This window comes from Streptomyces sp. NPDC059785, from assembly GCF_042732375.1.
Lineage (GTDB): Bacteria > Actinomycetota > Actinomycetes > Streptomycetales > Streptomycetaceae > Streptomyces.
Genome location: NZ_JBHWHV010000043.1, coordinates 1 through 57,671 on the forward strand (window position 1 = coordinate 1; position 57,671 = coordinate 57,671).

The 57,671-nt window shown below is 72.5% G+C and carries 46 protein-coding genes and 4 pseudogenes (1 of these 50 running past the window's edge); 15 read left to right on the forward strand and 35 right to left on the reverse strand.

The features are described from left to right. Positions 1–522 precede the first annotated feature (522 nt). The 5 genes and pseudogenes from ACFV6E_RS28380 to panD all read right to left on the reverse strand — a co-directional run. Positions 523–648 (reverse strand): annotated as a pseudogene (locus ACFV6E_RS28380) (arylsulfatase); the annotation flags it as partial. Between the two features lie 249 nt (positions 649–897). After that, positions 898–1,098, reverse strand: a pseudogene (locus tag ACFV6E_RS28385) (arylsulfatase); the annotation flags it as partial. Positions 1,099–1,395: 297 nt separating this feature from the next. Continuing rightward, positions 1,396–1,662: pseudogene (locus ACFV6E_RS28390) on the reverse strand (arylsulfatase); the annotation flags it as partial. Continuing rightward, entirely contained in the window at positions 1,662–2,006 is a 345-nt protein-coding gene (locus tag ACFV6E_RS28395; RefSeq protein WP_385173519.1) for a GNAT family N-acetyltransferase, read from the reverse strand. The pseudogene ACFV6E_RS28390 and the gene ACFV6E_RS28395, both read right to left, overlap by 1 nt. A gap of 85 nt (positions 2,007–2,091) precedes the next feature. Continuing rightward, positions 2,092–2,511 (reverse strand): aspartate 1-decarboxylase, encoded by a 420-nt coding sequence (panD, locus tag ACFV6E_RS28400; RefSeq protein WP_385173522.1) that lies wholly within the window; start codon positions 2,509–2,511, stop codon positions 2,092–2,094. 490 nt (positions 2,512–3,001) lie between these two features. Here panD and ACFV6E_RS28405 point away from each other — a divergent pair, with 490 nt between their 5' ends. Then, on the forward strand, positions 3,002–3,205 hold the full coding sequence (locus ACFV6E_RS28405; RefSeq protein WP_385173525.1) for a hypothetical protein: 204 nt from the start codon (positions 3,002–3,004) through the stop codon (positions 3,203–3,205). Between the two features lie 332 nt (positions 3,206–3,537). Continuing rightward, a complete protein-coding gene (locus ACFV6E_RS28410) occupies positions 3,538–4,386 on the forward strand; it encodes a hypothetical protein (RefSeq protein ID WP_385465561.1) in 849 nt (282 codons plus the stop codon). 86 nt (positions 4,387–4,472) lie between these two features. On the opposite strand, the pseudogene ACFV6E_RS28415 reads toward ACFV6E_RS28410, so the two are convergent. From ACFV6E_RS28415 to ACFV6E_RS28525, 23 genes and pseudogenes are all read right to left on the reverse strand, one after another. Beyond that, positions 4,473–4,896 (reverse strand): annotated as a pseudogene (locus ACFV6E_RS28415) (flavoprotein); the annotation flags it as partial. A 227-nt stretch (positions 4,897–5,123) separates the two neighbouring features. Then, complete coding sequence (locus ACFV6E_RS28420) at positions 5,124–6,260, reverse strand: hypothetical protein (RefSeq protein WP_385465437.1); 1,137 nt, start codon at positions 6,258–6,260, stop codon at positions 5,124–5,126. Beyond that, on the reverse strand, positions 6,257–6,565 hold the full coding sequence (locus tag ACFV6E_RS28425) for a helix-turn-helix domain-containing protein (RefSeq protein ID WP_385173530.1): 309 nt from the start codon (positions 6,563–6,565) through the stop codon (positions 6,257–6,259). The genes ACFV6E_RS28420 and ACFV6E_RS28425 overlap by 4 nt, the downstream gene beginning before the upstream one ends. Further along, the gene (locus tag ACFV6E_RS28430; RefSeq protein WP_385465440.1) at positions 6,562–7,317 is read right to left on the reverse strand and encodes a hypothetical protein; all 756 of its coding nucleotides are present in this window, start codon (positions 7,315–7,317) and stop codon (positions 6,562–6,564) included. The genes ACFV6E_RS28425 and ACFV6E_RS28430 overlap by 4 nt, the downstream gene beginning before the upstream one ends. Next, positions 7,304–7,525, reverse strand: a complete 222-nt coding sequence (locus tag ACFV6E_RS28435; protein WP_385465443.1) for a hypothetical protein — start codon at positions 7,523–7,525, stop codon at positions 7,304–7,306. Before ACFV6E_RS28435 ends, ACFV6E_RS28430 begins: the two co-directional genes overlap by 14 nt. A 68-nt stretch (positions 7,526–7,593) precedes the next feature. Next, a complete protein-coding gene (locus tag ACFV6E_RS28440; protein ID WP_385465446.1) occupies positions 7,594–8,385 on the reverse strand; it encodes a hypothetical protein in 792 nt (263 codons plus the stop codon). 87 nt (positions 8,386–8,472) lie between these two features. Beyond that, the gene (locus tag ACFV6E_RS28445; RefSeq protein ID WP_385465449.1) at positions 8,473–9,297 is read right to left on the reverse strand and encodes a Crp/Fnr family transcriptional regulator; all 825 of its coding nucleotides are present in this window, start codon (positions 9,295–9,297) and stop codon (positions 8,473–8,475) included. Between the two features lie 35 nt (positions 9,298–9,332). Further along, positions 9,333–13,811 (reverse strand): hypothetical protein, encoded by a 4,479-nt coding sequence (locus ACFV6E_RS28450; protein ID WP_385465452.1) that lies wholly within the window; start codon positions 13,809–13,811, stop codon positions 9,333–9,335. 144 nt (positions 13,812–13,955) lie between these two features. Continuing rightward, on the reverse strand, positions 13,956–14,615 hold the full coding sequence (locus ACFV6E_RS28455) for a nucleotidyl transferase AbiEii/AbiGii toxin family protein (RefSeq protein WP_073759566.1): 660 nt from the start codon (positions 14,613–14,615) through the stop codon (positions 13,956–13,958). Then, positions 14,612–14,974 (reverse strand): hypothetical protein, encoded by a 363-nt coding sequence (locus tag ACFV6E_RS28460; RefSeq protein WP_385465455.1) that lies wholly within the window; start codon positions 14,972–14,974, stop codon positions 14,612–14,614. Before ACFV6E_RS28460 ends, ACFV6E_RS28455 begins: the two co-directional genes overlap by 4 nt. 635 nt (positions 14,975–15,609) lie before the next feature. Further along, complete coding sequence (locus ACFV6E_RS28465) at positions 15,610–16,722, reverse strand: B12-binding domain-containing protein (RefSeq protein WP_385173550.1); 1,113 nt, start codon at positions 16,720–16,722, stop codon at positions 15,610–15,612. A 5-nt stretch (positions 16,723–16,727) separates the two neighbouring features. Then, complete coding sequence (locus ACFV6E_RS28470; RefSeq protein ID WP_385173553.1) at positions 16,728–18,101, reverse strand: PP2C family protein-serine/threonine phosphatase; 1,374 nt, start codon at positions 18,099–18,101, stop codon at positions 16,728–16,730. Between the two features lie 344 nt (positions 18,102–18,445). Beyond that, a complete protein-coding gene (locus tag ACFV6E_RS28475) occupies positions 18,446–19,024 on the reverse strand; it encodes a Dps family protein (protein WP_385173556.1) in 579 nt (192 codons plus the stop codon). A 401-nt stretch (positions 19,025–19,425) separates the two neighbouring features. Next, the gene (locus ACFV6E_RS28480) at positions 19,426–20,142 is read right to left on the reverse strand and encodes an alpha/beta fold hydrolase (RefSeq protein WP_385173558.1); all 717 of its coding nucleotides are present in this window, start codon (positions 20,140–20,142) and stop codon (positions 19,426–19,428) included. Positions 20,143–20,190: 48 nt separating this feature from the next. Beyond that, on the reverse strand, positions 20,191–21,162 hold the full coding sequence (locus tag ACFV6E_RS28485; protein WP_385465458.1) for an alpha/beta hydrolase: 972 nt from the start codon (positions 21,160–21,162) through the stop codon (positions 20,191–20,193). Positions 21,163–21,672: 510 nt separating this feature from the next. Beyond that, a complete protein-coding gene (locus tag ACFV6E_RS28490) occupies positions 21,673–22,689 on the reverse strand; it encodes a helix-turn-helix domain-containing protein (RefSeq protein WP_385465461.1) in 1,017 nt (338 codons plus the stop codon). A 115-nt stretch (positions 22,690–22,804) separates the two neighbouring features. After that, a complete protein-coding gene (locus ACFV6E_RS28495) occupies positions 22,805–23,620 on the reverse strand; it encodes a carbohydrate ABC transporter permease (protein ID WP_385176080.1) in 816 nt (271 codons plus the stop codon). 12 nt (positions 23,621–23,632) lie between these two features. Then, positions 23,633–24,544 (reverse strand): carbohydrate ABC transporter permease, encoded by a 912-nt coding sequence (locus ACFV6E_RS28500; RefSeq protein ID WP_385176083.1) that lies wholly within the window; start codon positions 24,542–24,544, stop codon positions 23,633–23,635. After that, positions 24,516–25,769, reverse strand: a complete 1,254-nt coding sequence (locus ACFV6E_RS28505; RefSeq protein ID WP_385465464.1) for an extracellular solute-binding protein — start codon at positions 25,767–25,769, stop codon at positions 24,516–24,518. The genes ACFV6E_RS28500 and ACFV6E_RS28505 overlap by 29 nt, the downstream gene beginning before the upstream one ends. A gap of 186 nt (positions 25,770–25,955) precedes the next feature. After that, positions 25,956–26,687 (reverse strand): alpha/beta fold hydrolase, encoded by a 732-nt coding sequence (locus tag ACFV6E_RS28510; RefSeq protein WP_385465467.1) that lies wholly within the window; start codon positions 26,685–26,687, stop codon positions 25,956–25,958. Positions 26,688–26,779: 92 nt separating this feature from the next. Then, entirely contained in the window at positions 26,780–29,536 is a 2,757-nt protein-coding gene (locus ACFV6E_RS28515) for an AAA family ATPase (RefSeq protein WP_385465470.1), read from the reverse strand. A 690-nt stretch (positions 29,537–30,226) separates the two neighbouring features. Beyond that, complete coding sequence (locus ACFV6E_RS28520; RefSeq protein ID WP_385176095.1) at positions 30,227–30,412, reverse strand: DUF397 domain-containing protein; 186 nt, start codon at positions 30,410–30,412, stop codon at positions 30,227–30,229. Then, positions 30,409–31,230 carry a helix-turn-helix domain-containing protein gene (locus ACFV6E_RS28525; protein WP_385465473.1) on the reverse strand — a complete coding sequence of 274 codons (822 nt, stop codon included), beginning with the start codon at positions 31,228–31,230 and terminating at the stop codon, positions 30,409–30,411. The genes ACFV6E_RS28520 and ACFV6E_RS28525 overlap by 4 nt, the downstream gene beginning before the upstream one ends. A 314-nt stretch (positions 31,231–31,544) precedes the next feature. Between ACFV6E_RS28525 and ACFV6E_RS28530 the strand changes: the two genes are divergently transcribed. Together ACFV6E_RS28530 and ACFV6E_RS28535 are read left to right on the forward strand one after the other, a co-directional pair. After that, positions 31,545–32,210 carry a response regulator transcription factor gene (locus tag ACFV6E_RS28530; protein ID WP_385465476.1) on the forward strand — a complete coding sequence of 222 codons (666 nt, stop codon included), beginning with the start codon at positions 31,545–31,547 and terminating at the stop codon, positions 32,208–32,210. Next, positions 32,207–33,478 carry a sensor histidine kinase gene (locus ACFV6E_RS28535; protein WP_385465479.1) on the forward strand — a complete coding sequence of 424 codons (1,272 nt, stop codon included), beginning with the start codon at positions 32,207–32,209 and terminating at the stop codon, positions 33,476–33,478. The genes ACFV6E_RS28530 and ACFV6E_RS28535 overlap by 4 nt, the downstream gene beginning before the upstream one ends. Positions 33,479–33,618: 140 nt before the next feature. On the opposite strand, the gene ACFV6E_RS28540 is transcribed toward ACFV6E_RS28535, so the two are convergent. Next, positions 33,619–35,241: an aromatic amino acid ammonia-lyase gene (locus tag ACFV6E_RS28540; RefSeq protein ID WP_385465482.1), complete on the reverse strand. Its 1,623-nt coding sequence runs from the start codon at positions 35,239–35,241 to the stop codon at positions 33,619–33,621. 62 nt (positions 35,242–35,303) lie between these two features. Between ACFV6E_RS28540 and ACFV6E_RS28545 the strand changes: the two genes are divergently transcribed. The 4 genes from ACFV6E_RS28545 to ACFV6E_RS28560 are packed head-to-tail and all read left to right on the forward strand — an operon-like array spanning position 35,304 to position 40,639. Further along, the gene (locus tag ACFV6E_RS28545) at positions 35,304–36,881 is read left to right on the forward strand and encodes an FAD-dependent oxidoreductase (RefSeq protein ID WP_385465485.1); all 1,578 of its coding nucleotides are present in this window, start codon (positions 35,304–35,306) and stop codon (positions 36,879–36,881) included. Then, entirely contained in the window at positions 36,878–37,948 is a 1,071-nt protein-coding gene (locus ACFV6E_RS28550; protein WP_385465488.1) for an alpha-hydroxy acid oxidase, read from the forward strand. The genes ACFV6E_RS28545 and ACFV6E_RS28550 overlap by 4 nt, the downstream gene beginning before the upstream one ends. A gap of 10 nt (positions 37,949–37,958) precedes the next feature. Next, entirely contained in the window at positions 37,959–39,365 is a 1,407-nt protein-coding gene (locus ACFV6E_RS28555) for a cytochrome P450 (RefSeq protein ID WP_385465491.1), read from the forward strand. Continuing rightward, a complete protein-coding gene (locus tag ACFV6E_RS28560) occupies positions 39,365–40,639 on the forward strand; it encodes a cation:proton antiporter (protein ID WP_385172382.1) in 1,275 nt (424 codons plus the stop codon). The genes ACFV6E_RS28555 and ACFV6E_RS28560 overlap by 1 nt, the downstream gene beginning before the upstream one ends. Positions 40,640–40,690: 51 nt before the next feature. Here the strand turns inward: ACFV6E_RS28560 and ACFV6E_RS28565 are convergent, their stop codons facing one another. The 3 genes from ACFV6E_RS28565 to ACFV6E_RS28575 all read right to left on the reverse strand — a co-directional run bounded on the left by ACFV6E_RS28565 (position 40,691) and on the right by ACFV6E_RS28575 (position 44,964). Continuing rightward, positions 40,691–42,172: a class I adenylate-forming enzyme family protein gene (locus ACFV6E_RS28565; RefSeq protein ID WP_385172385.1), complete on the reverse strand. Its 1,482-nt coding sequence runs from the start codon at positions 42,170–42,172 to the stop codon at positions 40,691–40,693. After that, positions 42,165–43,709 (reverse strand): NAD(P)-binding domain-containing protein, encoded by a 1,545-nt coding sequence (locus ACFV6E_RS28570; RefSeq protein WP_385465494.1) that lies wholly within the window; start codon positions 43,707–43,709, stop codon positions 42,165–42,167. Before ACFV6E_RS28570 ends, ACFV6E_RS28565 begins: the two co-directional genes overlap by 8 nt. Positions 43,710–43,815: 106 nt before the next feature. Then, positions 43,816–44,964 carry a hypothetical protein gene (locus ACFV6E_RS28575; protein ID WP_385465497.1) on the reverse strand — a complete coding sequence of 383 codons (1,149 nt, stop codon included), beginning with the start codon at positions 44,962–44,964 and terminating at the stop codon, positions 43,816–43,818. A gap of 233 nt (positions 44,965–45,197) precedes the next feature. Here ACFV6E_RS28575 and ACFV6E_RS28580 point away from each other — a divergent pair, with 233 nt between their 5' ends. Further along, complete coding sequence (locus ACFV6E_RS28580; protein ID WP_385172394.1) at positions 45,198–45,944, forward strand: DUF4142 domain-containing protein; 747 nt, start codon at positions 45,198–45,200, stop codon at positions 45,942–45,944. A gap of 24 nt (positions 45,945–45,968) precedes the next feature. Here ACFV6E_RS28580 and ACFV6E_RS28585 read toward each other — a convergent pair whose 3' ends face one another. After that, the gene (locus ACFV6E_RS28585) at positions 45,969–46,505 is read right to left on the reverse strand and encodes a MarR family winged helix-turn-helix transcriptional regulator (RefSeq protein ID WP_385172396.1); all 537 of its coding nucleotides are present in this window, start codon (positions 46,503–46,505) and stop codon (positions 45,969–45,971) included. Between the two features lie 127 nt (positions 46,506–46,632). On the opposite strand from ACFV6E_RS28585, the gene ACFV6E_RS28590 reads away from it, so the two are divergent. Further along, positions 46,633–47,244, forward strand: a complete 612-nt coding sequence (locus ACFV6E_RS28590; RefSeq protein ID WP_385465499.1) for a hypothetical protein — start codon at positions 46,633–46,635, stop codon at positions 47,242–47,244. A 39-nt stretch (positions 47,245–47,283) separates the two neighbouring features. On the opposite strand, the gene ACFV6E_RS28595 is transcribed toward ACFV6E_RS28590, so the two are convergent. Further along, positions 47,284–49,158 carry an ABC transporter ATP-binding protein gene (locus ACFV6E_RS28595; protein WP_385465555.1) on the reverse strand — a complete coding sequence of 625 codons (1,875 nt, stop codon included), beginning with the start codon at positions 49,156–49,158 and terminating at the stop codon, positions 47,284–47,286. A gap of 642 nt (positions 49,159–49,800) precedes the next feature. Here ACFV6E_RS28595 and ACFV6E_RS28600 point away from each other — a divergent pair. The 5 genes from ACFV6E_RS28600 (at position 49,801) to ACFV6E_RS28620 (ending at position 56,620) form a co-directional block, all read left to right on the forward strand. Beyond that, positions 49,801–50,706, forward strand: a complete 906-nt coding sequence (locus ACFV6E_RS28600; protein WP_385172401.1) for a YbhN family protein — start codon at positions 49,801–49,803, stop codon at positions 50,704–50,706. Between the two features lie 77 nt (positions 50,707–50,783). After that, a complete protein-coding gene (locus ACFV6E_RS28605) occupies positions 50,784–51,542 on the forward strand; it encodes a crotonase/enoyl-CoA hydratase family protein (protein ID WP_385172404.1) in 759 nt (252 codons plus the stop codon). 335 nt (positions 51,543–51,877) lie between these two features. Continuing rightward, positions 51,878–53,089: a mechanosensitive ion channel family protein gene (locus ACFV6E_RS28610; RefSeq protein ID WP_385465502.1), complete on the forward strand. Its 1,212-nt coding sequence runs from the start codon at positions 51,878–51,880 to the stop codon at positions 53,087–53,089. A gap of 134 nt (positions 53,090–53,223) precedes the next feature. Beyond that, positions 53,224–55,443 (forward strand): NADP-dependent isocitrate dehydrogenase, encoded by a 2,220-nt coding sequence (locus ACFV6E_RS28615; RefSeq protein WP_385172409.1) that lies wholly within the window; start codon positions 53,224–53,226, stop codon positions 55,441–55,443. A gap of 193 nt (positions 55,444–55,636) precedes the next feature. Then, on the forward strand, positions 55,637–56,620 hold the full coding sequence (locus tag ACFV6E_RS28620) for a TauD/TfdA dioxygenase family protein (RefSeq protein ID WP_385465505.1): 984 nt from the start codon (positions 55,637–55,639) through the stop codon (positions 56,618–56,620). Here ACFV6E_RS28620 and ACFV6E_RS28625 read toward each other — a convergent pair. After that, on the reverse strand, positions 56,589–57,671 hold the 3' portion of the coding sequence (locus tag ACFV6E_RS28625) for a hypothetical protein (protein ID WP_385465506.1). The gene runs 615 nt beyond the window's last position; only the last 1,083 of its 1,698 coding nucleotides appear in the window; the start codon falls outside the window, past its right edge — the gene reads right to left on this strand; its stop codon occupies positions 56,589–56,591. The two genes, ACFV6E_RS28620 and ACFV6E_RS28625, sit on opposite strands and share 32 nt — an antisense overlap.

The window sequence follows — 57,671 nt, forward strand, 5'->3', positions numbered from 1 at the left end:
GGGCGGGCCACCCGGGGGGGGGGGGGTGCCGGGGGGGGTCGGGGGTGGTCGGGGTCGACTTCCGGCGGGGTGGGGGGGGGGTGTTGGTTTGGGTGGCCGCCCGTTGCCCCGTCGGTGCCGCTCAGCGCATCGGGTCCGGCTGGGGTTCCGGCTCGGGCACCGGGTCGGGTCCCGGCGGTTTCGGGATGGGCGACGGCGAGGGCCGCGGCTCGGGTCCGGGTCCCGGACCCGGACCCGGTGCGGGTTCCGGATGCGGTGCCGGGTCGGGGAACGGTGCCGGGTCGGGTACCGGCCCCGGCGTGGGGTCGGGCGGCAGGGGCGTCGGAAACGGCTCGGTCATGCTGTCCTCCAGCCAGTCGGTGCTTCGGCCCTGGACTTGTCCCCCGCCTACCCGGGTGCGCCGCCCCCAGTCACCCCGTCGCGCCACGGATGGGGCCCGGGGGGTCCAACGCGGCGCACGGACCCCGTCGCGGGCCGTACGGACCGGGCGCCGGCGGTACGGGGGTACAGCCGTGAGTTCCCTCACGCTCCGGCGATCGCGTCCGCCGCCGCGGCGAGGCCCGGCCGGGGGCTGGACAGGACCGGGACCGCCGTGGTGACGAGGCGCTGGGCGGGGGCCATGGACGCCTGGGCCAGGACGATGACGTCGGGGGTGAGGCCGGGGCCGGGGCCGGGGCCGGCGGGGGTTGCGGCGCCGGGTGCGGCCGCGGCTGTGGCTGTGGCTGTGGCTGTGGCTGTGGCTCCGCAGGCAGTCACCGCACCGGGTACGGTCGCGACTGCGGCACCGGTACCGGCTGCGGTACCGGTACCGGCTGCGGCGCCGATGCCGACTCCGGTGCCCGCTCCGGCGATCGAGTCCACCGCCCTCGCGACGGCTCGGACGTAGCCCTCCGTGTCACCCGCCTCGAAGAGGTCCCAGGCGCCCTCCACGAGGACCAGGCTGACGTCGGCCCGGCGTCCGGCCCGCGCTGCCTCCTCCTCGATCAGGGCGGCCGTCGGTTCCAGCGTGCTGGGCACCGACGCGAGGACGGCGATCCGGGGCCCGGCGGCCACCGCGGCGGCGGCCATCGGCCGGTCGACGCGCAGCACGGGCACCGCGGTGACCGTCCGCGCGGTGGCCGAGCTCTCGGTGACCGACCGCGCGGTGGCCGACCTCTCGGTGGCCGACCGCGTGATGGCCGACCTCTCAGTGACCGACCGCGCAGTGACCGACCGCGCAGTGGCCGACCTCTCGGCGAATGCCCGCTCGGTGGCCGAGCTCTCGGTGACCGACCTCTCGGCGCCCGTCCGCTCGGCGAATGCCCGCTCGGTGGCCGACCTCCCGGTGACCGTCCGCGCGGTGGCCGACCTCTCGGTGACCGACCTCTCGGCGCCCGTCCGCTCAGTGAATGCCCGCTCGGCGATCGCGCCGATGGTCGAGCAGGTGCACAGGACGGCCGCCGCGCCCTCCGCGACCGCCCGGTCCAGTATCGCCCGCACCTCGCCGGCCACCGCGTCGGGCCCTCCGGCCCGCGCCCGCGCGAGCAGTTCCGGCGCCATGAAGTGCCGCAGTTCCAGCCCCGGACGGTCCGCGTCGCGCAGCGCGTCGAAGACGGGGACGTGCACCGCCGAGGTGTGCAGCAGCGCGAGCACGCCGGCCCCGGACTCCGGCGGACCGGGCATCAGAACCGGCCGGGGTGTGCCACCAGCCAGTCCTTCGCGGCCTGGATCAGCGTGGTGTCGGCCGCCGGGGCCTCCTCCGGGTGGCGCGCCGCCCACTTGACGACGTAAGGGCAGAGCGGGGCGACCGTGACGCCCTCGCGGGCGGCGACGGCGTACAGCTCGCGGGCGAGGGAGCCGCCGATGCCCTGTCCCTCGTGCTCCGGTTCCACGATGGTGTGCACGGGGACGAGCGCGGTGCGGGGGCTGTCCAGGACGAAGTACTCGATGCGTCCGGTCACTTCGCCGTCTTTGACGGCCTCCAGGCGGCCCGCCGCCCGGTCGTCGCGGATCTCGATGTCGCTCATGGGGCTCTTCTCCTCGGGGTTGCGGCGCGGGCCGGGGGACGGCGGGGGCACCCTGGCCGTCCCCGCCCGCGGCTGCGGGATGCGCTCAGGCCGGCACGGACCGCGGAGCGCGCTCCTGGTCCGAGCCGGGCACCGGCTCCGACGGATCGGCGCCCAGGGCGACGATCCGGTTGTCGCGGTCCACGTGCACGACCCGCGGCTCGAGGGACCGCGCCTCGGCATCGGGCACCTGAGCGTAACTGATGATGATCACCAGGTCGCCGGGGTGCACGAGGTGCGCGGCCGCACCGTTGATACCGATGACACCCGAGCCGCGCTCGCCCTCGATGACGTACGTCTCCAGGCGGGCACCGTTGGTGATGTCCACGATGTGGACCAGCTCACCGGGCAACAGGTCGGCGGCGTCCAGCAGTTCGGCATCGATGGTGACCGAGCCGACGTAGTGCAGGTCGGCCTGGGTGACGGTGGCACGGTGGATCTTGGACTTGAATAGAGTACGCAGCACTTTGGACTCCTGTTTGACGGCTCCCTGCCTGCTTTGTGCAGGTCAAGGGCGGTCTCGACTGTACACCGGGACACGCCGGTCGAGGATTGTGAGGAACATCGCTCCGCTCGGGCGAGACGGCTTCCCGCCAGGGCTTTCGCGCCGCACCGGCGCCTGTTCAGGCGATCCTCCGGGAAAGCCCGGCGACTCGTGCTGACCGGATGCTGACTTACCTGATGAGCCATCAAAGATGCGAGACCACTCTGCACACGGACGACGTGCCTCCACGCACCGACCTGTCGGGCACCGCCATCGCTCCGGTTCGTGGAACACGGTCCCTTCGGCCATCGGCCGGTCGGCGCTCGACCGCCCCGCAAGCCAGCTCGCTGCCTGCCTCCCGCCCGAGCCGAAGTCCAGGTCACGCGCCCCTGCGCACTTGCGTGCGCCGCTCCTCCCTTCCGTACGGTCCAGCCGATGGCGAACCGCCCTCGCACTCCGTGAAGGAGAGCTGTTGAAGCCGACCAAGGAAGTGCTCCAGGACTTGACCCGGCCCTCGAACGTCTCCGTCCACTCCGACGACGCGCTCGTCGGGAAGGTGAAGGCCGCCATCGCGGCGGACGACGAGAAACGCAAGGAGAATGAGGACGAGCTGCTCCGCCGGAAGCCCGCCCTCGTCCCGATCCTGCCGACGAGCTGCCCCGGCAGTTCGAAGTGACCTTCTGGGACGTGCTCCACACCCTCGCCCGGGCCACTGCCCTGTCGTGACGTGGCGCGGGCCGGGGGCTGGCGGAGCACTGGGGCGCACTCAAGTACACCCAGGCTCTGGCCGGCGGTCGTGACTCCTTCCTCGGCCTCACCGACGAAGGCCACCGCATCGCGGACCACTACAAGTCGCTGCAATCCGGCGAGCTCGGCATCGGCTTCGCGCTCACGCTCACCGAGCACATGCTGCGCAGCCGTTTCCCCGACCATTCGGTGACAATCGTCCCCGCTGACACGGCGTTACGCGCGGGTTGGGCCCTCACCAGCAGGGACAAGGGCGAGAAGGTGAGGTACCGCTATCGTCCCCAGTACTTCGCCGAGGTCTGGCAGCCGGGCGAGCCGTCCCTTGCCATCCCCCTCGCCTGCGCAGGCAAGCACAGCGACTCCGCCACCTCCGCCGAACAACTGGCCTCCGCCTCGGCCCACGCCGAAGCGGTCCACATCGGCGTGTGGAACGAGACCCCTGGCCTGCTGTTCAGCACTCAGCTCCCGACGGACGGCGGCTCCATGACCGTCCACACCCTCCAGGCACCGGGCAGTGGTGGTCGGCTGTCTCCAGCAGAGGGCCGGGAAGCGGGCCTGAACACCCCGCCGTTCCAGGCGAACGTGATGCCGGACATCCCCCCGGCCGAGGGCCTGGTGGCACCGGAGTCCGTACGGGGTTGCCACGTGCAGCCGAAGGACTACGCCTGGTTCCAGGAGGCCCTGGCCCACACCACGGCAGCGGGCCTCATGGCCTTCCCCGGCTCGGGCCACACAACCGCCCGCCACCTGACCGACCGACAGGGTCGCAAACACTTCACCGGTCTCGAACACGCGGCCAGCATGAGCATCCAGGATGCCGCCCACACCCTCTTCGGTAACGAGTATGTCGGTACCAACCACGTCTCCCGCCTCAACGGCCCCCGCGTCGAGGCGTTCTCCGGCGTGGACAAGGAAGTCTTCCGACTTCTCGCCAGAGGCGACGTCGAGGAGTACCGCGCCCTCGTCCACGCGAGCCGCGGCGTCCGCCCCCGCCTCACCTTCGACAAGAACTGGGGCGGCCCCGTCTCCGTCCACGCCGACGGCTCCGTCTTCGCCCTGCGACTGCTGCCGGGACAGGGCCAGGAGCCTCGCCCGGACTCGGGCCGGTGACCCGCTCTCAAGGACAACGTCTGTCCGGACGACCTCTGGACGGACAGAATCGGCTGACGACCAGGAGCGCGAGCCTCGCCCGTCCGACCCATCTCCCGCAACTGGTCCAGGCTCCAGCCGTACGCCGGGTTGGCGACCATGGCCGCGTTACGTACGGCCGGACGGCCGTGGGGATCCCCAACCCGTACGCCCGACAGCATGCCCAGCGCGAGGGTGTCGGCAATGCCGACGGCCCACTTGTTCATCATGTCGAACGTGGCCGGTACGACGGCGATGGCATGGGCAGGCGGCAGCGGACGTCACGGCTGCTCCATGCCGAGCGGATCGGGTACGCGGTCCGGGCCTCGATCGCCTCGGTGCCGAGGAAGCCGAAGCTTCAGGGGTGTGGCGATGACGCCAACGCCCCAGCCCTGCTCCTGCGCGGCGCTGATCAACTGATGGGCGTCTCCCGCGATGCCAGCGGGCGCAGACGACGACGGACAGGAAGGCCCTCTTCGGCTGGTCATTCATACCCTGCCCCCTCGTCGGTGGTCAGGAGGTTCGCGGCCTCTTCGGTACCCCAGGAGCGTGACGCCGACGCCCCCGTACCCCTGCATGTGCACGGTTACGGTGCTGCCCCGACCGCTCCCCCGCGATCACGACCCTGACCCCAACGATGCGGCACAGGCGATGTGGGCACGCCGGACTGACGCGGCAGGGAGCCGGACTTCTGGGGTCCGGCTCCCTGCCGCGCAGATTCACCCAGTGGCGCCCCGTGCCAGTTCTCGGGCCTTGCCGGCCCACTCCCCCATGCGCGTGATGGCGGAGGTCATCTCCTGCACCGCACTGGAGATGTCCTTCACCGGTTTGCGGAGGTGTCGGCTCCAACGGACCAGGCCACTCGCGGAGGTACCGAGGAATTCGAACTGTGACAGTCCCGTCCGGGCCACCTCGTCCAAGTCGATGAGCTGCTCCAGGAACTCGTCCGTTCCCTTGCCGCGCTCGTCGGGCGGTGTCACCTCGATCAGGCTCAACGCGGCCCTCACCCCGCTGTCCAGCGTCGTCATCCGCTCCGCGAAGGCCGTGGCGGCGGTCCTCATCTCTCCGGCAGGTGCGCTCAGCGACTCCGCGTAACGGGCCGTCGCCGCGAGACGGGCGCTCGCGGGGGCGCTCGCCTGGGTGAGGTCGAGCATCTCGCTGGCGCTCTGTTCGGTCAGCGTCCGGATCGTCTCAATAACCTTCGTGATGGCCACCAGGTGAGCGGTCATCTCGTGCACTCCGCCTTCGATCGCGGCGAAGTCGTCCAGCAGGCCGGGGGGATCCTCGTCGGCCGCGGCCTCTACGTTAATGCTCTCAGTGGTGGACGACGGTTCCTCGACCGGTCGGAGCGCTCTCACGACCCGCGCCGGGGTAAGGATTTCGAATCCGTCCCTGAGCCCGGCTTCCAAGGCAGTCTCGATCTCCCGGCGCGCTCCGGCCAGGTGGCTGCGTGCCCGTTGGTACCGGATCGTTCTGATCGACGCAATGTCGAAGGGCAACTGTCCGGCCTCCCCGATGTGGATGGTCGGCTTGCCGGTGATGTGACGCAGCCCCAACTCGTACATCACGTTGGGGTTGCCACCGCTGACGTCCGCGATGACCAGGTCGGACTCGATGACATGCCGGCAGATCTGCTCGTTGATGTCACCGGCGTGCGCGATGCCGTCCGCACGCACGGCGTCGATCTCGTACTTCGCGCAGGCCGGTGCGATCACCTGCTCGAAGATCCCGAGGTGGTGCTCGTAGGACTCGCGCTCGGGTGTGCCGTGAGCGGCGTACGCATCACCGATGGGGCCGATGACGAAGCACATCCGGGGCCGTTCGGGCTCCTGCCGAAAAGTCGGCGACACGTTCATGAGGGATCCCCCGTTCCACGGATGTCGGTGGAGTCGAGCATGGCCGCGTACGAGGCGCCGGCTTCCAGGTCAACGGCGTACACGGGACGCTCCTCGATGCCGAGCGAGCGCAACAGGTACGCGGTCGGGATGCGGTAGCGCCGCCCGACGCGTAGCACCGGGCAGGGGAAGGCACTGCGGCGGATCAGTTCGTACGCCGTACTGGGACAGACCCCGAACGCGCGGGCAGCGGTCCGCAGATCGACGCTCAGGGGCAAGTCGAACGCCTCCGCGAAGCTCAGCGGCGGGCCGGACCGGGGGCTCACCGCCGGGCTCCCACAGGGCGCAGCACGAGCGTGCCGACAAGGGCCGCTTCCTCATGACGCCGGGCTCGGAACACCACATCGGGCAAGCCCGCACAGTGCGCGAGCACCCCGAGACGCTCCCCTTCCCGCCGTGTGCGCGACTCGGCGAAGCGAAGCGTCGCGCACAGGCCGTCGGGACGGGGCGGGGGTGCGAGGTGCAGTTCCCACGTCTCGGCCGACCGCTGCGGCTCCTCCCCCGGAGCCGTGGCGATGCGGGCGTCCGCGAAGCGCGCGACGTCCACGACGGGCACCTCCCTCCTGATGCGGTCGGCGTAGGCCCACATCCGGTTCACCGCCTCCTTGATCAGACGTCCGCCTATGTCCGGATCGTCCGGATCCGCGGTGTCGAGGGCGGTGAGTAGGGCCAGTACGGCCTCCGCCTCCAAGTCTGCGCGCTCGACCCTCAAGCGGCGCAGGATCTGGTACAGGTTGCGGTGCAAGCCGGGCATCGCCAGCCAGACCACCAGCAGTCTCCCCTCGGCGTCGCCGCCCGGAGGCTCCTGCTGGGCCTCCGTCACGGCCTGTCGCCAGATCGCCGTCCGCAGACCCTCGTCGCGCCGCGGCCCGTACAGAGCGTTCCTGCAGTCCTTCGGGGACAGCCGTACAGGGCGGTGGCCGTCACTCACCACGAGGAGGCGCCGCACGCCTCCGGGGTCCCTGAAAAGCGTCGCTGCGATCAGGGCGAACACACCGTCGGGGTCAGTCCTTCTCATCACTTCTCCTTTCCGGCCCCATCAGGCCCGGGTACGACAGCGCCTCGGCAGCCCGCTCACAGGCGCTCGCAAGGGCGGTCAGCGCCGACCGCACGGCCACGAGGCGCTCGCCCGAGATCGGGCTCGCCGTTCCGGGCTGGAACCAGGACGGGTCGGCCGCAGGCGCGGGCGGGTGGATGCAGATGACGCCGTACAGGTCGTTGCCCACGTTCACCCCGTAGTCCGCCAACTGGGTTCTGTCCCCTTCGAACCGGAACCCGGCTTTGTGGGGAGCCGTCACCGGGCGTGCCCGGGGCCGTCCGCCGTAGGCATCATGGGCAGGCCGAGATTGAGGCCGCCGCGAACGTCCCGGCCTACGGCGACGCCATGGCGAACGTGCTGGGAGAGGTTCGCCCGTTCCACCCCGGGAACGTTCGACGACGGCAGCGGCTCGTGCCCGCCGTCGACGGCCGCTCGCACGTCGTCCGGCTCATGGCCCAGCACGCGGATCCAGCCGTACCCTCCGAACTCCTTGACCTGTACGTGGGCGCGAACGTACTGCGCCGGCTCCAGGCCGGGTTGTCCGGACCGGACGACGTCCTGGTACAGCCGGTCCGACACGATGACAGCGAGATCCGCCGAGGTGAGGACGGCCAGCACGGCCTTCACCTGGGGCGCGTTCACGTAGCGCGCCACGGCGACGGGCGCGGGGCCGGCGTGGCCGAGGGCGGCATCCGGAGCGACACCGGTGTCGACGGCAAGCCGCAGCCTGACACGCGGGGCGGCGGAACGCGCGTTGAGGGCGCCGAGGCGGACCGCCAGATGGTGTACGAAAGGCCCCAAGACCGCAGCTTCCGGGGTGGCCTCGGGGAGGACGGCGAACTCCATGTCGCCCTGCGGCTGACGAGCCCAGGCCTCGCGGTCCAGTCCGGTCAGCGTCGCCGCTTCGTCCAGCACCCGGACCAGGTCGGCCTGCACGGCAGATTGGGTCCGGGTGTCGAGGAGGCTGTACTGCTCCATGTCCGCCGCCAGACACAGCCGGCGGCGCGGGATGCTGTCCGGGGGCAAGGAAAAGATGGGTTCACTCATGACAACTCGTCTCCTTCCAGTGGTTGTCGGGTGCGCTGCACGCCAACTGTCCAAGGAAGGGAGGCCAGGAGCCAGAATCCCGCGTTTTTACGGTTTTCTTGACAGGTCGCCACGTGACGCCGGGCCGAGCCGAGCCACCCGCCGCAGTCCGGCCATGTCACGTACGAAGGTCTGTCGTTCGCTCGTGGCGGAGATGAGTCCGTCGATCCGTAGCTGGGCAAGCGTCTTCTGCACGGTGTTCGTGGTGGATCCGACGAGATCGGCGAGTTCCTGCTGGGACAGCCTCACGTCGATGCGCACCGAACTCCTGTCCGGCTTCCCGTGCGACTGCGCCAGCTCGACCAGCAGACGCGCCAGCCGGACCGGGACCGGAAGCCTGCCGAAGTCCAGAGGCCAGCGCTCGGACCGGCGGAGTCGGCGGCCGATCACCCGCTTGAGGGCCAGCTCCGCTTCGGGGTTGGCGCGGAGGAAGGGCAGCAGTTCGTGGCTCGGGACAACGGTGGCGGTGACCTCGCGGTCAGCGGTGACGGTCGCCGACCTCGGCCCGAGGCCCATCGCCGCCACCTCTCCCACCACGTCCCCTTCGTTCTTCACATCCATGAGCGCCGGGCGATCTCCGTCCAGTCCACCGGTCACCTTCACCGCCCCCTGGTGGAGCACCATCAGATCCCGGGCGTGATCACCCTCATGAATCAGCACGTCTCCCACGGCGAAGCTGCACCGCGTCCCGAGCCGTGCGAAGGCCTTGCGGGCCCCCTCCGTCAGCGTGTCGAGAAACGGCACGTGACCATCCATGTCCGAGCCACGAATCATGCGCACAGCACAGCACAGCACGCGACGGGTACGGCGGTCCGCGATTCCCGTCTGAACAGCCAGTGCTAAGAGTGCACTTCGGGGCGCACAACGGCGCACGCCTGAAGCACCTGCCGGTCTCTTCGCGGAGTGCCTCAGCCTCGGTCGGCACTACCGATCGCTTCGGCCACACCGTAGGCTCCACGAAGCAGCAGTTGGTCCAGCAGATCGAGGATCTCGGACCGGCGGGCAGCCGAGGTGGCCTGGGCATGGGCCCGAACCAGTAGCTCCCCGATGTGGTGGGCATCGGCAGCGGCGCGAGTGGACAGATCTGCCGAGGCGGCGCCGAACACGGTGAGGAACCGTCGTACACAGGCGAGTACCAGCTCGTCGACCCGGTCGGGAGCCTCTTCGAGAGTGATCAGCAACTGCGGCAAAGCCAGCGCGAAGGCGTCGGAATCGATCAGTGCGGTCACCGTGCGACGCACGGGCCCCAGACGTCGGCCCCTCAACGCGACGGCTACAGCGGCGGCGGCTTCTCGCACGCCTTCTTCCGGGTCGTGGAAGAACTGGACGAGCGCGTGATGCGCCAAGGCCTGGTCCCCGGTGTTCACGAGACGCTGGGCACACACGTCCGCGGCGCCCTGCCGTTGTGCTCCGTCTTTCCCGGTGAGCACCTCCGCCAGCAGGTCCGTCGTCTCCCACTCCATCGCCGCCAGCGCCGCCACCCGCCCACCACTCCGGCGCACCGCCGGCGCCGGGGAACGCAGCATCCGTTCCACCACTGGTCTGCCCGCCACCGGATCCCCGTGGCACAGGGCCACGAACAGGCGAAACACCGGCCGTGACGCCAGAAGCCGGTCTGGGGCCCGGACCAGCACGGTGAACGCATCGGCCACCGCAGGACGGTCGTACCGCAGCGCCGCATGAAGCAGATGAGCCGCACACGCCCGGACGGGAAGCGAAGGGTCGGCGGCGATTCTCCGCAAGTGAGGTACGACCAGGGCGGCCCGGGAACCGTCCGCGGCATGGATAAGCAGGTCACCCAGGATTTCGACGACGCTGCCACGCACGGTGTTGATCCCTGCGGTGAGGAGGTCGTGCTCGGCGTCCGATTCGCTACCCAGGTCCCCTTCACTCTCGCCGATCACGTCACCAGAGTCGGCCAGGTCACCGGTGTCGTCGACGCCGAGCGCGCGGTCCAGGAGCGTCTCCACGAGATCGAGGGGCACGGAGGTGAGGTACTTTCGCATCGCCCAGCCGAGCCAGCGGTCATGGGCCGGCCTGCACTGGCCCGAGAGGTGACGGACCGCCGCGAAGACGGTGTCCGGGTCGCCGTAGGGCTCCGCGTCTCCGAGGCCCAGAAGGAGCGATGTTCCGTAGGCGGGGTGCATCCCCGCGTCCATCCGTACGGCGAGTCGCGAGAAGCGGCCGGGCGCCGCCGCCGTCATGCTCCTTAGCACGTGGGAAAGTTCCTGGGCCCCGCCGGTGAAGGTCTCCCAGTCGGTGCGGTCCCGACGGTGCTTTCTCATGGCGCCCAGCCACTGGTCGTCACTCATGTGCTGGGCCGCCTCCGACGGAATGGGCGAACCGATGAACCCGCCGGTCATCCCTTTCGGCCCGTCCGGTTCCCGCATATCGTCGTGACGCCGTCGGAGTTCTCCGAGCCGGTGCACCGCCCGCTCGGACAGTCGGTCCTCGGGGAGCGCCGTCAGCAACGTGAACTCATACCAGGGCGAAAACTCGTCGTCCGGAGGAAGGCGCAAGTGGAGCAGCATGTCGGCCACCTGCCGGAGCGTGTCGTCGGGCAGGGCATTCCCAACGGCACACAGAACCTCGCGGGCCCCCCACACGATGTTGGATCCGTAGCCGGACAGGAGGCGGTGTCGGCCCTGCAGAAGGATCTCTACGGACCAAGGGGCGAGAGTGGGCCCCGCCTCGATCAGGACCTGGTAGAGGAGCCACTGAGCCGCCTCGTACGGCACACTCGCGAGCCCTGTCACCAGACCACGCGCGCGGGCGGGGTCTTGGCTCGCCACGATCCGCAGCGCCTTGGCCGCGCCTTGGAACAAGGCGTCACCCAAGTCACTGGGCCGGTCGTCGGGATAGCGAAACGCGAAGTGCCTGTCGTAGACCGGGCAGCCCTCCTTCGGTGGGAGCGCGGTCGCGGCCATGGCAGCCAGGAGCAACGGCAGGACCCGAGCGCAGAAGTCCTCCGGAGCGCCCACCGCGGCAGCCGCGACGACGCGCAGGGCCGAGTCGTCCCGGGTGAGCAGGACACCGACCCTGCCATCGTCTTTGAGCCGCAGCGCGTCCGGGCGGTCCGAGACCATCGCTCCGATCAACTCGACTGCCCAGGCAGGCCGATTACCCGCAAGGTCCTGCATCGAAATCCAGACGAGGTGCTCGCGTCCGGCGAGAAGACCCGATCGCGCACCTTCCAGCAACAGGTCGAAGAGGCTCCTGCTGCCGGCGAGATCGGCGAAGCGGACGACCCGCTCCAGCCAGGATCCTAACCGGGGATCCGAGGTGTGCGGTTCCAGGAGGCGGGCCACCCGGTCGGGGAAGACGTCGGCGCCGGCGGCCATCATCCGTACCGCCCACTCGTGTTCCCTTTCGTCGGCACTGGTCAGCCAGTCGTCGAGCACTGCCTCGTCATCCGCGCGCCGGAACCACGCCGCGTTGCTGACCGCGTTCACAAGCTGGTCCCGGAAGAGGGGACGGGTGTCCAGCACGCGTGCGACGGCCCCCCACTCACCGGCGGTGGGGACCTCCAGGCCGCGCAGCACGGCCAAGGTGACGTCTTTCAGGTGGTAGCGGATCTCCGGGCTGGTGAGCAGTCCCTCGACCTCTTGGGTGAACCGCTCAGGGTTCAGGTCCCGCAGATGGTCGAGGACCTGCCGCACCTGTCCCCGCCGGAAGAGCTCCTGGTCCCCACTGGCGAGAAAGGCGACCAGACTCTCGTCCCGCCGATGCCAGTCGCGCGCAAAGGCGTAGTCGAAGAAACTCTCGTGAAAGAGAGCCAGTTGTCGGCCCTCACGCACGAGGACGTGCTCCGACACCAGCACGTCCGCACTCGCTGCGAGGGCGTCCGCGTCGAGCAGGCTGTCAGGAACGGAGAGCCTTTGCCGCGCGCTCATGGCCGCCACGACGGCCGAAATGACCTCGTGGAAGCGTACGGAAGGCTGGCGACGTGCGCAGTCCTTCCGTTTAGTGTCCCAGAAAGCGTCGAAGAGCTGCCGAGTCGTGCGGAAGGAGAGGGCTGCCTCCTGGTCCGCGACCTCAGCCAAAAGGACCAGATGTAGCGGTGCCCGCAGCAGAGCACGCTGCGACGGTGTGACGCGAGAGGCGGCCAGGCCCATGCTCGCGAGCGCGGTATCGACCTGGGCATCGGTAAGCGCCCCGACCGCAATGTGCGCACAACGGTCTGATGCGGTGAGCCGACGGATCCGTGGATCGGCCTGGGCATCGAACGCCCGGCACACGAGGACGATGCGCATGGCCGAGTACGCCATCGCCTCGTCCATCAGGTCGGCCACCGCGTCGAAGGTTTCCGGGATGCGGCCCGACGCCAGGCTGATCGCGTCGAGCTGGTCCACGATCAGCACACAGCGGCGCCCTTTCGCCGCGGCTGCGAGCGCGCTGGCCGGTGACCCGGTCAGCCCGATTCGCAGACCCAGCTCGTGGGTGGAGGTGAAGGGCGCCAACCGGTCGAGACGGAAGGCGAGCACCGGGGTGTCCAGCTTGGTGAGAGCGTCCAAGGCCTGGTGCAGCACCGCACTCTTTCCGCCGCCGGCCGCACCAGTGAGAACGGTGACCTGCTGCGCGTCACCAAGGACCTGTTCAACCAGCTGATCGGTTGTCTCTCGGGGGATCGCCGGGCGGAACAACGCGCGTTCGACGCTCGATGCCCACCGCCGTGTCGCCTCGCCCAGTGCATCCGTCGCCTCGGAGCCGTCCGTCCAGCTGACCCGCCTCAGCCCGTACTCTCCCAGCCGGGCGCTGATGGCCCGCGCGTCGAGCGTGGTCCCCAGACTGTTCAGCAGGAGATCACCGAGCCCGAGAGCCGCCAGGCGCCCCGGGGCCCCTGCCAGGGCCTGTTCGGCCAAGACCGCGTTGGTGTGCACGAGGTCCCGCTCGTTGTGCCACTCCACCCACAGTCCTCGCAACATGCGCCAGGCCGTCGCGGCAGAGCCGAAGATGTCGGCCGCGGCAAGGGCGTCGAAGGGGCCCTGAAGTCCGTCGGTGAGCCACTCGGCCTCGAAGGCGGCAAGGCTGTCGGAGCGGCGAGCACGGTCGGCGAGCTCGTCGAGCGTACGGGCGGGGACCAAGGAGACGAAGTGGAACGCGCGGCCCGCGTCGACGTGGGACCGCAGGCTGCTCCATACGTCCTTGTCACGGAGGGAGGCGACGTTCCAGCTGTTTGCGTTCCGGTTCTGCCGCTTGACCTGGTGCACCTGGGTCCCACCGTCATGGTGGTAGACGAACTCGACGCCGTCCCCCAGCGGAGAGCCCGGCTCCAGGGTGATCGACGTTCCCGTGCCCAGCAGCACGTACAGGGCGTGTCTGATCGTCCAGGCCCCCTCGTAGCGGTTGCCGAACTTGTCCGTCTCGCCTCCTGGCCGCGGTGTCATCACTGCTCCCTACGGTCGGCCTGGCGACCGCGTCAACCGCGCGCCTGCGCGGACGGTGCCGCACATGCCAGGCGCAGCAAGGGCCATTGAACGCAAACCTGCCTCCTCCGCAACTTGCCGCAGTCCCTATGCGATGACCGCCTCTCAGGCGTTCTCGTCATGGATCCGCGCACCCAGATCCTCCGCCCACTCCAGCGCCCACGCCTTGAGTTCTTCGATCTGCCGCGAGGTGAGCCCATACGCGGTGTAGTCCTCGTCCTCGTACCAGTCCGCGCCGATCAGCCGGTCCCGGAGGTCTTCGAGGCTGAACTCGTCGTGGGCGCGACGGCGGCCCAGGGATTCGAGGTCGGCGGTGGAGCGGTGGCGGGATGCGGCCTGGACGTCGATGAGGTCGCGGACGGTGCCGCGGTCGGCGAGGGCACGGACCTTGGTGCCGATCACATCGTCGAGGGAAAGAACGGGGCCGTAGGGGGTCTGGGCAGGCGGAGCCCAGAACGCCTCCTTGAGGACATCGACCTCGCACTCCTCGCCGGTGTCCGGATCGGTGACGAGGAACCGGCCGCTGAGCGGATCGGTCTGGACGTGCGTGGTCCGCCACCCGCGCGCGCTGAGGCCCGCTGTGAGTGAGGCGACGATCTCCTGCATCGGAGCGGGGTTCTCGGTGGCGACGTCGAGGTCACGGCTAAAGCGTTCGACCAGGCCGTGGGCCTGCACGGCGTATCCGCCGGTGAGGACCAGAGGGTAGGGGGAGCCGAGGTCGAGGATGTCGGCGAGGAGACGCTCGTGGAGCGGAGTGAGCTTCACCCGGCGGTCGTGTCGGCCGCAGCGGTGCGGAGCAGCTCGGGGAAAGCGTCCTCCCAGACCTCGCGGATGTAGGGGCTGATCAAGCGCCGCAGCACGGGCCACTGCTCGGTGAGCAGCCGGTGGTGCAGGAGTGCCACCAGGTCCTCACTCAGTCCTTCGGTCAGGACGGTCCGGTAGAGCGTCATGCGGGACTTCGGACGGTCCAGGCTGTAGCTCGTCCGCCCGGACCAGACGATGTGGAGCGGCAGGTCCACGTTGCCCTCGACAGGGCCGACCAGCTCCTGCAAGCTCTCGGGCAGTCGGCTGCGGTAGCGGTCCCGCAGCACCTCGGCGCGGGGGGCGGTGATCGTCGTGTCCATGCATCCAGTATCGCTGCTGGGAGGCGGCGGCATGGCGGATACGGGGGTCCCTGTCGTACGTACGGGTCGGGCGCCCGCCCTTCCCTCGGGCATCTCAGCCAGGGCGCGCTCAGCGCATCATCGCCTACCCGCGCAGGCTCCCAGGTGGCGCGGCAATCGGCTGCCCTGCAGACCCAGGACCAGCCCGCCCACGGGCGCGGGTGATCATGACACAGCAGGTCACGCGGAGGGTCGCCGCGGTGAAGTCGGCTGCGGCTTCGGCCTCTCTGTCGGAAGTGACGACGGTGGCGAAGCCGAGGCCAATGACGCCGGAGCGGTGACCGAGAAGGAAACCGGGGCGGGTGAGGTCAGGATCCATACCGCGGTCGACCTGTCGAGTACCCAGCGAGCGTCCCAAGCGGGAGCCAGAGACCTGTCGAGGTCACCGGTCTTGGCCACCACCTGGTCAGCAAACTGGGACGCTCCCGCGCCCAATGCTGACCATTTGCTGACCCGAGCGGAACCATCACACCTCTGACCTGCGCAAACACCCAAACGCTAGATCTTGGACTTGAACATCGTACGAAGCATGAGCGCACTCCTGCGGTTAGGCTCCCTGCCTGCGTTGATGCAGGTCAAGGGCTGTGTCCCCCACTTTACAGCCAGTCACCCGACCGCAGTTGGCGAGCGGCTGTGAGGATGCCGACCACGCGGGGGAAGTCCTTGAGCTGGTTCACGAGCGACTCCAGGGCGGGGAGCAGGCACCGCGGCGGGACGTCGCGGGCGGCCAGGATGTCCGCGGTCCAGGTGAGGAACCTGGCGAACAGGCCGGGGTCGTCGACGTAGAGGGCGGTGGCGAGGTAGCTGACGATGTGGTCGATGTCCTCGACGGTGCGCTCCCGCTGGTACGCGCTGTAGTCGCGCATCGCGGGGAAGCCCGCCTCGACGTCGGCGAGGGTCTGCTTCACCAGCTGCGGCCCGGTCCGGCGGACCATGGTGTATTCCTGGTCGCTCAGGTGCGGCAGGTCGAGGACGGGCAGGCGGGCCGCCCCCGGACCGGGCGGTGCCGGGTTCCGGCCGAGCAGGGCGGCCGCGCCCGGCGCGTCCGCGGCCCACTCGGCCCGCATCAGCCGGGCGTAGCGGCCCTGCGGACCGAACGCGGCCCCTCCGGCGAGGACCGGGACACCGGTGCTCTGGCACGCGCTGATCGCGTTGTGGGCGTCGGGCAGCCGGGTCGGGATGGACGAGGACAGCAGCACCGCCCGGGCGCCGGTGCGGTGCAGGTGCGCGACCAGGTGCTCGGTGGGGACCTGCGCCCCGAGGTAGTCGACCCGCCAGCCCCGCAGGCGCAGCACCTCACCGACCAGACGGGCGGGCAGGGCGTGCCACTCACCGGCGACACACGCCACCAGGACCCGTTTCGCCGCCGTGTCGGCGAGGGCGGGCACGGTGGCGTCGACGACGGCCGCGACGCACCGCTCGCTGATCGCCGTGGCGGCGTGCTCCTGTGCCACCGTGATGTCGTTGGCCGCCCAGGCGGTGCCCACCCGCTCCTGAGCCGGGGCGATCAGTTCGAGCAGGACCCGCTCCGCCGCCCCTCGCGTCCGCTCGGCGGCCGGGTCGCCCGTGCCGGGTGCTTTCCGGGGCTCCGCCGCGCCGAGCGCGCGGCGCACGACGTCGACGGCGCGGAACTCGTCGCAGTCGATGAGTGCCTGCCACAGTCGGTCACGTGGCTCGGCGAAGCAGTGCGCGTCCTTGCCATCGGTCATGCGGTTCACCTTCTCGGGATTTGCTCGCTTGCTGTTGTCGAACGGCTGTGGCGGGGTGCGCTGATGGCGAGGACGGCCATGTCGTCGCGGCGCCCTTCCCCGACCCACTGGTCGGCGATCATCTGCACGCGTTCGGTGACCACCTCGGCGGGCATTCCGGCGCACTGGGTCAGCACGGTGCGCAGCCGGTCCTCGCTGAACATCACGTCGCCCAGCGGCCCGCCGCGTGCTTCGGTGATCCCGTCGGAATACGCCAGGCAGGTCTCCCCCGGCTGCAACGTGACCTCTGCGGTCATGAACTCCGGGTCGGCGAAAGCGCCGACCAGTACGCCGGCGGTCGGGGTCGCCTCGACCTCACCCGTGGTGCGCACGATGAGCGGGACGGGATGGCCCGCGCTCGAGATCCGCAGCCGTACCCGCGCGCCCTGGCGTCTCGCGGTGACCAGGACCAGGGTGGCGAAGCGGGTCTCGGGCTTGGACAGCAGCGCGGTGTTGAGGAGGGTGAGCAGCCGGGTGTGGTCGGCGGCGAACGGCAGCAGCGCCCGCAGGGCGGTGCGGATCCTGCCGGTGACGACGGCGGCCTCCAGCCCTTTGCCGCACACGTCGCCCAGGACCGCGACGGTCTCGGCCTCCGGTGTGTCCGCGGGGTAGACGTCGTAGAAGTCGCCGCCGACGCGTTCGCCGAACGCCGAGGCGCGGTAGCGGCCGGAGAAGTCGATCCCGTGCACACGGCCCAGGTCCGGTGGCAGCAGGTCGCGGATCAGCACCTCGGTGGTGTGCGCCTGACGGGCGTGGGCCTGGGCGAGCGAGAGCGCGGCCCCGGCGCGGGCCGCGAAGAGCCCGGCGAAGGACTCCTCGGCGGGAGTGAACACCGCCTCGTGGTGGCGCAGCAGGAGCAGACAGCCGGCCGGTGCGCCGTGTCCCGGCAGTGGCACCACCATGATCGAACCGATCTCGGGGGTGCCGTCCGCGCAACCGCCGGGTATCGCCCAGTGCGGCAGTCGCCGGGGGTCGATCCAGGCGGAGGGCTCCGCGGGCAGCCCCAGCAGCGCCTCGGCCAGACCCGGCACCTGTCCGGGGTCCAGGGCGATCCGCTCCTGGGTCACCGGTTCGCCGGTGGTGCAGCGCGTCACCGGGAAGGTGCGCCCGTCGCCCGTGGCGACCAGGACCACCGCGTCCGCCAGATGCCGGGCCGCCCGCTGCACGACCACCTCCCGGCTCCGTTCGACGTTCAGTGACGCCGGCAGGTCGCACGACAGCTCCTGCAACAGCTCGGCTCTCGCCCGCGCCAACTCCTCGGTGGTGCCGGCCGCTTCACCGTCGCCGATGAGCCGCCAGGTCACCGCACCGCCCGTGTCCGGTCCGGCCTGAGCCCTCACCCGCCGATCCGCCCGGCCGCCCGCACCTACGCCCCCTCCCCCGCACCGTCGCCGATACGCTGCCGGTGCGCCTCGACCAGCCACGAGGGTGCGGTCTGCTCGTCACGGGACAGCACGGTGCCGGTCCCGCTGTTACGGTCCCTGCCGTCCGTCCGCTCGAAGGCAAGTGGCGATCACGTTACCGACGGCATATGACTGTGACCCGAGCTGTTCCATACGGCTGACAACCGTCACCCGGCCGGTGAATAATCCGCCCGACGCCGAGCCGGTCGTGCCGCCCCGGCGATCCGCGAGCCCTGCCGGTTCCCGCCGGGAGCACGCGGCAGGGCGGCTCGGGGGCGGGCTCAGGAGCGGACGAGAGGCGTGTCCACCAGGTGCTCCGCCAGGAACCAGGACTGCAGCTCGCCGGTCCTGATCACCTGCGAGACGAAGAGGTCGTTGGTGCCGTCGTCGCCCAGCTCCGCCGTCCGCGCGGCGGCGTCGTGAGCCGCGACCAGGATCGTCTCGTGGGCCTCCAGCAGCCGCGAGAGCATCGCCGGGACCTCCTCCACGCCGTCCGGGGGCCGCGGGATCGAGGTGATCTCCGCGACGTGCCGGGGGTCGCCCACCGCGACACCGCCGAGCGACTGGACGCGCTCGGCGAGGGTGTCGACCAGCTCCAGCTGGTCCCCCGCGTGCTTGTCCAGCACCAGATGGAGCTGGTAGAAGGTCGCGCCGCGCATCAGCCAGTGGTGCTTCTTGTAGAGGCCGTACAGGATCTGCGTGTCCGCGAGGACCTTGTTCAGGCGCTGGCAGGAGTACATCCGGGCCTCGTACGACAAGCCGAGCGGGAACTGCTTGACGGTCCCGAAGTCCTGGATCACCTCGCCCTTCTGGTGCAGCCAGGGCTGGCTGCCGCTCGCGTGGTGGGAGCTGGTGGTCATGTGTCCGCCTCCTGCGGTGGTGCTGTGTGTACCCGACCGACGCTAGGCCGCACCGGGGCGTCGTCTTGCCCGGCAGCGCACGCGTCGGTGCACGTCAGCGCACGTCAGCAGAGTTCGGCTCAGGTCAGCAGAGTGCGGCGCAGGTCGGCGCAGGTCGGCGCAGGTCGGCGCAGGTCGGCGCAGGTCGGCGCAGGTCGGCGCAGGTCGGCGCAGGTCGGCGCACGGTGCTTTGGAAGCCTCGTACGACGAAGGCCGCGCGGCCGCCCCTGGGGGAGGTCCGCGCGGCCTTCGCGCCGTTCACCGTCGGCGGTGGCTGCTTTCGCCGGTCACCGGCGCCGGTCGCTGCTCTCGCCGGTCACCGGCAGCGGTCGCTGTCCGCGCCGGTCACCGGCGGTGTCGCGTCAGGCGGTCGCGCGTACCGCGTCGCGGATCAGCTCGGCGACGTCCTTCGGCCGGGAGAGAGCGACGGCGTGGGAGGCGCCCTCGATCTCGACGACCGTCGCTCCGGCCCGCTTCGCGCCGAAACGCTCCACCTCCGGGTTGATGGCCTCGTCCGCGCCCGCCACGAGCGCCCAGGACGGCTTGGTCTTCCACGCCGCGGCCGAGGCCGTCTCCGTGAACGACGAGCCGGCCAGCGGACGCTGCGCCACCGCCAGGACCTTGGTGACGTCGGCCGGGAGGTCGGCGGCGAAGATGGCCGGGAACGCCTCGGGCTTGATCGTGACCTCGACCGCGGGCTCACCGCCCTCGACCGGGTACGTCCGCTCGACGAGATTGCTGACCAGCGACGACAGCGGGAAACGGCCCTGTAGTTCGCCGAGGCTCTCGCCCTCCTCGGGGACGTAGGCCGCGATGTAGACCAGGCCCACGACGTTCTCCGCGGCGCCCGCCACGGAGATCACCGCGCCGCCGTAGGAGTGGCCGGCCAGGACGACGGGGCCGTCGATCTGGGCGGCCTGCGAGGCGATGTACGCGGCGTCGGACGCCAGGCCGCGCAGCGGGTTCGGCGGCGCCACCACGGGGATGCCGTGGTTCAGCAGCTCCGCGATGACGCCGGACCAGCTGCCGGCGTCGGCGAAGGCGCCGTGGACGAGTAGGACGGTGGGCGTGGTGGCCATGTCCGTGCTCCTTGGGACGAGGTGAAGCGAGTCGGGTCGGACGGCGCGTCAGCGGGTGTGCAGCGCGGCCTTGAGGACAGTGACGGCCTGGGTGATGGCGGCCTGGGCGGCGTGGGTCTCGCGCAGCGCGTTGAGCATCACGAAGTCGTGGATGACGCCCTGGTAGCGCACCGCGGTCACCGGCACCCCGGCCTCACGCAGCTTGCCCGCGTACGCCTCGCCCTCGTCGCGCAGCACGTCCGCCTCGCCGGTGATGACCAGCGCCGGCGGCAGCCCGGCCAGCTGCCCGGTGCTCGCGCGCAGCGGGGAGGCGGTGATCTGCGCCCGCTCCGCCTCGTCGGTGGTGTACTGGTCCCAGAACCACTGCATCCCGTCCCGCCGCAGGAAGTACCCCTCCGCGAACTGGTGGTAGGAGGCGGTGTCGAAGCTCGCGTCGGTCACCGGGTAGAACAGCACCTGCTGCACCAGCGCCACGTCCCCGCGCTCCTTGGCCATCAACGTCAGCGCCGCGGTCATGTTGCCGCCCACCGAGTCCCCGGCCACCGCAAGACGCGTGCCGTCCAGGTTCTTCGTCGCGCCCTGCTGCACCACCCACTGGGCGACCGCGTAGTTCTGCTCGATGGCCACCGGGTAGCGGGCCTCCGGGGACAGGTCGTACTCGGGGAAGACCACCGCCGCGCCGGTGCCCACGGCCAGCTCGCGCACCAGCCGGTCGTGGGTGTGGGCGTTGCCGAACACCCAGCCCGCCCCATGGATGTAGAGGATCACCGGCAGGGTGCCCGCGGCGCCGGCGGGCCGCACGATCCGGGCCCGGACACTGCCCGTCGGCCCGCCCGAAACGGTGATCCACTCCTCGTCGACGGCCGGCTTGTCGATCTGGCCGGACTGCACCTCGTCGACCGCCTTGCGGCCCTCGGCCGGCGCCAGGTCGAACAGGTAAGGCGGATTGGCGGTCGCCTCCGCGAACGCGGCAGCGGCCGGCTCCAGGATCGGCTGGACCGGCTCAAAGGTGTGGGACATACGGACTCCTGAGACTCATGTGCTGCGTGCCGGTGTTTCCGGCGGATGCGTGCCGGTGGTTCCGGCGTGGCGGCCCGCCCCCGGACGCGGAGATCCGCCGGGCCGTCCGTGATCACGCTAGGACCGCCGGAGCAGCGGGCGTTGCACACCTGCGCACCGACTCTGGCCTGACCGTGCACGGTGGCGCGGGCAGTGCGCTGCCGGACAACTCGCGGTGCGCTGACCAGAAACCGGGCCGGAACGCAGCGGCCTGGCGTGACCGGCGGAACAGCCGCCGCACGGTCCTCACACACCTCGCCGGCGCCGTACGCCCTGCCCGCGCTCCGGCACGGACCGGGTGCCGACGGCACCCTTGCCGCGGGGGCGGTGGTCTTCGCCGCGTCGCTGGTGGCGCTGGCCACGGTCCGGGTTCCCCGGCTCGCGGCGGTCCCCCTGCTGCCCGCGGGCTGGCCTGGATTCGGCGTGCTGTCCACCCTCAACACCGCCGTCCGGCAACGGCCGCCCGGACCGTCAGGCGTCGACGAGCCGGGCGGCCGACGGGACCTGCGGCGCCGGCTCCTGGGCGCCGCGCCACTCACGGGGGGACATCCCGTAGGCGGCCCGGAACACCCGGCTGAAGTGCGCGGCGCTGGTGAAACCCCAGCGGTGTGCTACCGCCGCGATCGTGGCGCTCCCGTGGAGCGCCAGGTCGCGGCGGCACTCCTCCAGGCGCCGCCGCTGGATCCACCGGCCGACCGTGGCGTCCGCGCTCTCGAACAGCTTGTGCAGGTAGCGCAGGGAGATGTGGTGGGCCCCGGCGATGACCTGCGGGGTCAGGTCGGGGTCCGCGAGATGGCGGTCGATGAACGCCTGGACGCGCAGCAGCAGCGCCCGGTTCCCGCCGGGCGTTTCCTCGTCCGAGCGGCCGAGGACGTCGTCGGCCAGCACCCCTAGCAGGTCCACGACGTTGCGGGCCATCAGCTCACCGGTGCGCGGCGGGTAGCTCCCGGCACCGTCCACGAGCCCGGCGAGGAAGGGCGAGATCAGACCGCCGAGGAGGGTGTCGGGGCCGAGCGGGCGGGCCGTGACCCGGGCCACGTCGGACTCGCCCAGGCCCAGGACGTCCCTCGGCAGGACGAGGGACTTGGTGCGGAAGGCCTGGGGGAGCGTCAGCCGGAGGGGGCGCACCGTGTCGTAGACGAAGATGTCCCCGGGGCCGAGGAGGGCGTCCCGGCCGTCCTGTTCCAGGCGGCCGGCCCCTTTGGCCAGCATCTTCACGACGATGTACGCGTCCTGGCCGTCCTGGCCGACGACCCGGCGGGTGCGTACGGCGGTCAGGCCGTCGCCGTCCACGGTGACGGCCTTCAGCCGGCCGAGCGGCGTCGCGCGGATCGTGCCGGAGTACACCTCGTCGGGGACGGTCATGTTCACGGCGCCGAAGGTCCGGGACAGGGCTCCGCGCCAGTACGCCCTCCGGTGCTGGACGGGCAGTGAGTCGGTGGTGTGGAAGCTGCCGGGGGCGCTTCCCTCCTGGACGTCCGGCGCCATGGTCTCGGCCCTTCGACTGATGTGTGTGCCTGCTACGACACCGTGCCAGCCCGAGGGGTGGCGGCACATCGCGTGAACCCGCTAGATCACCGGCGCGGGTCCGGCGGGCCGCCGCTCACTTGAGGGCTCCGCCGGTGGTGCCCGCGGTGACGAAGCGCTGGGAGACGACGAGCAGCACGGCGGCGGGGACGGACGCCAGGACCGAGGTGGCCATGGCGGCGTTCCACTGGTCGGTGTGGGCGCCGAGGTACTGGTAGATGCCCAGGGTGACCGGCTGGACGGTCCCCGTCGTGGTCAGGGTGAGGGCGAAGAGGAAGTCGCTCCAGGTGAAGAGGAAGGTGAAGACGGCGCTGGTGATCAGGGCGTTCCTGCTCACCGGCAGGACCACGGACCACAGCACGCGCCACCGGCCGGCGCCGTCCACGCGCGCGGCCTCGATGATCTCCCCGGGGATGCTCCGCATGGACGCGTGCAGGACGAGGATCGCGAAGGGGATGCCGGTCGAGGAGTCGGCGAGGATCAGCCCGAGGCAGGAGTTCAGGAGCCCCAGGTCGGTGTAGGCGCCGTAGAGCGCGTTGGCCAGGACGATGCCCGGCACCATCTGGGTGACCAGGACCCCGAGCAGCACGAGCCGGGTGCCGCGCAGGGAGAACCGGGCCAGCGCGTAGGCCGCGGGCGCGGCGAGCGCGAGGCTGAGCACCACGCTGCCGAGCGCCACCACGATGCTGGTGACCAGGCCGTGCCACTGGTCGCGCAGGGCGAGGCGGTAGCCGCCGAAGTCCGGCGGGAAGGGGAACCAGCCTCCGCGCAGGGTGTTGCCCGTGGGCTGGAGGGAGGCGTTCACCATCCAGTAGACGGGGAACAGCAGCACGGCGAGGATCGCGATCCCGGCGGCGGTGGACAGCGGACCACGCTCGCGTACGCGCTTCACGGCACCCGCCTCTCAGAAGGTCCGCGCGCGGCGCTGGGCGCGGAGGTGGATCAGGGCGGCCGCGAGCGAGACGACGATGAGCACATTGCTCAGCACGGCACCGCGCCCGAACTCGAACTGCTCGAAGGAGAGCGCGTACGCCTGGGCAGCGAGGGTCTGTGTGGCGCCCGCGGGTCCGCCGCCCGTCACCACGAGGATGATGTCGAGCACCTTGACCGTGTAGATCACGTCCAGCACCAGGACGACGCCCGCCACGGGCCGCAGCAGTGGCCAGGTGATGTGGCGGAACGACCGCACGGGTCCCGCGCCGTCGAGCTGCGCGGCCTCGTACAGGTGCGGGGGGATGTCCTGGAGGCCGCCGTACAGGATCGTGGTGTTGAAGGGGATGCCGACCCAGACGTTGATCAGGATCACCGACACCAGCGCCTGTGAGGTGCCGGTCAGCCAGGGGACGCCGTCCGACGACAGATGGAGAGCGCGCAGCACCGTGTTGACGACTCCCGTGTCGGGGTCGAGCATCCATTTCCACGTGGTGCCGGAGACGACCAGCGGCAGCAGCCACGGCAGCAGAAGCAGGGCGCGCAGGACGCCGCCGAGCGGGAAGCGGCGCCGGAAGAACAGCGCCAGGGCCAGCCCGAGCACGAACTGCCCGGCGATCGAACCGGCGGTGAACAGGGCGGTGACCACCACGGCTCTGGAGAACGCGGCCGAGGCGAGGACCGCCGAGTAGTTCCCGAGCCCGGCGAACGGGGCCTCGCCCGTGTAAAAAGTCGTGGTCGTGTACCGCTGGAAGCTCATCACGACGTTCTGGACGACCGGGTAGCCGAAGAACAGCAGCAGGTACGCCGCGGCGGGCACGACGAAGGCCCACTGGGCCAGTCGCTTCCCCGTGGACTCAGTCACCGGTCGCGATGCGCTGCGCATGCCTGAGGGCTTCCTTCGCCGTCTGCTCCCCCGTCAGTGCCGACTGGATGGCGGTGTAGATACCGGTCGCGGCCTTGGGCCACCTGACGCCGAGTTCGCCGGTACGGATCCGCGCCGTCGCCACGCTCTTGGCGAAGACGGCCATCGACGGGTTCTCCTCGGCGTACCGGGCGGCGACCGAGGCGCGGGAGGGCACGGTGAAGTGCTGCTCGGCCAGGGTGAGCATGTTGGAGGACGTGTTCAGGCAGGCGAGGACCTCGGCGGCCTTCTTCTGCCGGGCCGTGGACGGGCTCTGCGGGACGGTCCACACCTCACCGCCGAGCGGCGTGATCGCGCTCTGCCCGGCCCGGGGGACCGGCACGGACGCCACCCCCCAGTGCAGTTTCTCGTCCTTGTCCAGGGCGGCGATCCGCCAGGGACCGTTGATCATCATAGCGGTCCGGCCGGCGGCGAACTGGTCGTGGACGTCGGCCTGCGTCCAGTTCAGCACCGACTTCGACATGGATCCGCTCTCCACCAGGTCGACCCAGAGCTGGAGCGCCTGTACGGCCTGCGGGCTGTCCAGCCGCTTCTCCTGTCCCCCGTTGGACCACAGGAAGGGCAGGTACTGCCAGCTGCTCTCGAAGGTGGCGCTCGCGTCGACCGCCATGCCGTAGTGCCCGGAACCGGTCAGCGCGGCCGCCGCGGTCTTCAGTTCGTCCCAGGTCCTCGGTACGGCGACGCCCGCGTCGGCGAGCATGTCCTTGTTGTAGAAGAGGGCGACCGTGCTGACGTAGGGCGCGAGGCCGTACACCTTTCCGCGGTACGTGCCCGCCGAGAGGATGCCCTTGCCGAAGCCGCTGGTGTCGATGCCGTACCGGTCCAGCGGGGTCAGCGCGCCGCTCCGCGCGATCTGCTGCACGTCGGCGTTGTCCAGCATCAGCAGGTCGGGCAGGGTCCGGGACGACGCCTGCCGCAGAACCCTGGGGACGAGCGCGGCCGGCGGCACGCTGGTCTGCTCGACCCGGACCCCGGCGGTCCTGCCGCAGGCGGTGAGCATGTCGCCCCACTGGGTGTGCTCGGACCGGTCGGTGTAGTAGTCGAGCACGGTGATGGAGGTGACGTCACCGGTGCCGGATCCCGCGCCGGTGCCTCCGGCGCACCCGGTCATGGCCAGGACCAGCGCCATGATCCCGGTCAGGCGGGCGGCGATGCGCCGCGCCGGTTTTCGGACCGGTGGAATCATGCTGGTGCCTCAACGAGTGACTGTCGGTTGTGTGGGTGGGTGGGTGGGTGCCGTCGCCCTGGTTGGATCTTACGCACCGGCACTCGCGCCCCGTCGTGGGTGGTCGGCGCCGCTCCGGTCACCGTCCCCGCCCGGCCGCCTCGCCTCCTCGGTCACCGTCCCCGCCCGGCCGCCTCGCCTCCTCGGTCACCGTCCCCGCCCGGCCGCCTCCCGGATCATCGCCGCGACGGCGCCCGGCTGCGACCGTACGACGGCGTGGGAGGCGTCCAGTACGTGTTCGGTGGCCGCCATGCGCTGGGCCATGAAGCGCTGGGCGGTGGGGCTGAGCATCCGGTCGGCGGTCGCGATGGCGTACCAGGACGGTCTGGACGCCCAGGCCGGCGGGCCCGACCTGCCGGTCAGGGCGGTGCAGGCGATCGGGCGCTGCGTCACGGACAGCACCTTGCCCGCGGCGGGCGGCAGATCGGCGGCGTACACCTGCGGGAAGCGTTCCCTGCGGATGTACAGCTCCCGGTCCCGGCCGCCGCCGGCCGGGGCGGGGAGGGCGGCGGTGACGGTCGCGCCGGCCACCGGCGTGGGCGCGAAGCGGTCCATGACGTCGAGGACGCATTCGCCCGCGTCGGGCCCGAACGCCGCGACGTAGCACAGCGCCACGACGTTGTCGGCGTCGGCGGCGGCCTGGGTGATGACCGAGCCGCCGTAGTCGTGGCCGACCAGCACCACGGGGACGCCGAGGTCACGCACCGCGCTCCCGACGCAGGCGGCGTCCTGCGCCAGTCCCCGCAGCGGGTTCGCCGGGGCGCGCACGGCCAGTCCGGCGGCGTGCAGGAAACCGGTGACGCCCGCCCACGACGAGGCGTCCGCGAACGCACCGTGCACCAGCACGACGGTCGGCGGTACGGGGCTGGGTCCGTGCATTTCCGGTGACCTCCGGCTGACTGGGCGAGGACCCAGACAACCGCGTCCGGTCGTGCCGCGGCATCGCGTGAACGTACCAACCCGCGCCGCGCTCAGTCGTCGGGCAGGCCCATGACCAGGTTGGCGAGCTGGACCCGGGAGTTCACCGACAGCTTGCGGAAGACGGACGTCAGGTGGGTGTTGACCGTGTGCGGGGAGACGACGAGCAGGTCCGCGGCCGACCGGTTGGTGTGCCCCTGGGCGACCAGGCGCGCGATCTTCCTCTCCGAGGGGGTGAGCGCTCCCCAGCCCTGCACGGGGCGCGGTGCGGCCGCCGCACCGCGACCGCCAGGGGCCCCCGCACCCTCCAGCGCGCGCCGCAGGCGTGCCGCCTCGGCGTGCGCGCCCGACCCGGCGAACGCGTCACGGGCGTACGTCAGCGCGGCCACCGCCTGCCGTTCCCGGCCGGCGGCCAGCAGTGCCCGGCCGAGATCCGCGTGGGCGGCGGCCCGGACCAGCGGGCGGGGGCTCGCGCCGAGCAGTTCCACGGCGTGCGCGAGGGTGACCGGATCGTTCCGCACGAGCCCGCGGGCCTGGGCCGCGACACCGCCGGCGGTCGGCACGGCGGGGTTGCGTCCGGCGTGCGCCTCCGCCTGTGCGGCCAGGTCCTCGGCGAGCTCGGGCGCCGCGCCGCCGAGGGCGATGCGCACCGCGGAGCCGGCCGAGTCGCGCAGCAGCCGCCAGCGCATGAAGGCCCCCTCCCGCTGCACGTGCCGGATCCTGTCGACGGCGAGGCCGGTGTCGCCGTCGGCCTCGGCGTGCAGGGCTTCCAGGAAACGTACGGCTGCGGTGTTGCCCGGGTTCGGTTTGGCGTCGAGCCGTTCCCGCGCCGCGGCCAGGTGGTCCCGCGCGCCGTCCCGGTCGCCGCGCAGCAGGGCGATCCGGGAGCGGATCACGCGCCCGTTCACCTGCTGCACGCAGACCCGTACCTCGTCCTCCAGTCGCTCCATGGTCACGAAGTCGGCGTCGGCGTCGTCGAGCCGCCCGAGCCCCCAGTCGTGCTGGCCCTGGGCCCACAGCAGCATCGCCTGACGGGTCGCCCCGGCGTCCGTCGCCCGGCCGAGCAGCCGTTCGCCGGCCTCGAAGTCGTCCATGTGCAGGTGCGCGACGATCTCCTCGGGCAGGAAGGCGGCGTCGATGGCGCTCAGTGCGGCGAAGCGTTCCAGCGCGATCGCGTTCTCCCCCGCGTTCTGCGCGATCTCGCCGAGCCCGGACAGCGCCAGGACGTGCGCCTCCCGGTCGCCGACGGCGGTGGCGGCGCGCAGCGCGCTCTCCCCGGTCTCCCGCGCGGCGACCAGATCGTGCTCCCGGGACATCGCCAGGGCACGCAGTCCGGCGAGCCGCGCCTCGGTCTCCGGGGCGGCGCCTCCCAGGGCGAGGGCGGCTTCGGCGCGGCGGCGCAGTTCGCCGGCGAGGTCCATGGACCACAGCGTTCCGCCGACGGCGGCCTGCAACCGTCCGAACTCCTCCGGCGGCGGCCGGTCGGCGAGCAGCCGGTCCCCCGTCGCCAGGGCCTCGCGGTTCCGCCCGGCCCGGGTCAGACAGTGGACCGCCTGCTCGCCCACGGCGAACCGCAGCGGACGCGCCGACGGTACGAGCTCCAGGGCGCGCGTCATCAGGTCGGCCGCGAGGCCGGGGGTGACCGGCAGTACGGCGTCGGCGGCCTGCCGCAGCAGCTCGACGGCCTCCTCGTCCCCTGGCAGCGCTCCCCTGAGGAGGTGCGGCACCGCGTCGACCGCCCGGCCGCCGCCGGTGACGAGCCCGCGGGCGGCCTCCCGGTGCAGCGCCTTTCGGGCGGACGGCGGGATGTCCGCGTAGACGGCCTGACGCAGCAGGTCGTGCCGGAAGACCAGGTGGTCGCCGTCGTCGTCCAGGAGTCCGGCGCGCACGGCCTCCTCGAGCGCCGGGATCAGTGCGGCGGCCGGAACGCCGCAGAGCGCGGCGGCGTCGTGGAAGCCGAAACGGCGGCCCAGGACCGCTCCCATCTGGAGGAAGCGCAGGGTGCCGGGGTCCAGGGACTTGAGCCTGCCCCGTACGCCGACCACGAGCCCCTGGGGCACGAGGTCGTCCGGGGTACCGGCGCGTCCGGCGGTCCGCAGTCCCGCGAGCATCTCGACGGCCAGGAACGGGTTGCCGCCCGCTCCGTCGAGCAGGTCACGTACGCGTGCGTCGACGGCCGCTCCGAGGGTGTCACCGGCCAGTTGGGCGATGGCGGTACCGGACAGCGGCCCCAGGGACACGGTGGTCGCCGGGAGGTGGCCGGTCGCGGCGGCGACGATCTCCTCCGCGGGCCCCGCGGGTTCGCGCCGTCCGGCCAGCAGCCACAGCACCGGCGAGGTCCGCAGCCGGGCCGGGAGCTGTTGCAGGGCGAACCGGCTCAGCGGGTCGGCCCACTGCACGTCGTCCAGGGCGATCAGCACCGGCACGCTCCCGGCCCTGGCCTCGATCACCTCCGCCAGCCGCTCCACCAGCCAGATCCGCTGGTCGTGGTGGCGGGCCAGATCGGCGAAGGCGTCGCCGGACAGCAGCGGCCGGTCGCCGTGCAGGACGCAGGCCGCCAGCGACGAGAGCGGCACGATGTGATGCAGTTCGTCGGCCTTGCCGGCGCCGGCCGAGTAGCCCGCCGCCCGTGCCTGGGCGACCGCTTCGGCGAGCAGCGTGCTCTTGCCTATGCCCGGTTCGCCCCGGACGAGGGCCAGTCCGCCGCTTCCGGTACGGGCCACGGAGGCGATCAGCTCCGCCAGCTCCGCCAGCTCGGCCTCCCGGCCGCGCAGACCGCTACGGGACAGCGGACCGCCTGCTCCTGACATCTCCCGCAACCCGCTCCGTCCGCGCTCACCTGCCACGGCCGGTCTCCGTCGACGCCGCTGATGGTCGTTTGCCCCTCCGTGCACCCTAACTGTTCCCTGCGTGCACTCGGACGACGGATCCCCAGGTCAGGGGGTCGGGGCGGTCCCGGCCCTGACGGCCGGGCCGGATCCGGAGGGTCGACAGGGGTGAGGGCCGGGTCTGCGCGACGGGGGCGGACCCAGGTGAAGGAGTCCGCCACGCCGGAGGAGGCCACCGCGTACGTGGCGAGGACGGCGGCGGAGAAGGAACGCAAGGGATACCGGGAGGTGACGGGCGATACGGGACCGGGCGGTACCGGACCCGGTCGGTACCGGACCGGGCGGCGCGGGCACGGCTCGGCGGCTCGCCCGACCCGGTGGGCGCGACCGCGCCGGCCGTTTTCTCCTGGATGGCGAGGTCGGGGGCGTCCTGCGCGGACACCCGGACCGAGCAGGACGGTCTGGTCTTCGCCACCCGGGCGACCGTCGCCGGGGCCGCGCACCACGGCCTGTGCCGACTCCCTCCCCCGGCCGTCGCCCGGCTCGGGGAAGCCGCCGACGGACCGACCCGCGTCGGTCCGGCGACCTCGGCGGGCCGACACGTACATCCGCCTGCACATCACGACGGACCTGACGAACCGAGGCTGACACCTCGGTACGCCTCAGTACGCCTCAGTCGGCGAGGTGTCCGAGGAAGTCACCCCAGGCCGACGGGGAGACGGCGAACCGCGGTCCTTCCTCGGCCTTGGAGTCACGCACATTGACCACCCCGGGGCCGTGCGCAACCTCCACGCAATCGTCACCTTCGGACCCGCTGTAGCTGCTCTTGAACCAGTCCAGTTCGCTCACGCCGCTCATAGCGCTCCTCGCATACGCCGCAACAACTCCGCCGAGTCCGCTGGGGACAGGGCCTGTGAGCGCATCTTGGCACAGCGCATCTGCATGACGCTGACCGCTTCCCGGTCGGTGATGAGTTGCCCGGTCTTCTGTCCCTCCGAGTAGCCCAGCCACTCCCTTTCCGGTGTCTCCAGAAGCCGCATCGGCCCATCCGTCCCCGCATGATGCGGCTGCCGCACAGGCATGATCTGAAGCTCCACGTTCCACAACTCCGTGCACTCCAGCAGATGGTCGATCAGCTCCCGGGTGACCTCCTCCCCGCCCGTGTGCCGCAGCAGTACCGACTCCTCGATGATGAAGCTGAACGCGATCGGCGGCTCGCGGTGCAGCAGTTCCTGCCGGGCCCGCCGCGCGGTCATCCGCTGTGTCAGCTGCTCCTCGGTGGGCGGGGGCGGCACGTTGAGCATCACCGCCCGGGTGTACGCCTCGGTCTGGAGCAGTCCGGGTACCACCCGGCACTCATAGGTGCTCAGTCCGACCGCCGTCTCCTCCAGTTGTGCCCACTCCCGGAACCAGACGGCCAGTCCCCGCTGCCGGCCGACGTGCCGGGCCACCGCCCGCAGCACGCCGAACGACTCCAGTACCTCCTCCGCGCGCTCGACGAAGTGCGCGGTCGGCATCCGCCTGCCCTGCTCGACGGAGGCGACCGAGGCGAGCGAGTAGCTGAGCCGTTCGGCGAGTTGTTCCTGGGTGAGCAGGGACCGTTCCCTGAACACCTTCAGTGCCGCACCGAACGCCCTGAGACTGCCGGACGCCTGGGGTTCCGCTCTGTTCACCATGGACCACGACCCCCTTGCCGTACGTGTGGCATGCCCTTACGTGCGTACAACGGGCGGACGGGCGGGCCCGGTTACGTGCGGAGTCCGGTCCGGGCCCGTACACATGGGCGTGTACGGGCCCGGACGCAAATCGGAAAACGGACCGCAGTTCTCTTTCTTGGGGAATTCCTGTGAGGTGCCGCGCTAGCGTGATCACGCCGATCGAATCCGCGTTCGGCCGCGCCCTCCCTGTGTGGCCGGGGATCCCGCGTCACGCACGGGCGTCGACGGGCATCACGGGGGGTGAGGGGTTAGGGACAGTGGCGCGACAACAGGTGCGTGATCCTTGGCGGCTGCTGCTGGTAGAGGACGACCGGGAGCTGGCGACCATGCTCTCCGGCGTGCTGCGGGACGAGGGGTACGCGGTCGACATCGCGACCGACGGCCAGCAGGGCCTGCACCGCGGCCTCACCCGGCGGTACGACGTGCTCGTCGTCGACCGGCGGCTGCCGGGGCTGGACGGCGTCGATCTGCTGGGCCGGCTGCGGTCCCGCGCGGTGCGCACGCCGGTGCTGATGCTGACGGCGATGGGTACCCTGCACGACCGGGTCGACGGTCTCGACGCGGGGGCGGACGACTACCTCGTCAAGCCCTTCGAGCTGGATGAACTCAGCGCCCGATTAAGAGCCTTGTGCCGACGCGGGCTCGACGTCACCGACGTGCTGAGAATCGGAGCGGCGCACTTGCACGTCGGTGACCGCGAGGTCGAGCTGGCCGGCGGCGAGCGGATCGCGCTCGCCGCGCGGGAGTTCGCGCTGCTGTGGGTGCTCGCCTCGCGCCCCGACACCGTGTACTCGCGGGCGGAGCTGCGCCGGACGGTGTTCCAGGAGGCGCCCGCCACGTCCATCGTCGACACCTACGTCTACTACCTGCGCCGCAAACTCGGCCGGCAGGTGGTGCGCACGGAACGCGGACTCGGCTACCGCCTGGGGGCGTTGTGAGATCGTCGGCGTACGCGGAGTGGGCGGTGGTGCGCCGGGCGCGGCTGCGGATCGCGGTGATCACCGGCGCGATCATCACGCTGCTGATCACGGTCGTCGGCGGTGTCGCGGACACGGTGATGACCCACGCGCAGAACGACCAGGTGTGGCGGGAGCTGCGGTACGGCGCGGCGCGCGGCGATCTGTCGAGCCCCCCGGTGTGCACCTGGCTGTACGCGCCCGGTGTGACCCCGCTGGCGAACGCCCCGGCCGGGTTCCCGGTGCGCGCGGACGTGGACGAGGTGCGCCGCACCCAGGACGCCGTGGAGCGCAGCGTACGGCGGCACGGCACGGTCTATCTGGTGAGCACGCGGGCCAGGGCGGACGGGACCGTGGTGCAGGCGGTGTTCGATCTGCGCTACCAGCTCGCCGACCGGCGCAACCTGTGGTTCGCGCTGGGGGTCGCCGAGGCGGTGGGGCTGGTCGCCGCGGCCGTGACCGGCCTGGTCCTCGGGCGGCTGTCGGTGGCGCCGCTGGCGGAGGCGCTGACCCGGCAGCGCCGCTTCGTCACGGACGCCAGTCACGAGCTGCGCACCCCGGTCACGCAGGTGTACACGCGGGCCCAGCTCCTGGCGCGGCAGGCGACTGCCGAGGAGTTGCCCGCCCCGCACCGCGAGGGGCTGGCCCGTCTGGTCGGTTCGGCGGGGCGGCTCGGCGAGGTGCTGGACGACCTGCTGCTGTCCGCGAGTCTCGCGCGGGGACCGGCCAGTCCCGCGGAGCGCCGGCCGGTGGATCTGGTGGCGCTGGCCCGGTCGGTGGTGGCCGAGGAGACGGACCGTACGCGGGACGCCGGTCTCACCGTCAGTGTGGAGGGGCCGTCGCAGTCGCTGTTCGTCGACGGGATCGAGTCGGCGCTGCGCCGTGCGGTCGGTGAGCTGCTGTCCAACGCGATCAGCCACACCCCGGCGGACGGGCGGATCGAGGTGGCCCTCGCGCGCTCCGGTGCCATGGTCGCGCTGACCGTCGCGGACACCGGGTCCGGTTTCGAACCGGCCGAGGCGGACCGGCTGTTCGAACGGTTCCACCGGGGCGGTGACGGCGGCCGGTACGGGCTGGGGCTCGCGCTGCTGCGCGAGGTCGTCACGAGCCACCGCGGCACGGTGGCCGCCACCGGCCATCCCGGACGCGGCGCCCGGTTCACCATCCGGCTCCCGGAGTGCGCGGCCCCGCCCGCGCGGACCCCGCCGACCGCGGCCCCCGAGCCCGCCGTCGAGGCGGGCCACCCCTGACCGGCGAACCGGACAGACCCGGCGGACCCGACGGACGCCGACGTGCGTACCGCCGCGCGCCCGGCCACGTCCGGTGACCGGCGACCGTGGCGGGCGCGGGACAGGGACCGTCCCGCCCGCGCCCGCGCCCGCCCCGCCGGTCACAGCAGGTCGCCCGTGAGCAGCTGCGCGGCGGCGCGCACGTCGGCGTCCAGTGGGCGGTCCGGGTCGACGGGCGGGATCTCGTCGGTCAGGGCGTCCAGGAGTACGCCGCACCGGGACGCGGTGGGGCGGCGGGCGCCGACGTGCGCGGCCTGGCGCAGGCCGAGCGCGAGCGAACCGCAGAGCAGGCCGAGCAGTTCCGCCGTGTCGTAGGAGCGCAGGGCGGCCTGGGTGCCGAACGGGACGACGTCCTGGTTGTGCAGGTTGGTCGGCAGGCTCTGCATCCCGGCCGGGGTGGCGGCGCGGCGGATCTCGGCGACGACCGCGGTGGTCGCCAACTGCACGCCTTGCAGGCCGTGTTGCGCGCCCGGCGCGGTGGCGAGCATCGGCGGCAGCCCGCCGTTGCGCGCCGGGTCCACCAGCAGGTCGAGCTGACGCTCGGCGAGGTTGCCGAGCTGGGCGGTGACGTTCGCGAGCAGGTCGGCGGCGAACGCGGCGGGCTGCCCGAAGAAGTTCCCGCCGTGCACCACCTTGCCCGCGCAGGCACGGCCGTCCGCGAGACCCCCGTCACCGGCCGCGAAACCCCCGTCGCCGTCGCTCTCGCAGACCCCGCCCCCGCCGCCGTCGCCGAGGTCGTCGCCGGGGAAGAACAGCGGGTTGTCGGTGACCCCGGCCAGGTCCGCGGCGACCACGCCGTCCACGTAGCGCAGCGCGTCCTCCGCCGCGCCGAGCAGCTGCGGGGCGCAGCGGATGCTGTACGGCTCCTGGAGCGGCCGGGTGCCGGAGGGCGTCAGGCCGGTGAGCGTGTACCGCATGCGCGCGCCGACGTCGATGGCGCCGGGGTGGCCGTAGGCGCGCAGCAGGTCCTCGTCGAGGAAGCCGGGGTCGCAGCCGAGGAGGTCCGCCAGCAGGCAGGTCAGGGCGGTGAGCGAACGGTGCGCGGCGCGGACGGTGTCGTGGGCCAGGGCCAGGGCGGCGGTGGTGACGGAGGTTCCGTTGACGAGGGCGAGGGCGTCGCGGCCGTCCAGGGCGAGCGGGGTGAGCCCGGCGGCGGTCAGCGCGTCGGCGGCGGGCAGGCGGTGGCCGTCCAGGTAGGCGTGGCCGCGGCCGCGCAGCGCCTGGGTGGCGTAGGCGAGCGGGATCAGGTCGCCGCTCGCGCCGACGGAGCCGTAGCGGGGGACGGCGGGCGAGAACGTCGTGGCGAACATCGCGGCGAGCCGGTCGACGACCTCGGCGGACACCCCCGAGTAGCCCTGGGCGAGGGACCGGGTGCGCAGCAGCAGGGCGCCGCGCACGATCTCCTGGGGCAGGTCGGGGCCCTGGCCCGCGCCGAGGTGCGCCAGGGTGTTGTCGCACTGGTCGGCCTCGTCGGCCCGCCCCGCGTACCCGACGAGCGCGCCGAAGCCGGTGTCGGCGCCGTAGATCCTGCGCTCCCCGGCGCCTTCGCCGTGCCGCAGGGCGTGGAAGAAGCTCCGGCCGCGGCCGACGCGCGTACGGGCCTCGTCGTCCACCAAGACGGTGAGCGGTGCGGCGGCGCGGCGCAGGTCGGCCGTGTCCAGGGGGCCGGTGAGCGTGATGCCGTCCGTGGGCGTGTCCGGGGTGGTGTCCGTGGTGGTGAGCACCCTCGCGAACGTAGGCGGGGAATCTCAGAGCGCTCTGAAAACCGGTGGATAGCTTCCGGGCCATGGCGCACGACTACCTGATCATCGGAGCGGGGCCCGCGGGACTACAGCTCGCCGCCTCACTGGAGCGTGACGGTGCGGACTACGTGGTCCTGGAACGCGGCAGCGTACCCGGCGCGTTCTTCACGCGGTTCCCCCGGCACCGCCAACTCATCTCGATCAACAAGGTGCACACCGGGTACGACGACCCGGAGCTGCGGCTGCGGATGGACTGGAACTCCATCCTGAGCGACGATCCGGAGCTGCTGTTCACCCGGTACAGCCCGCGCTACTTCCCGCCGGCCGACGACCTAGTCCGCTATCTGGCGGACTTCGCGAAGCGGACCGGGGCGCGGGTGCGGTACGACACCGCCGTGACGGGCGTCTCCCGCGACGCGGACGGGAGTTTCACCGTCACCGCAGAGCACGGGGAGACCTGGCAGGCCCGGCGTCTGGTGGTCGCCACCGGGGTCTCGCTGCCGAACGTGCCGGACATCCCCGGCATCGAACTCGCCGAGAACTACGTCTCGTTCGACCCCGACCCGGAGTCCTTCACCGGTCAGCGGGTGCTGGTCATCGGGCGCGGCAACTCCGCCTTCGAGACGGCCGACGGCCTGATGGAGAACGCGGCGGTCATCCACGTCGTCGGCTCCGGCTCGCTGCAACTGGCCTGGCGCACGCATTACGTCGGCCATCTGCGCGCGGTGAACAACAACTTCCTGGACAGCTACCAGCTCAAGTCGCAGAACGCGCTGCTGGACGGCCGGGTCGTGGAGATCCGCCGGGAGGGCGACGGCTTCGCCGTGCCCGTCGCCTTCGAGCGGGTGAACGAGGTCGTCAAGGATCTGCACTACGACCGGGTGATCGTCGCCGCCGGTTTCCGGTTCGACGCGTCGTTCTTCGACGACACCTGCCGGCCCGACCTCGTGGTCGACGGCCGTTTCCCGGACCTGACACCGGCCGGCGAGTCGGTGAACGTACCCGGTCTGTACTTCGCCGGGACGCTGATGCAGGGCCCGCACTTCAAGAAGGCCACGACCGGTTTCATCCACGGGTTCCGGTACACGGTCCGCTCGCTGTACCGGACGCTGCGGCAGCGGCACCACGGCGAGGCGTGGCCGGTGACGGAGCTGGGGGACGCCACGGAGCGGGCCGTCGACGCGGTGATCACGCGCGTCAACCGGTCCTCCGCGCTGTGGCAGCAGTTCGGCGTCCTCGGCGATCTGCTGCTGCTCGGCCCGGACGGCTCCCTGCGCTACGCCGAGGAGGTGCCCGTCGGCCACGTCCCGGACACCGTGCGCGCCGGGGAGTTCGGCGCGGTGGCCGCGCACGCGGTGATCACCCTGGAGTACGGCGAGGACCACGACAAGGTGGATCCCTTCGACGTCACCGCGGGCCGCAAGTCACAGCAGGACGTGGCCGGTCTCGACGGCCGCTATCTGCATCCGGTCGTCCGCTGGTACCAGGGCGGCGGCTTCGTCGCCGAGCACCACCTGACGGAGAACCTGGAGAACGAGTGGGACAGCGAGGAGGTCCACCGCGCCCCGCTGCGCGCGTTCCTCACCGCCCGCCGTGACACGGGCGCCCCGGTGGCACCGTGACCCTTCGCGAACTGCACGACAAGGCACGGCAGTCGCTGGATCCCGCCCACTACGACTACGTGGCGGGCGGGGCGGGCGAGGAACGTGTCGTGGCCGCGAACGAGGCGGCGTTCGACCGGTATGCGCTGCTGCCCCGGGTACTGAGCGGCGCCGAGCGGCGGGACACCGCCGTCGACCTGCCGGGCGCGCCGCGGGCATCGCCGGTGTTCGTCGCGCCGACCGCGTTCCACCGGCTGCTGCATCCCGACGGCGAGCGGGCCACGGCGCGGGCCGCCGCGGCCGAGGGCGCCGTCCTGGTGACGGGGACGGCCGCGACGACGGCGGTCGCCGAGGTCGTCGCGGCGGCCCGCGAGGCGGCCCCCGATCCGGCGGTGTGGTTCCAGCTCTATCCGCACCCCCGGCCGGAGGTCACCGAGGCGCTCGTGCGGCGCGCGGAGGGGGCGCGCTGCACGGCGCTGGTGGTCACCGTCGACTCGCCGGTGTTCGGCCGGCACACCCGGGACCTGCGCAACGGGTTCACCGATCTGCCGCCCGGCTACGCCGCCGAGAACATGCGCGACCTGCCGGGGGCGCCGCCCGGCGGCCTCACCGACATCCCCATGTCCCCGGCGGTGACCTGGCGGGACTTCGCCGGTATCACCCGCATGACCTCGCTTCCCGTACTGGTGAAGGGGGTTCTGCACCCGGCGGACGCGCGGCTGGCCGTGGAGCACGGCGCGGCCGGGGTGCTCGTCTCCAACCACGGGGGCCGCCAGTGCGACGCCGTACCGGCGGCCGTGGACTGTCTGCCCGCGGTCGCCGGGGCCGTCGCGGACCGGGTTCCGGTGCTGCTGGACGGCGGGGTGCGCCGGGGTGGTGACATCGCTGTCGCGCTCGCCCTCGGCGCGCGCGCCGTCGGCGTCGGACGCCCGGTGGCGTGGGGCCTGGCCGCCGAGGGCGAGGCCGGGGTCCGGCGGGTCCTCGCCACGCTGCGCGACGCGTACGACCACACGCTCGCCCTGTGCGGCGGGCGCCGCAACGCCGATCTGACGACGGACATGGTCGTCCGGAAGGACGGTACGTGGTGAGGGACCGTAGGTGGTCAGGGGCGAGGGGCGGTACGTGGTGAGCGGCGGCCCGAAGCAGGACACGTGGTGGCTGCCGCGCGGTGTGGTGGCCCTGCGCGTGCGCATCTTCGAGAAGGTCAACGGCGACAGGGCGGTGACCCTGCCGGGCGCCGCGCACGGACCCGAGGTGTTCGAGCGGGTCTACGCCCATCCGGCCGCGGACGGGCGCAGCGCGGGCGCGGGCCTGTCCGACCTGTTCTGGTACTGGCTCTCCCCCGGGCCCGAGGTGCACCAGGAGCATCTGGAACCGGGCGAGCGCTACGAGGAGGTGGCCGCGGCGACGCGGCGCATCCTGGCCGGGTCCTCGGCCGACGTCACGGCGGCGGCGGGCCGCGCCGTCGCCCGCGTCCTGGACACCCTCCCCGCCGGCCGGATCAGCCTGGTCCGGCTGCGCGACCTGGTGATGCCCGCGTGGGCCGAGTTCGCCTACGAGCTGGTGTTCCAGGAGCCGTGCCCGCCGCGTGCCCGGGAGCTGATCACCGCGCACGCCGAGGACGTGATCAGCGCCCTGAAGTGCACCGGGCTGCGCCATCCGAGGCGCCGGGCGCGGCTGACGGCGTATCTGCGCGAGCGGGTGGCGGCCGGGGACGTGAAGCACGAGCTGCCGCCCTCGCTGTCGCTGCCGGAGCAGGTGCACTATCTCCAGGGGACGATGTTCAACACGGCCGTCGTGCAGCTCTCCGAGGCGACCGCGCACGTCCTGCTCGCGCTGGCCCGCCACCCGGAGGTGCAGCGGCGGCTGGCCGCGGATCCCGGGGACGACCGGTACCTCTCGCACGTCCTCGACGAGACGATGCGCCTTTATCCGCTGTTCGGCATCGCGCACCGCATCACCACGGGCGAGATCCCGCTCGACGCGGACACCACGCTGCCTCCCGGGTCCGTGGTCTGCTTCAGCTATCCCGACTACCACGCCACCGGGTACGACAGGCCCGACGCCTTCGACCCGGACCGCTGGAGCACCCTGTCGGCCAAGGACGCCCACCACATCCCGTTCGGCGTGGCGGCGAACCGTCCCTGCCCCGCCTGGCGGCTGTCCCCGCTCGTGCTGCGCGCCGCCGTCCGCGAGGTGCTGGACCGCTTCCGGCTCGACTCGACGGCCTCGCACACCCGCTCCAACCCGCACCGCGCGCCCTGCCTGCTGATCCCGCGCGGCCTGCCCGCCGGACGGCGCCTGGCCGCGCTGCGCCGGTTCGTCCGGCTGCGGGACGGCGTCGAGGACGTCACGCGGGGCGTGCGGCAGCTCGTCCTCGGCACGGTCATGGTGCTGCACGCCCGCCGGCAGGCGCCGGCGACCCGCTACTTCGCACAGCAGCCGGAATCCGCTCCGCATCCGGCCGGGCGCTGCCCGGTCCCCCACCCGGAAGGAAAGAGCTGATGAGTCCTACGGACCTCGCCCCCGCGTTCTTCCTTGCTGTCGTGGTCATCCTGGTCGTCTGCCGGGCCGTCAGCCGGCTGTTGCAGATGGCCGGGCAGCCGCCCGTGGTCGGCGAGATGCTCGCCGGTGTCGTCCTGGGCCCCTCGGTGCTCGGTGCCCTGCTGCCGGGCGTCGAGTCGGGCCTCTTCCCGCAGGACCTGCGCCCGATCCTCTACGTGGTGGGGCAGATCGGCCTCGTCGCGTTCATGTTCCACGTCGGCTGGGACTTCAGCGTCGACCGGCTGCGCGGGGTCGCCCGGCCCGCCGGGCTTGTCTCCGCGGCCGGTGTGGTGGTGCCGGTGGTGCTCGGCATCCTGCTGATCGTCATCGCGGGCGAGCGGACCGGCGCCCTGGCCCCGGACGTGTCGCTGACGGTGTCGGCGCTGTTCGTCGGGGTGGCGCTGGCGGTGACCGCGTTCCCGATGCTGGCCCGGATCATCGCGGAGCAGAACCTGGCGGGCACCCGGCACGGATCGCTCTCGCTGGGGGCCGGCGCCGTCGACGACGCGGTGGCGTGGATCCTGCTCGCGGGGGTGTTCAGCATCGCGGGCGGCAGCGCGGGTCTGGTGTCGCTGGCCGTCGCGGGCGGCTTCGGGCTGATCGTGGTGCTGGCGGTGATGGTGCGCGTACGGCAGCGTACGGTCCTGCTGGCCGAGCGGGCCGCGCCGGAGAGCCTGCTCCTCTCCCTGGTCGGCGTGCTGTTCCTGGTGGCCTGGTACACCGACGAGGTCGGTCTGTACGCGGTGTTCGGCGCCTTCTGCCTGGGCCTGGTCTTCCCGCGTTCGCAGCAGCTCGACCGCACGGTGGAGACGCTCCAGCCGGTGGGCCGGGTGTTCCTGCCGCTGTTCTTCACCTACTCGGGGCTGAACACGGACTTCACGATGCTGGGCTCGGGCCCGGTGCTGCTGTTCACCGCGGGGTGCGTACTGGCCGCCGTCATCGGCAAGTTCGGCGCCTGCTGGCTGGCCGCCCGCGCCGCCGGAGAGCCGAACCCGGTCGCGCTGCGGGTCGGAGCCCTGATGAACGCCCGGGGCCTGATGCAGCTCATCGCCCTCAACCTCGGCCTGGCGGCGGGCATCGTGACCCAGGCGATGTTCAGCGCCCTGGTCGTGGTCGCCATCGTCACCACCGTGATGGCGACCCCCCTGCTCGCCCTGATCGACCGGCGTGAGCGGCGACGGGGGGAGCAGGCACAGGACCGGCCGCCGGCGGCCGTCGCGGCGGAGGTCGAGTAACACGGCAGGGCCCCCTCGGCACGTGCCGAGGGGGCCCTGCCGTGTCCGCCGTCAACCGCCCTTCGCCAGGCGGCGTCTGTCCGGCTTGCCTGCCGGGGTGAGGGGGGCCTCGGCGATGACGGTGAGGCTGGTGGGGGCGGATGCCTCGCCGAGGTCCGCCGTCACCAGGGCGCGCAGGGCGCCGAGTTCCGGGGCCTGACCGCCGGCGGGTACCACGAAGGCGTGCACGGCCTCGCCGGTGGTGTCGTCCGGGACGGCGACGACGTACGCCTCCGCCACCGCGGGGTGGGTGGCGAGGAGCCGCTCGATGGGCCCGGCGTAGTGGACGTCGGCGTTGACGATGATCACGTCGCGGGTCCGGCCGGTGAGCCACAGGCGGCCCTCGGTGTCGAGCCGCCCGAGGTCGCGGGTGCGGACCCAGCCGTCGGTGAACACCTCGGCGGTGAGGCCGGGTTCGCCCCAGTAGCCGGACGCCTGCCCCGGGGTGCGGACGAACAGTTCGCCGTCGCTGCCCGGCGGCAGGGGGCGGCCGGAGGCGTCCCGCACCTCCAGGTCGACGGGCGGCACACCCAGCGAACCCGGAACCTCCCCCGGCACGGCCATGGAGATCATGCCGGTCTCGGTCTGGCCGTACCCGTGGAAGACAACGGGTCCGAGCACGTCGGCGGCCTCGCGCAGCCGCCCCGGGTCCAGCGGGGACCCGGACACCATCAGCGCGCGCAGGGAGCCGAGGTCCACGGGGGACTCGCGCTGGCTCGCCACGAGCCGCGTCAGCCGGGCGACCGTGATGACGCTCGCGGTCGCCCGGTGGCGCACGAGGGCGTCCGGGAACGCCGGCGGGTCGGCGGTGACGAGGGTGCCGCCCGCGGCGAGCGTCAGCAGCCCGTACTCCAGCATCACCTGGCTCGCCAGGGTGCCGAAGACGAGGAACCGGTCCAGGCGGGCGGCGAGTTCACGGATCGCGGGCGGCCAGGCCTCCGGGCGGAGCGCCCAGGCGGCGGTCATCGCCGCGTAGGTCTGGGCGCACGCCTTGGGGACGCCGGTGCTGCCGCTGGTGTGGATGAGCCGGGCGACGTCCTGCGGCCTGGCCGACACCGGCGGGCGGATCCCGTCGTCGGCGGTGGCCAGCAGGTCGTCGAGCGCGAGGACCCCGGTCTGCCGTCCCGTGCCGCCGGTGGCATCGGTGACCGTGGACGCCGTGTCCGTGCCGTCGGTGGCATCGGTGACCGTGAACGCCGTGTCCGCGAGGAGGTGTGCGCGCTGGCGCTCGGTCAGGCCGGGACGTACGCCGACGACCCGGGCGCCGACGGTGTGGGCCGCGATCACCGCGGCGAACGCCTCGGGGCTGACGCCGAGCAGCAGCGCCACGCCGTCGCCGGGCCCGACGCCCCGCTGCCGCAGCCCGGCCGTGACCCGCCGTACCAGCGCGAGGAGCTGTGACCCGGTGACCGCCCGGTCGGCGTGCTCGAACACCGGGCGGTCACCGGCCGCGGCGAGGAGGTCCAGGACGCCGCCGGGGAACTGCTCAGCCAAGGCAGGACTTCACGAACGCGCTGAGCGGCTGCTGGTGGACGGCCGGGATGTCCCAGTCGTTCTCCAGGTTCTCCGCCAGGTGGTGGGTGCCGGCCAGGACGCCGTCTCGGTAGTGGCGTACGACGGGATGGAGATAGGTGGAGTCCATGGCGTGCTCGGCGTCGTTCTCGGCGACCCGCTCCACGGTGGCGTCGAAGGGGTCGACGTGGTCGTGGTCGGGCCCGTACTCCAGGTCCACGACGAACCGGTGCGCGGCGGGGCCGAGATGGCCGTCGGCGATGTAGGCGAGCGGCACCTCCTCCCGGTACGTGGCCCGGTCCCCGTCCACCTCCACGACGTCCCCGAGGAAGGCGAACTGCTGCCACAGGCCGGACGAGCGGTTGACGCGGGCGACGACGGCGTCGGCGATCGCGTCCGGCTCCGCGGCGACCGGATGCTCCGGCCAGGGCGCGTCGTGGTAGCGGGCGCCGAGGATACGGTGCAGGGCGCGCGCTCCGTAGCGGAAGCCGTGGATGAAGCCGTTGGTGGACTTCTTGAAGTCCCGCTGCTGGGTCAGCGTGCCGGCGAAGTACAGGTCCGGCACGTTCACCGACTCGAAGGCGGAGCTCTGCTCCGGGAACCGGTCGTCGATGACGAGCGCGGGGCGGCAGCTCTCGTCGAAGACGGAGGCGTCGAAGCGGAAGCCGGCGGCCAGGATGATCCGGTCGTAGCGCAGTTCGCGGAGCCGTTCCACGGTCCTGGCGTAGCGAAAGACCACCCGGTAGCCGCCGTCGTGCTCCTTCTCGACGCTCTCCACGGTGCCGTCGAGGACCGCGTTCTGCGACTTGAGCTGGTAGCTGTCCAGGAAGTTGTTGTTCACCGCGCGCAGGTGCCCGACGAAGTGCGTCTTCCAGGCCATCTTGAGCGAGTGCGGTCCCGCGACGTGGATGACGGCGGCCTTGTGCAGCAGGGAGTCGGCGGTCTCGAACGCGGAGTTGCCCTTGCCGACGATCAGCACCCGCTGGTTGGTGAAGGAGGCCGGGTCGGTGTCGAAGTCGTCGTAGCGCTCGGCGAGTTCGATGCCCGGGATGGGCGGTACGTTGAGCCGGGAGACGCCGGTCGCCACCACCAGGCGCCGCGCCCGCCAGGTCCGCCCGCTGTCGTCGAGGACGTCGAAGCCGTCCTCCGCACGGGAGACCCGGACGACCTCCGTGCCGTACCTGACGCGGGCGCCGGTGCGGTCCGCGTAGTCGGCGAGATAGCGCACCAGGTCGTCGGCGCGCGGGAAGTACTCGTCGGTGTAGCGGGTGAGCAGCAGCTCCGGGTCGTCGCTGAGCAGCGAGTTCCAGTCCATGCGGAGGGCGAGCTCCGCGTCGGTGTATCCGGTGTTCACCTTGTTGATCGATATCAACTGTCGATGCCGGGGGTACTGGGTGAAGAACGTCCCCGGGCCGCTCCCGCGCTCCAGGACGACGTAGTCGCGTCCCTCGCGTTCCAGCAGAGCGGCGAGCTGAAGTCCGGCCGGTCCGGCCCCGATGATCAGGTAATCGCGCACCATGGGCCGGACGCTAACGACGCGAAATCAGAAGGCTCTGAGATTACGGCGCGCACCCGGAAAGGCCCGGGGGCGTGCCTGCTCAGGACGCTCGCAGGGCTCAGGGCGCTCAGGGCCGGGCGGGTGCCTCGTCGGCGTCGGCGGTCGTGGCGGCGGCCGGCTCCGCGCGGCCGGCCGTCAACCGCAGCGTCACGGCGGTCACGGCGCCCGCCGCCAGGCCCCAGACCAGGGCGGCGGTGACGCCGCCGCCGAGCCCTGCGGTGAGGTAGAGCAGGTCCGAGCCGAGCCGCGCCTCCTCGATCACCATCCGCAGCGCCTGGCTCGCCAGCAGCCCGAGGACGGTCGCGCAGACCCCGCAGACCGCCAGCGCCGGGACGGTGGCCCGGACGAGCAGTCCGGGAAGCAGGCGCAGCGCCCACCACACGACGACGAGCAGCAGCACGTCGGCGGCGCGGTACAGCAGCCAGTCGCCGAACCCGTCGGCCGTCGGCGTCGTCCAGGCGCCGAGCAGCAGCCACTGGCGCAGCAGCTCCCCCGGTTCGTCGAACCGGCCGGTGCCCAGCGGCGCCGTCTGGAGGGCGGCGGCGACCGACTGGTGGGAGAGGACCACCAGGGAAACCGCGGTCATCAGGGTCCCGGCGGTGGCGGCGAGGCGGGCGGCGCGGGCCGGGACGGTCCGGCGCGGCGGCGGCTCCTCGCCCTTGACGGCGACCCGGGCCACGAGCACCGTCACCGCCGCCGCGGCCAGCGCGGTCACCACCAGGATCTGCCGCCCGCCGGAGATCGCCGAGGCGAGCTGCGGCAGGAAGCGGTAACTGCCGCGGCCCTGCGAGGCGATCAGCCAGGGCGCGGAGACGGTCACCGCCAGGGTTCCGGCCACCAGGCCCCAGGTCCACACCGCGAGCAGCGCGGCCATCGTCCGGCCGCGCACCGGCGGCAGCCACCGCAGCAGGAAGAACGCCCCGGCCACGAAGAGGGCGAAGACCGTGCAGTACCGGATCTGGAGCGCGGTCTCGTACAGCTCGCGGTAGTCGGTGCCGGTCCCGCTCACCCCGCCCGCCGCGTACTGCGCCGAGCCCGGGTGGTCGTACGACCATGGAGTGAGCCAGCGTCCGATCTCCGCGGTGCGGGTGCCGAACACCGAGGTGGCGCCCGGCAGTTGCAGCGCGTGCGCGCTCGCCCCCGCCCACCACAGCAGTGCCGTGAGCACCAGTCCGCCGATCAGTGCCGGTACCGCCGCGCGCCGTCGCTGGGTCATGTGTTTCCCCCGTCCTGCCCACCCCCGTGGGCCCCCGATGGAAGCGGAGGCTACGGGACGCCGATCACGTACGGATCACGCTCACCGCCGCCGCCCCTGTCGCACCGGCGAACGCGCCCGCCGGTGTGACAGGGAACACACAGCCATGTGCAAGATTTACCCAGTGCAATGATGAAACGGGCCGCCCCGTCCGTACCTCCTGGCAGCGAACGCACCGACATCCAGGAGGCACCGTGCCCATCCCCCGCCGCACCGCCGGGACCGTATTCGTGGGCGGGGCGCTGGCTCTGACCCTGGGTGCGCTCGCCTATCCCGCGATGCTCGGTGTGCAGAACACCGCGACGAACACCTCCCGGGTCATCGCGAACACCCAGTTCGGGCCGCTGACCGAGGCCGACCGCGACTTCGTGGTGAAGGTGCGCTCGGCCGGGCTGTGGGAGTACCCGCTGGGCGAGCTGGCGATGAAGCGGGGCACGACGGCGGAGATGAAGGAGGCCGGCGCGCACCTGATCGTCGGGCACGCCGGGCTCGACCAGCTCTGCCGGGCGATCGCGCCCCGGCTCGACATCACCCTGCCCAACCAGGCGACGCCGCAGCAGCAGCAGTTCGTGCAGACCGTGGACTCCAAGAGCGGCAAGGAGTTCGACTCCACCGCAGTCAACATCATGCGCATCACGCACGGCCAGATCTTCCCGGCGATCGCCAAGATCCGCGCCAGCACGGAGAACACCCTGGTGCGCCAGCTCGCCGACCTGGCCAACGACACCGTGCTCGACCACATCACGGTTCTGGAGAAGACCGGACTGGTCAACTACGAGCAGGTCAACTTCCAGCAGACCACCCCGCCCAAGCTGCCCGACGACCAGCTCACGCCGCCGGCCCCGCAGCCGGGTGCGCCGGTGGTCGCGCTGACCCCGCGCCCCGACCTGGACGTCCAGACCAGGTCTCCCACGCCGACGGCGAGCTCCACCACCGAGTGACCGGGCCGCCGTGGTCCCCTCGCGTCAGGCGTCGCGGGCCACCGGCAGGTCCACCACCCAGCCCAGCGGGTGCGGCTCCGTGTCGTCCAGGAGCGGCGCGGGCGGCTCCGCGCCGGCCTCGTTGAAGGCCGCGAGGGCCTCGATGAGCGCCAGCCGCTGCGCCGGGGCGAGCCGCTCCACGATCGCGGCGACCTCGGCGCGGCGCCGCGCGGTGACGTCCTCGACGGCGCGCCGCCCCTCGTCCGTGAGCTGGAGCAGCGTCTCGCGGCGGTTGCCGGGGTTGAGGTGCCGGTCGGCGAGCCCCGCCGCGATCAGCCGGTCGATCATCCGCATCGCGGTGGACGGCGCCACCTGGAGCTGCTCGGCGAGCGTGACCAGCTTGGTGGCCCCGTGCGTGGCCAGCACCACCAGCATCCGGAACTGCGGGAGCGTGACGCCCTCCTCGACCTCGGCGAGCGAGCGTGCGGAGACCGCCACGAGCAGCCGGGACGCGGTCAGCACCGCCCGGGTCACCGCGTCGACGTCGTCCTCGGCCCCCTCGGGGGTCACACGCTCCGGCATGCGTCCTTTCTACGGCCGGGCTCGCGGCGCACGCACGCGAGCGGGCCGGATTTTGTCGCGTCATGACCTTGGTACGGTTCCCTGAGCCCTGGTGCGCGACCAGGACCACAAGGGGGATGAGACTGCTGTGACCAGCAGAGGGCCGGACGGCAACGGCATACCGGAGGACTGGCGGGACGAGGACGGCGCGCTGTCCGCGGGCGACGAGGTCTGGCAGAAGTTCCTCACCGACAGCGAGTACGCCATCGGTGTCTCCCCCGCTCCCCGTGAGCCCTCCGCGCGGGAACGGGTGTCCGGGCTGCGCCCCGGGTCCCCGGAGGCGTACGACGGTCCGGAGGCGTACGACGGTCCGGAGGCGGTCGGCGAGCTGTGGCAGCCGGAGGACCCCTGGGCGGGTCCGGACTGGCGGGAGCTGGACCGGCCGGCCCGGCTGCGGCGCGTCGGCCGGGTGGCCGGGGCGGCCGCCGTGGTGGCCCTGGCGCTGGGGACCTGGTCGGTGCTGTCCGGCGGGGGCGCGCCGGGCGAGCAGCCGGGCGGCACCCCCGTGCAGCAGGTGGAGGAGGCCTCGGACCCGCTGCCGACGGCGACCGATCCGTCCCTCGGCGCCGCCGTGACCGGGGAGAACGCGGTGACGGAGGAGAACACGGTGACGGACGGGACCGCCGTGACCGACGGCTCCGCCGTCTCGGAGCCGTCCGCTTCGGCCGCTCCCGGGGTGAGCCCCGAAGCGCTCGGATAGCGCGGCGGCCGGGCCGCGGCGGGACGGACGGGCCGCCGCTCACACCACCGCTTCGCCCGCCGTCGCGAACTGCGTCCGGTACAGCTCCGCGTACCGTCCGCCCGTCGTGAGCAGTTCCTCGTGCGTGCCCCGTTCGACGATGCGGCCCGCCTCGACCACGAGGATCAGGTCGGCGGCCCGCACGGTGGACAGCCGGTGGGCGATGACGACGGCCGTCCGGCCCTCCAGCGCCTCGGCGAGCGCCTCCTGCACGGCCGCCTCGGAGGTGTTGTCCAGGTGGGCGGTGGCCTCGTCGAGGATGACGACGCGCTGGCGGGCCAGGAGCAGCCGGGCGATGGTCATGCGCTGGCGTTCACCGCCGGAGAGCCGGTAGCCGCGTTCGCCGACCACCGTGTCCAGGCCGTCCGGCAGGGACCGTACGAGGTCGTCGAGGCGGGCCCGGCGCAGGACGTCCCAGAGGTCGTCCTCGGTGGCTTCCGGCCGGGCGAGCAGCAGGTTGGCGCGGACCGAGTCGTGGAACAGGTGCCCGTCCTGGGTGACCATGCCGAGGGTCGCTCGCAGTGACGCGGCGGTCAGCTCGCGGACATCGACGCCGCCGATGCGGATGACGCCCGCGTCGGCGTCGTACAGCCTCGGCAGCAGTTGCGCGATGGTCGACTTGCCCGCGCCTGAGGAGCCGACGAGTGCGACGGTGCGGCCGGGTTCGGCGCGGAAGGAGACGCCGTGCAGGACCTCGGCGCCGCCCCGCGTGTCGAGGGCGGCGACCTCTTCGAGGGAGGCGAGGGAGACCTTGTCGGCGGACGGGTAGCCGAACCGGACGTCCTCGAACTCCACGGACACCGGCCCTTCCGGCACCTCGCGCGCGTCGGTCTTCTCCTCGATGAGCGGTTCCAGGTCGAGCACCTCGAAGACCCGCTCGAAGCTGACCAGGGCGCTCATCACCTCGACGCGGGCGCCGGCGAGCGAGGTGAGCGGCGCGTAGAGCCGGGTCAGCAGCAGGGCGAGGGAGACGACGGCGCCCGCCTCCAGGCTGCCGCGCAGCGCGAACCAGCCGCCGAGCCCGTAGACGAGGGCCAGCGCGAGCGCCGACACCAGGGTCAGCGCGGTGATGAACGCGGACTGCGCGAGCGCCGTCCGCACGCCGATGTCCCGCACCCGCCGGGCGCGCACCGCGAACTCGGCGGACTCGTCCCCGGGCCGGCCGAAGAGCTTCACGAGCGTGGCGCCCGGCGCGGAGAATCGCTCGGTCATCCGGGTGCCCATCGCGGCGTTGAGGTCGGCCGCCTCGCGCTGGAGCCTCGCCATCCGCCGGCCCATGCGGCGGGCGGGCAGCACGAAGACCGGCAGCAGCACCAGCGCGAGCAGGGTGATCTGCCAGGAGAGCGTGAGCATCACGGCGAGGGTCAGCAGCAGCGTGACGAGGTTGGCGACGACTCCGGACAGGGTGTTGCTGAAGGCCCGCTGGGCGCCGATCACGTCGTTGTTGAGACGACTGACGAGCGCCCCCGTACGAGTACGTGTGAAGAACGCGACCGGCATGCGCTGCACATGATCGAAGACAGCGGTGCGCAGATCCAGGATGAGCCCCTCGCCCAGCGTCGAGGAGAGCCAGCGGCCGACGATGCCGAGCGCCGCCTCGGCGAGAGCGATGACGGCGATGAGCACGGCGAGCCGTACGACCGTCCGCTCGTCGCCGCCCGACACGATCGCGTCCACGACGCGCCCCGCGAGCACGGGCGTGGCCACGGCCAGCAGCGCGGTCACCACGCTGACCAGCACGAACCGGATGATCTGGCGGCGGTGCGGGCGGGCGAAGACGGCGATGCGGCGCAGCGTCGCGCGGGCGAGGGGGCGGCGCCGGGTGTCCTGCGCGTTCATGACGCTGTGCAACTGGGTCCAGGCCGTGGTTTCCATGCTCATGGCCCCGACGCTAGGACCTCGACCAAGCTTGAGGTCAATGCCCGGCGAAGTCTTTGCCCCGCGCCCGCGGATCCGGACGGCGCGACGGCGCCCAGGCCCGCGCCCACCGGCCCTGGCCTCGCGCCCGCGGACCCGGGCGGCGCCACGCCACCCCGGCCCGTCTCCACTGGCCTTCGCCGCACACCCACGCCCGCCGGCCTTCGCCCCACGCCCGCCGAGCCGGCCGGCACGACGGCACCCCGGCCCGCGCCCACCCGCCCTGGCCTCGCGCCCGCGGACCCGGGCGGCGCCACGCCACCCCGGCCCGTCTCCACTGACCTTCGCCGCACACCCGCACCCGCCGGCCTACGCCCCACGCCCGCCGAGCCGGCCGGCACGACGGCACCCCGGCCGTCCCCCGCCGACCCGGGCAGTGCCACGACGCCCCCGTCCGCGCCCGCCCGCCTTCATCCCACGCCCGCCGCCCCGGGCGCCTGTCCTTGCCCGGCGTGTCAGCCGCCGGTCCCGTGCCCGCAACCCGCTGTTGGCGCGGCACGGAAAGCCTCTTGCGATGTGACAGCGGTACGCCTCCCCCACGGGCTTTCCCGAAGCGGCCTCCTCCGGCCCGAGTTCTTCCGACGCCTTCCGGTCCGCCAGGTGCTGTGCCTGGTCCCGCTCGCCGCGGTGCTGCTCATCGCGGTGCACCACTGGCCGGTCGTCGCGGAGGGCCTCGGCCAGCTGCGGCGCGCCGAGTGGCCGTGGCTCGCGGCGGCCTGCGCCGCGACCTGTCTGACCTGGGTCGCCGCGGCCGTCACCCGGCAGGGCGCGGTCGCCGAGCGGCTGCCCAGGCGCCGGCTGCTCGCCACGCAGTTCGCGGCGGGCGCCGCCAACCATCTGCTGCCCTCGGGCCTCGGCGCGGGCGCGGTCAACCTCCGCTTCATGGCGGTGTGCGGGGTGCCGACGGCCCGTTCGTCGGCCGCGCTCGCCCTGTATCTGCTCGCCGAGTCGATCACCCGCGTCGGGCTGCTGCTCGCCCTGCTGATCGCGTTCCCGGACGCGCTGCGGCTCGGTCCCCTGGTACCGGCCGGTGCGGTCGGCCCGCTGCTGCTCGGCGGGGCGGCGGTGCTCTGCGCCGCGGCGGCCCTGCTCCTCGTACGGCGGTTGCGCACGCCCCTGGTCTCCTTCCTGCGGACCGCCCTGGGCGAGGCACGTTCGGTGCACACCCGGCCGTGCCGCGCGCTCGCCCTGTGGGGCGGCTCGCTGGCGTTCCCCGCGCTCCAGGCGTCCGGACTGGCCGCCGTGGGGCTCGCGCTGAACCTGCCGGTGTCCCCGGTGCACATGGTGGTGGCGTACCTGGCGGCGACGGTCGCCGTCGCGCTGGTGCCGGTGCCGGGCGGCCTCGGCTCCGTCGAGGCGGCGCTCGTGGTGACCCTGGTCGGCGCCGGAAGCCCGGCGGCCCTGGCGACGGCGGCCGTCCTGGCGTACCGGATCATCACCGTCTGGCTGCCGCTGCTGCCGGGGGCGCTGACGCTGGGCGCGCTGCTGCGTCTGAAGGTCATCTGACGCCGCCGCCTCCCGCACGGGTGCCCGGCGGGAGTAGCCTGCCGCCCCGACGCGTACGGACGCGGAGGGGAGCCCGGATGCCGGTACGGACCGAACGCCAGGGACACGTCACCACGGTCGTCCTCTCCCGCCCCGCGGCCCGCAACGCGGTGGACGGCCCCACCGCCGCCGAACTGGCCGCCGCCTTCCGCGCGTTCGAGGCGGACGGCACGGCGCGGGTGGCGGTGCTGTGGGGGGAGGGCGGCACGTTCTGCGCGGGCGCGGACCTCAAGGCCGTGGGCACCGGGCAGGGCAACCGGATCGAGCCGGACGGGGACGGCCCGATGGGGCCCACCCGGCTGCGGCTGTCCAAGCCGGTGATCGCCGCGGTCGCGGGCCACGCCGTCGCGGGCGGCCTGGAACTGGCGCTCTGGTGCGATCTGCGGGTGGCCGAGGAGGACGCCGTCTTCGGGGTCTTCTGCCGCCGCTGGGGCGTGCCGCTCATCGACGGCGGCACCGTACGCCTGCCCCGGCTCGTCGGCACGGGCCGTGCCCTGGACATGATCCTCACCGGCCGCCCGGTGCCGGCCGCCGAGGCGTACGGGATGGGGCTGGCCGACCGGGTCGTCCCGGTGGGCGGTGCCCGCGCGGCGGCCGAGGAACTGGCCGCCGTCGTCGCCGGGTTCCCGCAGGCGTGCCTGCGCGGCGACCGCGCCTCCGTGCTGGAAGGGGAGTGCCTGGAGGAGACGGCGGCGCTGCGGAACGAGTTCCGCCACGGCACGGCCGTCCTGGCCGAGGGGCTCGAGGGGGCGGCACGGTTCGCGGCGGGGGCGGGACGGCACGGTTCGTTCGAGTAGCGGCAGGGCCGCCCCCGTCCGTTCGAGTAGCGGGAGGCCCGCCCCCGTCCGTTCGGTCGGCGGACGGGCCGCCCCGCGCGTGACGGCTGGGCCGGGCCGGCGCCACTGAGGCGAGCGGCCTGGCCCGCTCACCGGAGGCCGGCGATCCCCATGTCCGTTCTGCGCAGTACTGGTGACGGTCATGCACCCGGATGCGGCAGGATGAACGGGCGTCCCCGACGGCCGCGCAGCCGTCCGGGCCCGATCGCGCGTTCTCCTCATTCGAGCAGGTGGCAAGTGACGACACAGCACATCAGGCCCGCGGGCCTTCCTCTCGGACGCACGGGAGGCGGGCGGTGAAGCGCGCCCTCACCCTGGACGATCTGATCGTCGCCGGGATCGCCGTGGCCGCCGGTCTGCTGGCGGCCCTGCTGCTGCGCATGCTGCTGCGCTGGCTGGGCAAGCACGCCCTGCGCACCCGCTGGAGCGGGGACGACCTCATCGTGGACGCCCTGCGCACCCTGGTGCCGTGGGCCGCCGTCTTCGCGGGCGCCGGTGCGGCCGCCGCCGCGCTGCCGCTGACCGGAGCGCTCGGGCGGAACGTGAGCCGGACCCTGACCGTGCTGCTCATCCTGGTCGTGACGGTCACCGCGGCCCGCTTGATCACGGGTATGGTCCGGGCGCTCGCGCAGTCCCGGTCGGGCGTGGCGGGCTCGGCCACGATCTTCGTCAACATCACCCGCGTCGTGGTGCTGGCGATGGGCTTCCTGGTGGTGCTCCAGACGCTGGGCATCTCGATAGCCCCGCTGCTCACGGCGTTGGGCGTCGGCGGTCTCGCGGTCGCCCTCGCGCTCCAGGACACCCTGGCGAACCTCTTCGCGGGCGTGCACATCCTCGCCTCGAAGACGATCCAGCCCGGCGACTACATCCGGCTGAGCAGCGGCGAGGAGGGCTACGTCGTCGACATCAACTGGCGGAACACGACGGTCCGGCAGCTCTCCAACAACCTGGTGATCATCCCGAACGCCCAGCTCGCGGGCACCAACATGACCAACTTCACCCGGCCCGAGCAGGAGATGACCCTGCTCGTCCAGGTCGGCGTGGGCTACGACAGCGACCTGGACCACGTCGAGCGGGTGACCACCGAGGTCGTCGCCGAGGTGATGACGGAGATCACCGGCGCCGTGCCGGAGCACGAGCCCGCGGTCCGCTTCCACACCTTCGGCGACTCGAGGATCGGCTTCACGGTGATCCTGGGCGTCGGCGAGTTCAGCGACCAGTACCGGATCAAGCACGAGTTCATCAAGCGGCTGCACAAGCGGTACCGGGAGGAGGGCATCCGCATCCCGTCGCCCGCGCGCACGGTCGCCCTCCAGCAGGGCGCGCCGCCGCTGCCGGAGACCCTGATCGCGGCGGTCGACCCGGTGGGACCCGTCACCGTCGTCGACCCGCTGCCGACCGCCGCCACGCCCGCCGCCACGGAGGCGGTGGTGCCCGTAGCCGCGGAGGCGGTCCCGCCCGAGCCGGGGATACCGCACCAACGGGAGGCACGCACCCGGCTGTCCTAGCCCGCCGCGCCCGGCTGTCCCGGCCCGCCCCGCCCAGCCTCCGGCCGGAGGCTGGGCGGGGCCTTGTCGAACGGGCGTCGGTCACGAGATATCTTGATGTCGAGCAATGTTGCAGACGTGGAGCGGAGCACCCGGTGACTGACTCGACCATCATCTACACGCACACAGACGAGGCCCCGGCCCTGGCGACTCATTCGTTCTTGCCGGTGGTCCAGGCGTACGCGTCGCAGGCCGGTGTCACTGTGGAGACCCGTGACATCTCGCTGGCCGGGCGGATCATCGCCGTCTTCCCCGAGTACCTCGAGGAGGGGCAGCGCATCCCCGACGCGCTCGCCGAGCTCGGTGAGCTGGCCAAGACGCCCGAGGCCAACATCATCAAGCTGCCGAACATCTCGGCCTCGATCCCGCAGCTCAAGGCCGCGGTCGCCGAGCTCCAGGAGCAGGGTTACGCGCTGCCCGCCTACCCGGACGACCCGAAGACCGACGAGGAGCGGGAGATCCGCGCCCGGTACGACAAGGTCAAGGGCTCCGCCGTGAACCCGGTCCTGCGCGAGGGCAACTCCGACCGCCGCGCCCCCGCCTCGGTCAAGAACTACGCCAAGGCCCACCCGCACCGCATGGGCAAGTGGACCGCCGAGTCGAAGACGAACGTCGCGACCATGGGCGTCGACGACTTCCGCTCCACCGAGAAGTCCGCCGTGATCGCCGAGGACGGTGCGCTGCGCATCGAGCTCAAGGGCGACGACGGCACCACCACCGTGCTGCGCGAGTCCGTACCCGTGCTCGCCGGTGAGGTCGTGGACGCCTCCGTGATGCGCGTCGCCGCACTGCGCGAGTTCCTGACCGCGCAGATCGCCAAGGCCAAGGCCGAGGGCGTGCTGTTCTCCGTGCACCTGAAGGCCACGATGATGAAGGTCTCCGACCCGATCGTCTTCGGTCACGTGGTGCGCGCCTTCTTCCCGAAGACCTTCGCGAAGTACGGCGAGACCCTGGCCGCCGCGGGCCTGACCCCGAACGACGGTCTCGGCGGCATCTACAAGGGCCTGGAGTCGCTGCCCGAGGGCGCCGAGATCAAGGCGTCCTTCGACGCCGAGCTCGCCGAGGGCCCGGAGCTGGCCATGGTCGACTCCGACCGCGGCATCACCAACCTGCACGTGCCGTCCGACGTGATCGTGGACGCCTCGATGCCCGCCATGATCCGCACCTCCGGTCACATGTGGGGCCCGGACGGCGAAGAGGCCGACACCCTCGCGGTCCTCCCGGACAGCAGCTACGCCGGTGTCTACCAGGTCGTCCTCGACGACTGCCGCGCCCACGGCGCCTTCGACCCGTCGACCATGGGCTCGGTCCCGAACGTCGGTCTGATGGCGCAGAAGGCCGAGGAGTACGGCAGCCACGACAAGACCTTCGAGATCGCCACGACCGGCACCGTCCGCCTGGTCGACGCGGCCGGGAACGCCGTACTGGAGCAGACCGTCTCCGCCGGTGACATCTTCCGCGCCTGCCAGACCAAGGACGACCCGATCAAGGACTGGGTCAAGCTCGCCGTCACCCGCGCCCGCGCGACCGGCGACCCGGCCGTCTTCTGGCTGGACGAGACGCGCGCGCACGACGCGCAGCTCATCGCCAAGGTCAACGCCTACCTGCCGGAGCACGACACCGAGGGCCTGGACATCCGGATCCTCGCCCCGGTCGAGGCGACGGCGTTCTCCCTGGAGCGCATCCGCCGCGGCGAGAACACCATCTCGGTCACCGGCAACGTGCTGCGCGACTACCTGACCGACCTGTTCCCGATCCTGGAGCTGGGCACCAGCGCCAAGATGCTCTCGATCGTCCCGCTGATGAACGGCGGCGGCCTGTTCGAGACGGGCGCGGGCGGCTCCGCGCCGAAGCACGTCCAGCAGCTGGTCAAGGAGAACTACCTGCGCTGGGACAGCCTGGGCGAGTTCCTCGCGCTGGCCTCCAGCTTCGAGCACCTGGCGAACACCACGGGCAACGCGCGCGCCCAGGTGCTCGCCGACACCCTGGACCGGGCCACCGCGACGTTCCTGGAGAACGACAAGTCCCCGAGCCGCCGCCTCGGCGGTATCGACAACCGCGGCAGCCACTTCTACCTGGCCCTGTACTGGGCGCAGGAGCTGGCCAAGCAGAGCGCCGACGCGGACCTCGCCAAGGCGTTCGGCCCGCTCGCCGAGACGCTCACCGCGGGCGAGCAGCGAATCGTCGACGAGCTGATCGCCGTCCAGGGCGAGCCCGCCGACATCGGCGGCTACTACCAGCCCGACGTCACCAAGGCCTCGGCGGTCATGCGCCCGTCGGCGACCCTGAACGAGGCGCTGGCGACCCTCGCCTGACACCCGGCGCGTCCCTGGGCCGCCCCCGACCGGATTTCCGGCCGGGGGCGGCTCACGTTCCGGCCGCCCGTACCGGGGTTCGACCAGCGGTGGGGCCGGGTAGCGATCCCGGGGACATCGGGCCCGAAGGGTCGCATGGGCCACCGGGTGCGCGCCTTTCGTGACGCGGCCCGCCGACGGAGCGGAGTGGGACGTGACGACGGACGCCGGTACGGACACGGACACAGCGACCGGTACGGCCGCGGGGATCGAGGTGCGGCCGGTCACCGGGTACACCGGGGCGGAGATCACCGGCGTCGACCTGGCCGGCGACCTGGACGACGCGGCTGTCCAGGTCGTCCGCGAGGCGCTGCTGGCCTGGAAGGTGGTGTTCTTCCGGGGACAGCGCCTCGACCACGCCGCCCATGTGGCACTCGCCCGCCGCTTCGGCAAGCCGGTCACCCTGCGCTCCCGGGGCGGCGCGTCCCCCGCGGAGTTCCCCGAGGTCGAGACGACGGCCGACCGCCTGGAGCTGGCGGGCCGCTACGGCATGGACCGGGACGAGTGGCTGGAGCGCCGCCGCCACACCCTCGTACGGGGCTGGCACTGCGACCACGGCGCCCGGGTGGACCCGCCCGCGGCGACCATCCTGCGCGCCGAGACCGTGCCGCCGTACGGCGGGGACACCACCTGGTCGAATCTGGCGGCGGCCTACGAGGGCCTGTCGGAGCCGGTGCGGCGCTTCGCCGACGGGCTGCGCGCGGAGCACCGCCTCGGCGTCGGCTACCAGTCGCGCCCCGGCCCGGACGCCTACCTGGAGCATCTCCAGGACCACCAGGTCGCCACCGTCCACCCGCTGGTGCGGGTCCACCCGGAGTCGGGCGAGCGCCTGCTGTTCGTCAACGGCTACTACGTCGAGCGGATCATGGATGTGTCGCGCGCGGAGAACGCCCGGCTCCTGGAGATGTTCACCGAGCAGATCACCCGGCCCGAGTACACCGTCCGGTTCCGCTGGGAGCCCGGCAGCGTGGCCTTCTGGGACAACCGGGCCACCGTCCACCTCGCCCCCGCCGACACCGGGCGCCTGGACCATCCGCGCGTCATGCACCGCGTGATGCTCGCGGGCGAGATCCCCTACGGCGTGGACGGCAGGCCCTCCGAACCGATCACGGGCGCCCCGCTGCACAGCCCGGCGTAGGCGGCGCGCACCGCGCGTCCGGCGCCACGAACAGCCGGATCCCGGCGACCGGGCGGGACGGCCAGGCACGGGCGTACGACGGCGGGCCGCCGCCGGGCGCGGTCAGCGCGGCGACCGGCATCCGCAGGGCGCTGCGCAGGATGTCCTCGGTGGTCGCGCTCTCGTTGTGGCCGCTGGTCTGGGCCGAGGCGCAGCCCGCGTAGAAGGCGACGGGCAGCGCCTCGGGCCCGGTCAGCAGGCACGGCGGACGGACACCGAGCCGGTGCAGCTCGGCCGCGGTACGGGCCCAGTCGCGGCGGTTCGCGGCGGCGCGGTCCACGGTGGTGGCGAGGACGGCGTACTGCGCCGCGAGGTGCGCGGCCAGGGCGAGCAGCAGCAGGGGCGCGGCACCCGGCCGCGCGGAACCGTCCCGCGCTCCAGTGCCCCGGCAGGCAACGTTTGCCCGCCAAGGAGCGGCGTTCGGTGCGTGCTCTCGGCGTGCCGGGCGCAAGCCCTCGTACTGGACGTACTTGGGTTTGTGCCCGGTGCGGCGAGAGTGCGTGCCGGGCGTCGCGACGGGGCGAACGTTGCCTGTTGGGGCACTGGCCAGGTGGTGCAGCCCGACGGCGACCGGGACGGCGAGCAGCGCGTAGGCGGGCAGCAGGAAACGGGGGGCCGCGTAGCCGATGAGGAAGAGGTAGGGCACGGCCGCGGTGGTGGCGCAGGCCAGCGGGACGAGCGTGCGGGCCGGGCGCCCGGCCCGCACGGCGACGGCCGTCCCGAGGACGGCGAGCAGTGGCAGCAGGTACCACCAGACGGTGACCGCGACGGCCGGCAGCGGGCCGGTGCAGGGGCGGCACAGGGCGCGCCCGCCGAGGCTGCGAAGCTGGTCGTCGACGGCGTTGTGCCAGCCGAGCCCGCCCTGGATGCGGGAGCCGTCGGCCAGCCGCCGCGCCGGGCCGCCGAAGCCGGTGTACGCCTCCGCCACCCATTGGGCCGCCCCGGCCGCCAGTCCGGCCACGAGCGCGAGCGCGGGGCGCGGCCCGCGCCATCCCGGCACGCACACCGACAG

Bases quoted from the DNA above. Each gene is read 5' to 3' on its own strand.
- ACFV6E_RS28560 (WP_385172382.1), top strand. From the start codon at position 39,365: ATGAGTCCTACGGACCTCGCCCCCGCGTTCTTCCTTGCTGTCGTGGTC.
- ACFV6E_RS28475 (WP_385173556.1), bottom strand. From the start codon at position 19,024: ATGACCACCAGCTCCCACCACGCGAGCGGCAGCCAGCCCTGGCTGCAC.
- ACFV6E_RS28420 (WP_385465437.1), bottom strand. From the start codon at position 6,260: ATGAACGTGTCGCCGACTTTTCGGCAGGAGCCCGAACGGCCCCGGATG.
- ACFV6E_RS28460 (WP_385465455.1), bottom strand. From the start codon at position 14,974: ATGGACACGACGATCACCGCCCCCCGCGCCGAGGTGCTGCGGGACCGC.
- ACFV6E_RS28395 (WP_385173519.1), bottom strand. From the start codon at position 2,006: ATGAGCGACATCGAGATCCGCGACGACCGGGCGGCGGGCCGCCTGGAG.
- ACFV6E_RS28450 (WP_385465452.1), bottom strand. From the start codon at position 13,811: ATGACACCGCGGCCAGGAGGCGAGACGGACAAGTTCGGCAACCGCTAC.
- ACFV6E_RS28510 (WP_385465467.1), bottom strand. From the start codon at position 26,687: ATGCACGGACCCAGCCCCGTACCGCCGACCGTCGTGCTGGTGCACGGT.
- ACFV6E_RS28570 (WP_385465494.1), bottom strand. From the start codon at position 43,709: ATGGTGCGCGATTACCTGATCATCGGGGCCGGACCGGCCGGACTTCAG.
- ACFV6E_RS28505 (WP_385465464.1), bottom strand. From the start codon at position 25,769: ATGATTCCACCGGTCCGAAAACCGGCGCGGCGCATCGCCGCCCGCCTG.
- ACFV6E_RS28520 (WP_385176095.1), bottom strand. From the start codon at position 30,412: ATGAGCGGCGTGAGCGAACTGGACTGGTTCAAGAGCAGCTACAGCGGG.
- ACFV6E_RS28525 (WP_385465473.1), bottom strand. From the start codon at position 31,230: ATGGTGAACAGAGCGGAACCCCAGGCGTCCGGCAGTCTCAGGGCGTTC.
- ACFV6E_RS28575 (WP_385465497.1), bottom strand. From the start codon at position 44,964: ATGACCCAGCGACGGCGCGCGGCGGTACCGGCACTGATCGGCGGACTG.
- ACFV6E_RS28545 (WP_385465485.1), top strand. From the start codon at position 35,304: ATGGCGCACGACTACCTGATCATCGGAGCGGGGCCCGCGGGACTACAG.
- ACFV6E_RS28585 (WP_385172396.1), bottom strand. From the start codon at position 46,505: ATGCCGGAGCGTGTGACCCCCGAGGGGGCCGAGGACGACGTCGACGCG.
- ACFV6E_RS28440 (WP_385465446.1), bottom strand. From the start codon at position 8,385: ATGAGTGAACCCATCTTTTCCTTGCCCCCGGACAGCATCCCGCGCCGC.
- ACFV6E_RS28430 (WP_385465440.1), bottom strand. From the start codon at position 7,317: ATGAGAAGGACTGACCCCGACGGTGTGTTCGCCCTGATCGCAGCGACG.
- ACFV6E_RS28490 (WP_385465461.1), bottom strand. From the start codon at position 22,689: ATGGCGCCGGACGTCCAGGAGGGAAGCGCCCCCGGCAGCTTCCACACC.
- ACFV6E_RS28480 (WP_385173558.1), bottom strand. From the start codon at position 20,142: ATGGCCACCACGCCCACCGTCCTACTCGTCCACGGCGCCTTCGCCGAC.
- ACFV6E_RS28515 (WP_385465470.1), bottom strand. From the start codon at position 29,536: ATGTCAGGAGCAGGCGGTCCGCTGTCCCGTAGCGGTCTGCGCGGCCGG.
- ACFV6E_RS28500 (WP_385176083.1), bottom strand. From the start codon at position 24,544: ATGCGCAGCGCATCGCGACCGGTGACTGAGTCCACGGGGAAGCGACTG.
- ACFV6E_RS28605 (WP_385172404.1), top strand. From the start codon at position 50,784: ATGCCGGTACGGACCGAACGCCAGGGACACGTCACCACGGTCGTCCTC.
- ACFV6E_RS28465 (WP_385173550.1), bottom strand. From the start codon at position 16,722: ATGACCGATGGCAAGGACGCGCACTGCTTCGCCGAGCCACGTGACCGA.
- ACFV6E_RS28595 (WP_385465555.1), bottom strand. From the start codon at position 49,158: ATGGAAACCACGGCCTGGACCCAGTTGCACAGCGTCATGAACGCGCAG.
- ACFV6E_RS28485 (WP_385465458.1), bottom strand. From the start codon at position 21,162: ATGTCCCACACCTTTGAGCCGGTCCAGCCGATCCTGGAGCCGGCCGCT.